Consider the following 57671-nt stretch of genomic DNA (forward strand, 5'->3'; position numbering starts at 1 on the left):
CTGGGCTTCATATGCATCGCGTCTATTCTAATTTGGTTAAAATAAACAAAATCAAATGTTTTTCAAACACGCTCTAGAGCGTGTCTGAAAAACGGTTTTCGCAAGCTGCGAGTCCCAGTTTGTGGGAGATTTTGTCCGAATGAAGGCGGCTTAAGACCGCTACGGCAACCGAATGAGGGCAAACTATACCGCAAAGTGGGGCTTGCAGCTTGCGGAAATGCTTTTTCAGATACGCTCCAGGATCAAATCCGATTTTACGTGGCAGGAAACTTCAGCGAACTTTCCTGCCACGCAAAAAATCAGCCACAGAAACCCTTTCGGAAAACTGTGGCTGATGCTTTACCCTCTACTTTTTCAGAATCACATCGATGACTGTATCGACTCCATCCGGCAATACCGGGTCTTCGCCGAGATCGGCGAATGCCATGGTCGGATAATCGCTGTGTACCCAGCTTGTGGAAACCGGGATTTCCGCGCCGGTTGCGACGTAGCGGATCGCCTGAATTTCTTCTTTTTTCACGCCGGGCAGCGGCAGCGGCCCAACGGTATTTTCATAGACATGAAAATACAGATGGTTTCCGTGGCGCGTCACACGGCCAAAGTCCGGTTTCTCAATACCGGCTTTTCCGCAGCCGTAAATGCTCTCTCCGTTTTTCTTCATCCACTTTCCAATCTCAGCCAGCCGTTCGATCGACTCCTCCGGGATATTTCCCCTGGCGTCCGGGCCGACATTCAAAAGCAGGTTTCCACCCTTCGATACGCACTCGACCAGCTTTTTGATCAGCATCGGTGCCGGTTTGAAGAAGTGGTCGTTGGCACAATAACCCCAGTGATTGTTCATCGTAACGCAGGATTCCCAGGCGATATCGTTTCCATTTACATCCTGGATGCCGTTCGGCGGAATCATCTGCTCCGGGCTCACAAAGTCGCCGTGGTACGAGGTCGGATTTCCGGCCGCCAGAGAACCGTAGCCCTCTCCGCTCACCTCGAGACGGTTGTCGATGATGACATCCGGCTGGAGCTTCCGCACCATATTGATCAGCTCCGTCGCTTTCCATGCTTCGCCGCGCAGCGTATCGTAGGAAAAGTCAAACCACAGCACATCGAGCTTTCCGTAGTTTGTGCAGATCTCGCGTACCTGATTGTGCATGTAGGTCAGATAGCGGTCGAAATCGCGGTCATCGTTTTTATATGCCGGGTTGTTCCGCATCGGGTGGTTCCGGTCGCCGTAATGTGGGAAATCGTCGTGGAACCAGTCGAGCAGGGAGAAATACAAACCGACCTTCAGTCCTTCTGCGCGGACGGCATCAACGTACTCTGCAACGAGGTCGCGGCCGCATTTCGTGTTGGTGGATTTGAAATCGGTATACTGGCTGTCGAAGAGGCAGAATCCATCGTGATGCTTGGCAGTCAGAACCACGTATTTCATACCGGCCTCTTTCGCCGCCTTGGCCCATTTCCGCGGCTCGAAATCAACAGGATTGAACTCCTCAAAATATTTCATGTAATCTTCTTTTGGAATCTGCTCGGTACTCCGCACCCATTCTCCGCGTGCCGGGATGGCATAAAGTCCCCAGTGGATAAACATGCCGAAACGTGCGTCGCGGTACCACTCCATCCGCCTGTCATAGGCTTCTCTGTCAAATTTGTACATCGTTTTGCTTCCTCCTGTTTTAGTTTTATATTGGTAATGATTCGGTTAAATCTTGATTTTCACCCATTTTCCCTGTTTGAATCGGATCGTCGCAAAGATAAACCGGGACATCTGATCCGCCAGCACGCCGAACCAGATTCCGACGATGCCAAGCCCCAGCGTGTAACCGCCGAGATAGGAAACGATCGTACGAATAAATGTAACGCTGATCATAGATGCAACTGCCGTATAAAGCATATCTCCCGCACCGCGCAGGCATCCCATGTAAATAACCTGACAGATCTGGAAAATGACGACGAAGATAATGACATGGATGATGCTGACACCGATTTCAATGATATGCTGTTCTTCGAAAAACAGGCTGTACAGCCATCTTCCGCCGAAAAGATAAATGGCAACGAGGCATACTGCGATGCCCGCGCCGATCAGACGGCACGTTCTGCCGTACTCTTTCGCAAGATCCGGCTTTTTTGCGCCAAGGCTCCGGCCGATCAGTGCAACCGCTGCGGACTGAAGGCCGTCACCGAACGCAAACGAAAGTGACATAATATTCATGCCGACCTGGTGTGCCGCCATCGCATCGGTGCCCTGTTTGGCCGCCATGATCGCCGTCATCATAAAACCGATGCGCATGAAAACCTGCTCGAAAAACACACTGTACCCGACCCTGACCAGGCTGATGAACGCTGCAAGCGTCGGTTTAATTTTGTTCTTCAGAATATAGCCAAGATTCAGAAATCCGTCTTTCTTCATGATGGAACGGATACTCATCACACATCCGACAACCGTTCCTGTGACGGTTGCCAGTGCCGCACCCTGAATACCAAGCGCCGGGAACCCGAAATGGCCGTTGATCAGAAGATAATTCAGGATAATATTAATCGTATTCGATGTTACATTCGTGCGCATCGTGATTTTTGTATTGCCCGCACCACGCTGTGCCGAGTTGATCCCCATCTGGATGCAGTTAAAAATCATACCGCCCATGATGATACGGAAATATGTTACTGCGCCGTTATGCGTCTCCGCCGTTGAGCCGCACAGACGGATGATCGGACTTGCAAACGCCACAAATCCAATGCTGAATGCAGCTGCCGCAAGGATAATAAATACAAGCGAAGTCACCAGAGTCTCATTCGCCGCACTCTGTCTTTGTTCGCCGCGCCGCCGCGCAACAAGGGCGGAAATCGACACATTCAGCGCAAAGAAAAACGCCAGGCCAAGCAGCTTCGGCTGTGTCGTCAGACCGACCGCCGCAACTGCGTAAGAGCCAAGCGAGCTTACCATCAGCGAATCTACAAGACCCGCAAATGCAATAAAAAATGACTCCACGATCGCCGGCCACGCCATGTTGACGGCGGTCTGGAATGTGTCTTTGTGGTATTTCCCCTGTAACTTGTTTCCTAAGTACCCCATCTCTTTTCCTCTCTTTCGTCCCAATACCAATTTCTATTTTACTTTGTTTTAACAGAAGGGTCAATACGGTATCGGCAAAAAAAGCCAGCCGCAAAAGCAAAATTCTTTTCGCTTTTTGTGGCTGGCTTTTCTTTTATCTTTCCGTAGCGATTCAGACCCCCATCTTGCTTCTGCTTACGCTACATCCCAATCTTGCTTCTTATTTCTTCAGCACAAACTCTGCCTTATTCTCCGTCGTGCTGTCGCTTCCGACGAAGACTTCGAAAGCACCGTTTTCACTTTCTACACGCTCATTTTCTGTCAGGAAGCGAAGCTCTTCTTCTGTGATTTTGAAGATGACTTCGGTTTCTTCTCCCGGCTGAAGGGTTACCTTGCAGAAATCTTTCAGCTCTTTCACCGGGCGTACCACGGATGCGGCTACGTCGTGGATGTAAAGCTGTACGGTCTCGGTTCCCTTTGCATCGCCGGTGTTTTTCACGGTTACGGAGGCTTTAATCTCATCTTCCATGCCAAGCTCTGCCTTGTCCAGTTTCACATCTGAAATTGCAAAGCTGGTGTAGCCAAGGCCATATCCGAACGGGAACAGTGGTGCGTTCGGGATGTCGAGGTATTTGGAACGGAAACGGTCTTTGTCCTTGCCCGGCACGTGCGGTCTTCCGGTGGAATACTCGTTGTAGTGAACCGGCACCTGGCCTACAGAGTACGGGAAACTCATGGTCAGCTTGCCGCTTGGAGCGTATGCACCAAAAACAACGTCTGCGATTGCATTGGCACCCTCGGTACCCGGCATCCACACTTCAAGAACAGCTTTTGCTTTCGATACGACATCGCGCAGGTCGAGCGGACGGCCATTGAAGAGGACAACGACAACGTTTTCATTGACTTTTGAAACGCGCTCAAGCAGTCTCTGCTGGATTTCCGGGATACGGATGTTCGCGTTGCTGGTTGCCTCGCCGGACTGCAGACGATCCTCACCGATCGCAAGAACGACAACATCGGCCTCTTTTGCTGCGTTTACAGCCTCAAGAAGCATTGCTTCTTCCTCTTCCGGCGTGGTGGACTGCTCCATCGCCTCGCCGAAGCCCTCCAGGCGGATGTCGGAGCCAAGCATCGGAGAGCCTGCATGGAAGCTCATGTTGGTCGTATCTGCCTGCGCTTTTACGGCCTCTTCCAGATTTGTCACATCCTTTGCATCTCCGATGAAGGACCAGGAGCCCATCAGGTTTCTGCTGTGGACATACGGTCCGACCCAGGCAATCTTCTTCTCCTTGCCAAGCGGCAGAATTTTCTCTTCGTTTTTCAGCAGGACAAACGATTTTCTTGCGGCTTCTCTTGCCAGATCGCGGTGCTCTTTGCAGAGAATGACTTCTTTTTCTTTCGTCTCGTCTGCGTCTTTATACGGATTTTCAAACAGTCCCAGTTTGTTTTTCAGTTCCAGGATACGCATGCAGGACTCATCGATCAGATCCTCGGAAACCTTGCCCTCTCTTACCAGGCGGCACAGGTTCTCGCAGTAAATACCGGTCATCATATCAATGTCAACGCCTGCCTCGGCGGAGCGGACAGCTGCCTCCTCACGGTCTGCGCAGTAGCCGTGGTAAATAATCTCCTCGATTGCCGCCCAGTCGGAAATCAGAACTCCGTCAAATCCCATCTCGTCACGCAGGATGCCGCGCATCAGTTTCTTGTTTCCGGTTGCCGGAACACCGTTTACCGTGTTGAAGGAAGTCATTACCATCGCTGCGCCTGCATCGATACCGGCTTTGTAGGATGGCAGATAGAAGTCACGGAAGGTATGCTCGGAAAGCTCTACCGTATTGTAGTCTCTTCCTGCTGTCGGAGCACCATAGCCTGCGAAATGCTTCACACAGGAAGCAATCTTGTACGGCTCCTTCAGATCGTCTCCCTGGAATCCGCGCACCATTCCGGCACAGAACAGACCGTTCAGATACGGATCCTCACCGGTAGACTCCATGACACGGCCCCATCTTGCATCGCGGACCAGGTCGGTCATCGGTGCGAAGGTTACGTGAAGGCCGGAAACAGCTGCCTCTTTTGCAGCAACTGCCGCACACTTTTCGGACAGCTCCGGTTCAAACGTTGCGCCCTGTCCCAGCGGAATCGGGAAAATGGTCTTGAAGCCGTTGATGACATCCAGCATGAACAGCATCGGAATGTGATGCGGGTGCTGCTCCACAAAATCCTTCTGGATTTTCTTTAACGTTTCTGCACCCATGCTGCCCAGGATGGAACCGGAAAGCGCTACATTTTCCGGCGTAAAGCCTTTATCCGCCATCGGTCCCATGGCTGTGATGTCCATATCTTTATTGAAGAAGGCGCCCACCACCTGGCTCATCTGGTTTACTTTTTCTTCCAGCGTCATGTCGGCCAGAAGCTCTTTTAATTTCTGCTCGGTCATTTTTTCTCCTCCATACCTCGTTTTTGCTGTATCTGCTTCTTCAGAAACCCCTAAAATGTCAGAAAAATATCGTTTTTCCGTTTTTTCTGAATCTTATACTGAAATTTTACCACATCTGACCTGAAAAAAATATCCCCTCATCCGACCTTTTTCTTTCACTATTCCGACCTGTTTGTTGCTGTTCCGGTGCGTAAGAAAGTGATAAAATCCTCTGTTATTTCCCGGACATGTGAAGGGTGGCTTTCCGCTATTTTTCACTAAAGCTTCTTCGGTATTCCAGAGGTGCGTATCCCGTATTGTCCTTAAACATCTTCGTAAAGTACGAGAAATTGCTGTACCCCACATACAGCGACACCGTATTGATCGGCAGCGTGCTCTGTGTCAGAAGCTTTTTTGCCTCCTCCACCCGCTTTTGGATGATATAATTACTGATCGAAATACCCTTTTCTTTTTTAAAAATCCGAGACAGATAATCCGTATTCAAAAAGACAAGCTCCCCAAGCTCCTCCCGGTAATGTGCATCGATATAAGCGCATACCTGACTCGTAACCGAATCTGATTTGTTGATGTACTGTCTGTACTGAACTGCTTTCCGAACCAGTACCCCGGCATATTCCATCATCTCTTCTCTGCCATAAAGGGAATTCCGATGCAGGTTTTCCATATCCGCATCTGCAAACAGTGCATACGCCTTGATCTCCCGTTCCGAAAGCCATGCATACACCACCTGCGTCAGATCGGTACGGAGTGCTACCAGAAGCTCCCTGGTAATCATTCCTTCCCGTTCCGTCCGGTCAAGGTATTTCTGCAGCCGCTCCAGCAGCTCCTCCGGTTTTTCCTCCGAAAGCAGAGCTTTCCATACATCCAGCTCCTTATTTTCGTAGCTGGTCTGCGGAGCCTGAAATTCGTTCAGAAACAGCACCTCGTTCCGCACGGAAAGGCTTCCCTCCCGCATTTTCTGAAGATTCCGGCTCTGCTTTTGCATCCCCAGTACAGATTCCCACTGTCCGACACCGCACCACAGCTCCAGATAGATTTTTTCATTCATCCACGCAACAAACTGCCGCAGAATTTCACAATCCCGCCCGCCGTCCTGCGGGAATGCTTTTTCCTTTGACTGTGTAACAATCCAGTAGATGCCCGGTTCCTGGTAAAAAACAGTATCTACCGCAATATCCGTTTCCTCATACAGTTCCGACAGCACATTTTCGATCACAAATTCCATGGTCGCGGTATCCCATATCTCCCGCTTATTGCTCTTTATTTCCGGCATCAGACAAATCAGCCGGAAATAGTGTCCCGGTCCGTATGGCAGCTGGCGCTGTGCTGCCGTTTCGCAGAACTTCTCCTCGGAGAAGCCGTCTTTCAGCACATTTTTCCAGATATCCTGCTGCAGAATTTTCCTGTTCTGGTTCCACTTGATGCTTTCCTGCCTGAGATCCTGTATTTTCTTTTCTTTCGCAACGGATTCCGCCGCACGCTGTACGGCCTCCTTCAGCTTGTCAAAATCGATGGGCTTTAGCAGATAATCGACACTGTTCAGCTGAATCGCTCTTCTGGCATAGTCAAACTCCGCATAGCTTGTCAGGAATATGACCTGGACCTTCAGCTCCTCTTTTCTGACCCACTCCACAAAGTCGAATCCCGTTCCGCCCGGCATCACGATATCGCTGATCACGATATCAATGTCCACCATTCCCATGATGTTTTTCGCCTGCTGTACGGAAAACGCAGTGTACACCTCGCTCACCCCGGTCTCTGTAAGATCGAGGTTTCTTTTGATACTTTCAATCACGTACTCTTCATCATCCACGAGCAATAGTTTCATGTTCTTCTCCCCCTGTCCTGTATGGAATATGGATATCTACAATCGCTCCGCCGAGCGGACTGTTATCGAAATGAATCTCTCCGGAATCGCCATAATAATAGTGGAATCGTTTCAGGCAGTTTTCAATCCCGATATGCTTTCCATGCTCGGAAATATCTTCCCCTGCTTTCAGCCTTTGCAGTGTCTCCTCCGGAAAGCCGTTTCCGGTGTCCGAAATATAAATGTTGACATACTTTTCGTCTCCGCGGTCCTCCGGGTAAACCGTCACGGAAATCAGCGGAACCGTCTCCAGCGTCAGGGCATGTTTTGCCGCATTCTCTACAAACACCTGAATCAGGAACGGGAAGATTACTGCGTTTTCCACCTCTTCATGGACCTCAAAATAATAGGTGAATTTTTCCGGATAGCGCAGCAGCAGAATTTTGAGATAATTTTCACAGTGGTTCGTCTCCGCCGTTACCGGCACCATCTCGCTTGTATTCCGGAAAATATACGCAAGATAATCGGACGTAATACGGCTCATCGACTTTGCATGGTCGTACTGACCGAAGTCGATCATGCTGTAGATAAAGTTCAGACAGTTCATGTAAAAATGCGGACGGATCTGGATTTTCAGGTAGTCCATCTCAATTTTCTGTTTTTGCAGCTCCTGCTCATACAGCGTGATCTTCAACCGGCGGATCTGGTGAATCATGTTCCGGAATTTATCGTCAATCTGCTCCAGCTCTACCAGGTTTCCTTCCGACATCTGATAGGTGAGGTCCCCATTGTCATATTTCTGAAGATTTTCCGTAAACATACCGACCGGCTTCAGGATTTTTGTTTCCAGGTGGAACAACAGCACGGAACCGGCAATCACCATCAGAAAAGCAACGCCAAGAAGGGCAAACACACTTCCCGTCATCAGATTTAAGACTCCCGTCCAGGAGATTTTAATCCGGATTTCAAACGGCGCCTGCGAAAGCTCCTGCCGGAAGGTGTAATTGTCAGTATCAATTTTCGAATCGTCCGTTACAATTCCTTTTTCCGTCAGTATTCCGATGCTTTTTCCGTTCTGGTCAACGAGGCTGACATAGCCGCTCTTCCCAAGAGACAGTTCAGAGAACGGTTCCAGAATTGTCTTCAGATTGACGTAGCAGCCGAGTCCAACGCCCTGACTCTGCGCTACCTTGAGCATATAAATATCGTCTCCCTGGCACATCACGGTCCATTTTTTCTTGACTGCATACGCCTGCTGCGACAGGCTTTTGATCCGGCGCTTCAGTGCCTCCTGCAGATACGGGTCAACGGCGTAAAGCCCGTCGGAGGAAATGCTCAGCTGATATAAGCTGTCATCCTTCTGCGTATAGAGAAAAACATTGTAATCCGTTCCAAAATCCCACGCTGCAGATACATAATTCCTTCGCAGCTGCGTAATGACATATTCCTCATACTGATCCTTCTCCATCAGATCCATATATTTCCAGAACGCAGAATCCGGGTTGGAGCCGTCCATTACAGTCGAGAACAGGTTTCGGCTGATTCGAAAAAAACGGTTATCCAGCTCATCCGTATACAGCTTTGAAATCTCTTCCAGCTGCTCATATACCTGCCGCTGCGTCCGGTTCAGAATAAGCACGCTCCCAGCCAGAAAAAGCAGCAGCATACTCAGCAGGCAGATCAAAAGATAACGCCCCTGCTGCGCCAGTGTTGTTTTTTTCGTCTGTTTTGAAATACGCATGAAGTTTCCTCCTTTTTTCTGTTCCGGTACGCTCGAAATTTTTCCGTGTTTGATTTTACGAACTGATCTTTTTTTCTGAATATAATACAGCAGAAAAACAGTACACCTCATGTTTCCATGAGTCTGTACTGTTTTTCTGATTTATGTCGGAAACACCGAAATGTTTCTCTTTTTTATTCCTGCATGGAAAATCATCCCTTTACCGCGCCAAGTGTGATACCTTCTGCGAAGTATTTCTGAAGGAACGGATAGATGATAAACAGCGGCAGCATGGCGATAAATGCGATTGCCATACGGATCGAGGTTGTCGGCAGCTTTGCCACCTCGGCACCGATATTTCCAGTTACTTTTCCACTTGCCAGGTACTGAATATCGGTGATCATCTGGTTCAGCAGGTTCTGGATACTGTAAAGCTTCTGGCCTTCATTTCCTGATAAATAGTATAAACCATTTGTCCAGTCATTCCAATAGCCAAGTGCGGAAAACAGTCCCATGGTTACCAGAATCGGTTTTCCAAGCGGCAGTGTGATGCTGGTGAAAATCTTCATGTGTCCTGCGCCATCGATTTTGGCCGCCTCGAACAGCGCGTCCGGGATACTGGTGTTAAAGTAGCTTCGGATCATCAGCACGTTGTTTGCACTTAACAGGAAGCCCGGAACAATCAACGCCCAGATCGTGTTTTTGATGTGAAGATAATTTACATACATCAAGTAGGTCGGCACCAGTCCGCCGTTGAACAGCATCGTAAAGAATACGAAAAAGGTAATTGCTCTGCGGTACGGCAGTTTTTTAACAGAAAGCGGATATGCCAACAGAGCGGACATCGCAATATTTGCAGCGGTACCAACAATCGTTACAAAAACGGTGATTCCGTACGCTCTCAGGATTTTCTCACCCTGACGGATGATATAGGAGTAAGCATAAAAGCTGAATTTCTCCGGGAAGAACGAATATCCGTTGCGGATCAGTGTGTTTTCATCGGTCAGCGAGGAAATAAATACGAGTACAAACGGCAGTACAATGGATAACGTAATCAGAATGAGTACTACATTAATCCAGAACTGGAAACGTTTTGCTTTTTTTGAATTTGTCATACTTCCATCCTCCTAGAATAATGCCTGGTCTTTGTCTACTCTGCGGACAATCCAGTTACTCAACATTACGACACAGAAGCCTACCAGAGACTGGTATACACCGGCTGCAGATGACATACTGATATTTCCCTGCTCAATCAGGGCGCGGTATACATAGGTATCGATAACGTTTGTGGTCGGGAACAGAACACCGGAGTTCATTGGTACCTGATAGAACAGACCGAAATCGGAATAGAAAATTCTTCCGATGCTGAGAAGCAGCAGGGTGATGATGGTCGGAACGAGGCTCGGCAGTGTGATTTTCGTAATCTCCTGCCATTTGCTTGCGCCGTCCAATCTGGCAGCCTCATAGAAGGAAGGATCGATACCGATCAGCGATGCAATGTAGATCAGGCATCCGTATCCTATGCCCTTCCAGCAGTTCGCGATGATCAGGACCGCCGGCCAGTATTTCGGTTTCTGGTACCACTGAATCGGGTCAATGTGGAACAACGGAAGGATCGAGTTGTTGACAAGACCATTTTCTGCACTCAGAAGCGCATATACAATGTAGCTTAAGATAACCATGGACATCAGGAACGGAAGAAGAATCGCACTCTGATATATCTTTTTGAGCTTTGTGTTTCTTACCTCCGTAATCAGAATCGCAATGGCAATTCCGACTACCATGTTTACAAGAATAAATGCAACGTTATACAGCAACGTGTTTCTTGTAATAATCCATGCATCCTTGGAAGCAAACAGGAACTTGAAGTTTTTAAGTCCTGCCCACGGGCTTGCCCAGATACCTTTCGCAAAATTCAGTTTTTTAAACGCAATCACCATACCTGCCATCGGGATATAGTTGTTGATCAGCAGATACAGAAGTGCCGGAAGCATCATCAGATAAAGCGGCCAGTATTCCTTCAGCACGTTTTTCTTTTTTCCTTTTTTAACCTCTGCTTTTTTCATAAAGCGTGTCTCCTTTTATGAGGGCTGTTTTTTCAGGTTCTTTCACAGAGAAGGCTCCACATCTTTTCTAGTAAGAGTGGAGCCTTCGGTTACTGTATCACACCGGATTTTCTTCCGCCCCGGTCGTGTTCTTTTTACAAATTAGCCTATTTCTTTGCAAGAAATGCATCCAGCTGCTCCTGCTTTGCAGCAATGACATCATCGATTCCCGCATCGTCCAGTGCCTCCAGGAACTGTGGAAGCAGTTCTTCCGGATCTCCGGAGCCGCTGCTAAGTGCGCCGTTGTACTGGCTGATTACGTTGTTCAGGGCTGATACCTGATCCGCATATTCGCTGTTATCAAAGACAAATCCCAGTGCTTTCGACTCGATACCGGAAGCGTTGAACTCCTGCATTTTGTCCCAGAGCTGCGGGTCAGATCCATCCCATTTGTATGCGATGAACTGGTTCGGAAGCTCCCATCCACAGTTAAAGCTGTAGCCTGCATTGTCTGCTGTTACACCGTCCGGGTAGTTGATGATTCCGTTTTCTTCATCTTCTACTACGTAGTCGGTTCCCTCTTCGCCCCAGTTCAGAAGGTTCATGACCTCCGGGCTGCCATAGATATAATCGAGAACCTGCATTGCTTTTTCCGGATTTTCGGAGTTCTGTGCTACAGAGAAGATAATTCCGCCGTAAGAGGATGAGTTGATGATCGGCTGATCATAGAACGGTACGATTTCAAACTCATATCCTGTGGAGCTCTGGAACTCAACCGGGGTACCTGGATGATAAGCAAAGAACAAGGAGAAGAGATTTCCTGCTTTGCATACGGTTCTCCAGTTTTCTGTGTTTGTTCCGGCATCCTTGCTGATATAGCCTTTCTGATACCAGTCATGCAGCATAGTTGCAGTCTCCTTGTACCAGTCGCTTGCAAAGTAGTTTTCTACGGTTGTGCTGTTGGTCTGATCCATCAGAGCGCCCGTGTTGGCATCGCCAAGTCCATCAGCGCGGGACAGACGGCTCAGAGGCGTATCACTGTTGTTGCTGGAGAACAGCATTGTCATATCAGGCTCGCCTGCCTGTACGGTCTCAAATACTTTCTCCATATCCTTCGGCTCTTTGATTTCATCGGTATTGATATTATACTTTTCTACCAGGTCTTTTCTCATGAAGATGGCTGGAATGCTGCCTCGTTCGATCTGGTTCGGAACGCCATAGACAAACCCATCAATCTGATTTGTTTTTGCAATATCCTCGCCATAGATATCTTTCAGGTTTGTGCCGTATTTGTCAATCAGTTCAGACATATCCATGATCTGGCCGGAATGCATATACTGTACAGCTGTTGTTGCACTTGTGTACAGAAGATCGATTTTCTCATCGCCGGAAAGCATCAGCTGTAACTGCTGAGATGCGCTTGCCCACGGAAGAACAACGATATCGAGCTTTGCATTCAGCTCCGGCTCCAGAATCTCGTTGATTTTTTCTTCGATTCTCTCTTCATCCGGCTGCTGGCTGCCCTGCAGTACCATAGTTACAGTGTACGGCTCGCCTTTTTCCTCTGTCTTTGCTGTGCTTCCGGAAGCTGCGGAGGAACCGGAATCAGAACTGGATCCTGTGCTTCCGCATGCTGCCATGGAAAATGCCATAGTTGCTGCAAGAATGCCTGCTAACACTTTTTTCTTCATACTTTTTCTCCTTTTCACGTATCGTGTTGTGTGACCTTTGATGATTGTATTATAGCAGAATTTTGACTTACAACTCTATAACTGATTTGACTTTGAAGTATCACTCTTCCGACCTTTGTGTCTTTTTTCTGTCATCCCCATCCAACGAAAAAAATGGCTCCTCCTCCATCTGTTTTATGAAGGAAAAGCCATTTTCTGTCAAAAATCTTCCACCATCTTTGCCCCTTCTGCCCCATCGAGTTCGGTCACGGTTCCATTCATGACACGGTAGACTCTCTGGCAGAGGCCGAGGACACTCGGACGGTGCGTCGTAACGATACAGGTTTTGTTGGGACGCTGACGGATGATGTTTCGGAGGACGTTTCGTTCCGTCGTGACATCCAGTGCCGAGGTGGCTTCATCCAGAAGCAGCACCGGGGCATCGCGGAGGACGGCACGGGCGATGGCAAGCCGCTGGGACTGGCCTTCGGAGAAACCGCGGCCACGTTCCCCGACGCGGCTGTTGATGGTATCCGGCAGATGCTGAACAAAATCCCAGGCGCAGGAGATTTTGAGCGCTTCGATGATCTCCTCGTCGGTCGCATCCTCTTTTACCATGCGCATATTTTCGGCGATTGTGCCGGAAAGGATCGTATTTCCCTGCGGAACATAGGCGAAGAGATGACGCGTTTCGGCGTTCATGGGAACCGTTTTTCCATTTGAGGCAATGATCACGGTTTCCCCCTCCTGCGGGCGGATAAGGCCGAGAATCAGGCGGATCATCGTTGTTTTTCCCTCGCCGGACGGGCCAACCAACGCTACAATCTCGCCGGGGGCGGCCTGAAACTCCGATTTGGTGATTACTTTGTTTCCTTCTATATAAGAAAATTCTACCCCATGCATCTGTACCCGGAAGCCATCCTTTGCCAGTGGATCGAGCTTGGCGCTCTCCGGGATATGGACCTCTTTTGGCAGCTCTACGAGCTCACGGATCCGGTGTGCCGAGACGGAGCTGTTGAGGAAGGACGGAATAATCGAAATCACGTTTCCAAACGCGCCGGAAAGGTTACTCCGCTGCTGCAGGAACAGCGTCATGGTTCCATAGGTAATGTCGTGCGTCCACAGACGGAACAGGCAGTATCCGAACGCCGTAAACTCCACCGCACTCCCGAGAATAGACATTACGATATTGGTTTTAATCGTAAACAGATTATATTTCAGACTGATATCCTTGAAAAGTCCCTGCCACCAACGCATCTTTTTACTGTAATACGGTGCGATGCCAAACGACTTGATCGTATCAAAATTGTAGAACGCTTCTACCTCAAAGCTCATCAGATTACTGCTCATCTCGCGTACTTCTTTGCTGTATTCCCGCTGACGGCGGATCATAAACCGCGACATCAGAAGCAGGAACGGTGCGCTTAAAAAAGCAATCAGTGCCATGACCCAGTCATAATGCAGGATTACGAAAAAGGTGGCAATAAACCGATACACGGCAATGATAATCGTCGGGAGCCAGCTGATTGCGTTGCCGCTGACCGTTCCAATGTCGCCGTTGAAACGGTTGAGTACGTCACCGTTTGCGTATTTGCTGATTTCCAGCCAGTCCGCATCAACGATTTTGTCAAAAATATCCGCCTGGATGTCGTTGTTGATGGCGATACCAAGCTTCGTTGAAATGCGGTTGATGACACTCTCAAACCCAAGGCTGAACACGGTGCTTCCGATCATGATGCAAAGCAGCAGCAGGAGCTTCTGTATCTGGTATCCGGTGATGATATCGATCAGATATTTTCCTGCCACGCTGCCGACAAGCCCAAGCGAAGTGCTTAAGATACCGAGAATCGTATAAAAAACAATCGCACCCTTATAGCGCGCGCTGTAGCCAAAAATCCATTTCCAGTCATCGATGATTTCCGAGAACGTTCCGTTTTTCCATCGCTCCGACAGAATGCGGAGAGACTCGAAGGGAGCGTCTTTACTTTTCTCTTTGGATTCTTCCTGCATGCGCGTCTCCTCTCTTTTTCCCGTCTGCGGTACGGATCATATCGTATTTCCTCAGCAGCTCGACACGTCCCGCACCCACTTCAATGCTCGATTTCTGTTCTTTTTCTCCCTGCCCCAGCCATTTCAGGATTCGCTGCACGTATGCAGCCGGGAGCAAAAACGGATACCTCGCCGCATAGAGATACTTGTTTTTCATATAGGAAGCTTCCGGAACCAGCGATTTCCAGATTCCCCCGGCTGTGTGCTTTTCCGCCCCGGTCTCTGCCGCATACAGGGTAATGTTTGCACTGTGGATCCGTCCCGCACTCGATTTTCCAAACGAACCGGCATCGAGAATATCGATCAGAAGCGCTTCGGAATCCGGGTGAAGCTTCTTTGCGGCACGGACTGCCCCACTTGCTTCATAGGAAAAGCCCAGATAGCGCTCGCCGATATCCAGCAGATTGATACAGAAACACGTCATGTGATACTCTTCGCACAGCTGCCAGAACATTTCCCAGTCTATTTTTCTTCCATATACACGAATCATCTGTACCATGTCACAGATCTGACGGATCCCGACACCGCCGTGAAGAAAGTGCTTGAAGCTGTGACAGAGAAGATAGAAAAGATGATGCGTTTCTTCTAAGGTAAAGATGCTCTGCCCCTGCACTTCCACTTTGGATGGATGCGCAAAAACATCGGAAAATGCACGATTCAGATAACCATAGGCAGAGGATTCTGTGCTGAACAGCCTGGTATGTATTTCATAGAAGACCCCTGTTTTCGGATGAATGTAGCCCATCTCTTCCGGGGTATCACCATCTTTGGCACCATTTGGCATTGCGGTTTCTTTGTCCCGCACAAAGCCCTTCCTCATAAAACAGGCATCTACTGTTGCAAAATCCTTTGCCGAAATCAGAAGATCCTCATCCCCGGACGGGCGCAGATCTGGTTTCGGGTAGAGACTTCTGCACACAATTCCTTTCATCACCAGCGGCTGCACGCCCAGATGCTCCAGCTCCTTTTCATCGGAAAGAAACAGCGCTGTACGCGAAACCTGCTGCAAAACACTCTGCATTGCCTGCGTTTTTACCTGTCTGCGAAGCTCGTCCGGAAGCTCTGCAAATTCCGGTGTTTTTCCCACAACATCGTAGACCGCTGACAGCAGCGAATGCTGTGCCGCGAGGACAAACAGATGATTCCATTGTTTTTCTGTCAGCCCCTGAATTTCTGCCGACGATGCTTTTTCTTCTGTCAAAAACGCACGAATCACCGCAAGGAATGCGGTTTCTGTTTCTGTAATCATCTTCTTTTCCTTTCATTTTCTCTGCACGCATCATTTTTCTTTTTATCCACACTGAATAACCGGGCATATCCATGCATCAGAATCGGACGAAGCGGGATAATGCGAATCCAGACCTGTGCAAAAAACTCCCACCAGAACGTTCCCGGTACAAGTATTTTTCCTTTTCGTTCCACTTTTGTCACCCGTGCAAAGATCTGCTTCCGTTGCACATGATGCTCGATTTCCGTCTGTGCATCCCCGATTATGTCATAACCGTCTGCATGAACGCGGCAGATCCGATGCACGACAAACTGTCCGCCCGGCCGCTCGTAAAATACGATATCACCTTTCCGAAGTTCCCGCGCCGGCGCTCGGAAGAAAATACTGTCGCGTCCATGAATCAGAAACGGCGCCATGCTGCTCCCGGAAATCACCATACGCACTTCTCTGCCCTGCTCTACAAGTTCTTTCAGCATTCCGACATAGGCACGTGTATCCATCATTTTCATGCATGTTTCTCCCTTTTCTGAATCATGTTTTTGTGCAGTGCAGCTGCATATGTTTCACTTTCGAACGAACCGGTCCCGATCTCCTGCTCCAGCGTTTTCACCGCATCTTCTGAAATGTCGCACGCCAGATGATACACCGGAACTTTTCCAGCAAGCTGTTCGAGAAGGTCGAGACTGTGTACCAGTCCCTCCCTGTCCCAGCGGTTCATGGTGATCTGTCCGTACAGACTCGTAAATGCCTCTGCCGGACGCAGCCGCCACGCCTGATTCGTCTTTGCCTGGCTCAGCATTACAATGCATCCGACCGGGAGCTTTTTGTTTTCGCAGACTCCTGATGTTCCGCAGACCGGCCAGCCGTTTGCTGTCCACGCTGTGCCGTCATATTCCAGCAATGCCTTATCCCCATTTACGGTACGGCTTTCCCGGTACTGTTCCCAGAGTCCCGCCTGCGTGGTTTTGCCCGTTCCCGATGGTGCAGAAAAGAGCATTGCTTTCCCCTGATACTCCGTGTATGCACAGTGCAGAATCAGGCACGGCTGCTCTGCCAGACGGCGCTCCAGGGCAAGGAGGGAAAGAAAAACAACTTCATACTTTTCAATTTCTGCCAGATACCACCTGCCGACGAAAACCTCCGCACGATTTTGCGCAATCTCACGGTAGAATGCATAAGGACGCGCTTCTCCTTTCACACCGATCCGGCGGCTCTCCAATCCTTCTTTTGTATGAAATACCTGCAGATCGACCCGATCCACAATCAGCTCTCCCTCCGCTTCCGGCAATATGTCGACGTCCGTAATGATATATGTATAATCCACAGAATCCGTTTCCACCAAAAATTTTTCCATATCCACCGGAAGTACCAGCTCTTCCGAAAACTTCAGCCGGAAGGAAAAACTCCCTGTCTGAAATGTTTTTTCCATCAAAAACTCCTCTTTCTCCCCATGATCTTCCCTTCTCTCCGCAACGTATCACGATCCCTTTTTCCGCATTTATAATAACAAAAAAAAGAGACTCCGTCAATCTTCGGAGCCTTTTTGTAATTAAATACGTAATTTTATTTTTGACTGATCTGCAGCGTTTTATAGCCATGCCGGAAATACAGGATCTCCGCCGCACTGGTAATTCTCCACGAAAAGATATACAGCAGATACAGTGACGGAATGGTATGGAAATACGCGAAAATCGTGTACACCAAGATCACACGGAACACACAGGAACCGAGAATAATGATAAAAATATTCTTCCACAGCGAGTCTTCATCGTTGTATTGCAGAATGGAAATCTGCTGATTGCGTTGATATACTCCTGGGATACTTCGCGGTTTGGAATGGATACGTTTTCTTTTTCGTTATCGTATGTCAGATCTTTCATTACCTGTATCAGATTCTTTTCATCACGGAAGCGCACCTGACTGTACTGCTCTCTGAGATCAAAAATCAGATAGTCGTTCAGCATGCGCAGCATTTCGTCAATGCCGCTTGTTGCGCTTAAAAATTCCTGCATATTGGTTTTTATTACATCATACTGATTCCGATGTTTTTTATATGTTTCACTTCTGCCGATTTTTAAATTCCGAAATAGTGCATCGATATCTATGCTTCTGTCATAATAAGCCGCCAGCATATCCGCTGCCATAGATTTTCCAAATCGTCTCGGACGGCTCACGCACAGATATCGCTGGAGTGTCCGCACGCAGCGATTTGTTTTTCGTTTTTGAGCAGATTACATTCCCATCTTTTTCCAGTTTTTACTTGACTTTTCCTAGTTCTTCTTCTATAATCTTTTTGTAATGATAAATGTAATTTATTTCTGCGAACATTCTACATATTTTTCTTGCTGACTGCAGAAATACTTTCTGCCTGAAAAGGCACAGCATTTTGCAAGAGGGGAGTTTGTGATGGAACCGATTGCTTCTCCGACCCGGCCGGATTTGTTACAAAAGATAAATGAAAAAAAATATCGTGTCAATTCCGATTATCTGCTGCGTGAAATTGCAGGGGAATATGCGATTATTCCCGTTGGGACTGCCTGTCAGATTTCGAATGCAGTGATGGTTCCAAACGATACCGCCGCATTTCTCTGGAATGCTTTTCAGCAGCCACGTACCATTTCGGAAGTCGTTGCACAGGCGTTAGAGGAATATGCGGCTGCGGAAGATACGATTCAAAATTCTGCTTTAAATTTTGTGCATGATACTTTAAGGTATGCATTATTAGAGGAGGTTATATCGTTATGAAGAAAGAGTGGATGGAACCTGTTGTTGAGGTTCAGGAATTTGCTGCAAATGAATATGTGGCGGCCTGCGGGGATAGCGGGAAAGTTTATAAATTTGTCTGCGATGCTGGACAATACGGTCATAATTATAATGTTTATTATTATGATGGATCTGGGCAAAAAAAATATATCGCAAAAGAAGGCTCATGGGGAGGCTGGGGCTCTCAAGCTCAATTTTCTGGATATCATCCTTGTAACAAGACTCATGAAGCGGAATCTGATAGTGGATTTATCAGTGGTTTTATAGATGACCAGTCTACCCGCGATGATGAAGCAACCCCCGTTGTCATCTGGACCGAAAATGGTACAAACGTTCATTGTACTACCAGATTAGACATCAATACTTGGGAAACCGCCAAATCCTGATTTTTCCACTAAATAATAATTTTTCAAACCACAGCAAAAGGATCGAACCCACTCGTTTCGATCCTTTACTATACCTATTAATAATTGGTTCATCAAACCACTTTTTTCGGAGGAACCTTTATGAACTACATGGACGACACTTCCACCTTCGAGCGTTCTTTTCTCCAGAAAGCGCGCCAGCAGCACATTCCTATTACCGGCGCGCTTGAACTTCTGCCACTCTGCAATATGAACTGCGACATGTGTTATGTCCGTCTGTCCCGTTCAGAAATGGAATGTCAGGGACAACTCCGCACAGTTGATGAATGGATTCTGCTTGCACAGCAGATGCAAAAAGCCGGTACACTTTTTCTTCTTCTGACCGGCGGTGAACCACTTCTCTTTCCTGATTTCAAAACACTATATCTTGAGCTTCGAAACATGGGCATGATTCTTACCATCAACACCAATGGAACCCTGCTGGGCGAATCCTGGGCTGATTTTTTTGCTGAGTACAGGCCGCGCCGCATTAACATCACGCTCTACGGTGCCGATGCCGCTTCCTATAACCGTCTCTGCCATTACCCCCAGGGCTTTGATCAGACCGTCCGCGCCATCCGTCTGCTCCGCGAACGAAACGTTGATGTCAAAATCAGCTGTAGCGTCACTAAAAAGAACGCGCATGATTTTCCAAAAATCTTTGTTCTCGGAGAAAAGCTTGGAGTCCCCGTTCATGCCGATCACTATATGATGCCCGCCGTCCGGGAACGCTCCCTTCCTTTTGATGCTCAGGTCCGCCTGAACCCGGAAGACGCCGCTGCGCTTGCCCTGCAGACACTGAAACTGCAGCTGACCAGCGATATTTTCCGGCAGTACGTTCATGAATCCATCCACCGCGTCAACAATCCGTCTTTTCCACGGGGCAATGGTCATATCTCCTGTCTTGCCGGAAACTGCTCCTTCTTCATCAACTGGCAGGGCTTTCTTTTCCCCTGTGTGATGTTATCCGAAATCTCCGCCCCTGTTTTTGATCTTGGATTTATTTCCGCCTGGGAAAAAGTTTCCGCCGCTGCACAGAAGATTTCCCTAAGTTCCCAATGCTGTCAATGCCGTTTGCAACCGATATGCCGCACCTGCGTCGCAGCCGCGTTTTTAGAAACCAGTTCTTATCGGGGAATGCCTGGTTATCTCTGCCGCTATTCCGAGCATTACTATCACCTGCTGCTGGCAGAAGAAGCTTCTTTTTCCTCCATCGCCTTATAGTCTTTACATATGCTGAAAACGCCGGACAGATTTTTCTCTGCCCGGCATTTTCTATCTTCATGTTTATGATTCAAGCAGCTGCAATACCGCATCCAGCATAACTGTCTCACCTTTTTCCAGTTTTACCGCTTGACGCATCTCTCCATACACAACTTCCCCTTCATACGCCTGATCCGCCGTAACCGCACACCGTGTCAGTTTTCCATTCTCCCACGCAAGTGCAATCGATGCATTTCCAACCAGCCGCAGGCCTTTCACTTCTCCATGATCCCACGCCTTCGGCAGCGCCGGAAGGAGAATGATTTTGTGTTCTCTGCTCTGCGCCATCGCGCGCTCCAGCTTTTCGGTAATCTTCTCTGCCTCTTCGATCACCAGAGTATGACCCATGGTATACACACGGCCGCCCGTTGCTTTTGCCGACAGGCACATGGCCAATTCCAGGGCATTTTTTCCTAGGTTTCCGCTCAGATAAATCGTGTGATCGTTGACCTTTCCTGTACGGTCAAAATATTTTGCACGGTTCAGCATCACCTCAACCGACACTTTTCCCTTCGGTGCACGAAGATGCAGCACCATACAGTCCGCCGGTCTGGAAATGAAGCAGGTTTGGCAGATTTTCAGCGATCATCGCACCAAGCCGTCCATTCTGTCACCAAAAGAGGGAGGCAGACGATTCCACCTCCCTCTTCGTTTTTCAATTTCTATCTAATACTTAATACTCGACGTTCTCTTCATTTCCTTCTTTTCTGACCGTCAGAATCTCTGTCTCACGTCCTGTCAGCGCGCGGCTTCTTTCGCCCGGCTGCTGTCCGCCGATGGAGATTTCATACTCGCCCGGCCGTACGACACATCCGCCGTCCTCTGTGATAACAGCAAAATCTCTTGCATGCAGTGTCACGGAAACCTCTTTTTCTTCTCCTGCATGCAGTTCCACGCACGCGATGCCTTTTAACTGGAAGCCTGGCTCACCCGGCTGTGCGTTTTTGTATTTCACATAAACCTCCACGCTCTCATGCAGCGGATATGCACTCTCATTCTTCACCTTCGTGCACACGGTCACATCGTCGAGCACCGCGCTCGTCTCCTGCTCCGTTTTTGCGCCGCTGTAGGAAATTGTTCCATACGTCAGTCCATATCCAAATGGATACAGAATATTTTTATCAGTATAGCGGTAGGTTCGTCCTGCCATGCTGTAATCGGTGAACTCCGGCAGATTTTCTGTTCCCTGATAGAAAGTCACCGGCAGTTTTCCGTTCGGTGCATAATCGCCGAACAGCGCCTCTGCCACGGCTTTTCCGCCGCGCGCACCCGGATACCAGCTGTCAAGAATAGCCGGTACATGCTCCTCGGCCCAGGACAGGTCGATGGCACTTCCTGCCGAGAGAACGAGGACTACCGGTTTTCCAACCGCTGTGATTGTCTCAAGCAGTTCCTCCTGTAAGCCCGGCAGATTGAGGCCCAGCTTATCGCCGCTCGCGTATTCGTTTCCGGCATCGCCTTCCTCGCCCTCAACAGTTGCATCAAGTCCAAGGCACAGAACGACAACGTCTGCGTGCTCAGCGGCAATGACAGCCTCTTTGAAACGGTCTTTGTCCTCGCCGAGTCCTTCGACTTTATTTTTATACAGATGGCAGCCCTCTGCGTATGTCACTCTCACATCATCACCGACATACTGCTGAATTCCTTCCAGCGGTGTGATGTATCTGGACGATGTTCCCTGATAGTTTCCAACCAGCGCTGCTCTCGAGTTCGCGTTCGGTCCGATCACGGCGATACTGCGGATCTTCTTCACATCGAGCGGCAGCATGTTGTTTTCATTTTTCAGCAGAACCATACTTCTCCTCGCTGCCTCGACGGACAGATCAACATGCTCCTTGCACTCGACTAGATCGTAGGACAGATCTTCGTACGGTGACGGATAGTCTTTCATCATACCGAGGCGGATGCGGATTTCCATCAGGCGCTCAACTGCCGCGGTGATTGCCTCTTCGGATACCAGGCCATCCTCGTATGCTTTCGGCAGATGCAGGAAAGCAACGCCGCAGTTCAGGTCACAGCCGTTGTTGACGGCACGCGCTGCGGACTCCTCTACATTTTTGGTCACTCTGTGGTGCTCATGGAAATCTATGATTGCCCAGCAGTCGGAGACAACATGGCCTTCAAAGCCGAACTCATCGCGCAGGATGTCCTTTAACAATGTCTTGCTTCCGCATGCCGGTTCACCGTTGACACGGTTATACGCGCCCATGACTGCCTCGACTTTTGCATCCTTGACACAGCGTTTGAAGGCATACAGATAGGTGTCATACAGATCATGTTTGCTGACTCTTGCGTCAAACTCATGGCGGATCGCCTCTGGGCCGCTGTGGACGGCGAAATGTTTGGCACACGCCGCTGCCTTCGGGTGATCCGGGTCCGGTCCCTGTAATCCGCGGATGTAGGCGCATCCGAGCTCACCAGTCAGATACGGGTCCTCACCATATGTCTCATGGCCGCGGCCCCATCTCGGATCACGGAAAATGTTGACGTTCGGTGCCCAGAAGGTCAGACCTTTGTAGATGCCGCGGTCGCCTTTTCTCGAAAACTCGTTGAATTTTGCACGTCCCTCGGTAGAAACAACATCACCGATCTCCTGCAGCAGCTCTTTATCAAACGTTGCTGCAAGGCCAATAGCCTGCGGAAATACCGTTGCCACACCAGCTCTTGCCACGCCGTGCAGCGCTTCATTCCACCAGTTGTATGCCGGAATGCCAAGACGCTCGATCGCCGGTGACTGATAGACCATCTGGCTCATTTTTTCTTCCAGCGTCATCTGGGAAACCAGCTGTTTTGCATACTCTCTCGTCTCTTTACTCATAGGTAAAATCCTCCCGAAATTTGTTGCCTCTATTGTATCGCCACGTTTCCCGTTCGGCTAGTCAAGTATTGCTCTTTGCTTCTCATTTTATGCGATTTTTGCGAATGACACAGGGGAACATACGAGGAAATCGTGTATGCGTAACCATCCGATATACACGCAGAAACTCCCGGCAGAATTTCTCGTATAAGATCTTCCGTCGGGAGTTTCCCTTATCTATTCCTGTGAAATTTTATTTCTGATACTCTTCCTCGATATTTTTTACCGCACGGAGCTTGTTCGCGTATTCCAGAATCTCTTCTTTGGAATATTTCTGTTTCCGGCACCAGGTGAGGATTTCTTCTTTTACTTCCTCCGGCATCTTGTTGTTCATGCGCAGACAGTCACAAAAGGTTCTCTTCGGAGAATAATATTTGTAGGAACCAAACTCTGTCTTTTTCTCACAGATTTCGCCCGGGACATCGGCATTCTGGAAATAAAAACGTCTGATTTCAAAATTTTCCAGATCCATTTTTTTTCGGTCTGTCCGTGCTGTTGCAACTGCAATCGTAGCCGGCTCTTCTTTCAGCATTCCGGCAAGCCATGCAGCACTGTCCATGCAGATGACTGCGCGTGGGTTTACTTTCGCAATTTCAATATATTGATAGTCTTCCGGTTTTTCATAACCACAGTCCTTGCACCAGTACCAGCCGCGTGCAAATCGTTCCAGACTTCCTTCCTCTTCCATTTCTGCCAGCTGCAGTACGGTCACCTGATGATCTCTGAGGTCTGCGAAGCTCATATATCCATGATGTTCTTTAAATAACGTCGTGATCTTCTGGTATGTTTTAAAAAGCATATTTTCTTTCCCCTTTCAGGATGTGATACATCTTTTTTCATCTATAGGCGTTTGCACATATAATATTCCAATTTTCATGGAATGGCAAGCACTAATTTGTAAAAACCATGTTTTTTCTCTGTTTTTTTCTTATTAGCTGCTGCTAACATATTTCTCTTTTCATCACTTATAAGTATACCTTTTTTACCTGAAATATGCAACCTGCTGATCCGCTTTTTCTGTTCTCATACCAGCAGAAAAAGACCGGATTTTTTACTTCTCATCCGGTCTTTTTCCCTTTCATTCTATCTTTTAACGTTTACCGTAAAACCTTTTTCACTCTGCCGCTTTCTGGGCACAGACATTCAGGTTCCAGGAAGCGGAACATTTCCGCATGATTCCAATCAGCTCTTCGAAGCCCAGCGCATAGCCGACACGAAGGCCTGCCATCGCATAATATTTGGAAACGGTGCGGAGAACCAGAATCGGTTTTTCCGGATGCGCTTTCATATAATCGACCATACTGCAGCAGTCCGGCTCGGTGGCAAACTCCATGTATGCCTCATCCATCACCAACAGAACGTCCTCCGGAAGGGTATCTGCGAATGCTTCCAGCTCCCCGATCGGCACATACGTTCCAGTCGGGTTATTCGGATTGCAGATCACCACGATTTTTGTTTTTTCACCAATTTTTTCTTTCATGGCAGGGAGATTAAATTTCTGCTCTTCGGTAACCGGTACACCGCCGTTTAAGTATGCCATATCGGCAAATGCCCGTAGGTCGGAGCGGAAAACAGCACCTCATCTCCATCGTCCAGAAAGGTCAGTCCGATCATATCGATCATCGCACTCGATCCGGCGCCTGTCAGTACATTTTCTGCTTTTAATCCGTACTGCTCCGCTACCTTCTGTTTCAGCAGTACTGCTGCAAAATCAGGATAAAAATGGCTACCCGCCCTAGAGTCCTCCAGCGCCGCCTCCTCCCCGGAAACTGTGATTTTTGTTTCATCCATACATTCCAGCCAGCATCTGCAGCAGTGCGTCTCGCTGTAGGTTGTCACCGGAGAGGCCTGTACCTCACAGATCTTCATAGTGTAAGGACAGCGGCTCATAAATGCACAGCCCTTCGGAAGCTTTAAGAGGTCCGGCGGTGTTCCCGGAATCGGAACGAGCGGCTCGTCGTTATCCTTTGCCGAGTTGTTGATACTGTTCAGAAGACCTTTCGTGTACGGATGATGCGGTTCGTAGAAAATCTCATCGACGGTTCCCTCTTCTACGATCTGGCCGGCGTACATAATGGCGATCCGGTCGCACATAGAAGCGACAACGCCGAGGTCGTGGGTAATCATGATAACGGAGGTTCCTTTTTCCTTCGTCAGCTTTTTCAAAAGCTCCAGAATCTGTGCCTGTACGGTCACATCCAGTGCGGTTGTCGGCTCATCTACGATAATCAGCTCCGGATCACACGCCAGAGCCGTCGCAATGATGATTCTCTGCCTCATACCGCCGGAAAATTCGAACGGATACTGATCGAGCCGTTTTTCCGGACTTGGAATTCCGACCTGCCGCATCAGCTCAATGGCTTTCGCTTCCGCCTCTTTTTTGGAGCAATTCTGATGCTTTCGAATTCCCTCTGTCATCTGAATTCCGATTTTCAGGATCGGATTCAGAAATGTCATCGGATCCTGGAAAATCATGCCGATGCGGTTTCCGCGGATCTGCTGCATTTTCTTTTCATAAGCCCGTTTTTCTTTCCGGTCCTTCGTGTGCGTCGGGGAAATGTTTTCTCCGTCGAAAAGGATCTCTCCTTCTTCCACTCTGCCGTTCGATGCCAGAAGCCCCATCAGGGTCAGCATGCCGACACTTTTTCCGGAACCGGACTCGCCGACAATACCAAGTACCTCGCCCTCTTCCAGATGGTAGGAAACATCGCGGACTGCGCTGACGGTTCCCTGCTGCGTTTCAAATTTTGTTGTGAGATGGCTGATTTCGAGTAAACTCATACGCTTCACCCCCTGGTTTTCTTTGGATTAAAGGCATCGCCGATTCCCTCGCCGAGGAAGTTCAGGGAGAAAATGGTGATACAGATGCAGATGGTCGGCAAAAGCAGCTGTCCCGGGTGCATGGTAAGCACCTGACGGGCATCCTGTGCCATGGAACCCCAGCTTGCCATCGGAGCGGAAATGCCGATTCCGATGAAGCTTAAGAAGGCTTCAGTAAAAATGGCATTCGGAACAAGGAAGGTAATCTGTACAATGATCGGTCCGATGGCATTGATCAAAAGGTGACGGAAGAGAATTCTCGCATCACTTGCTCCGATGACGAGTGCTGCCATGGAAAATTCCTGCTCCTTTAAGGCAATCAGCTGGCCTCTTACCTGACGAGCCATGCCGATCCAGCCCGGAATGCAGATACCGCGATAGAGAGAAGTCCGATGCTTAGCGTGTACGGAAATCCTCTTGCGATCAGTGTATTAACAGAAACGTTCTTTTTATAGGAAATGCCGAGATCTCCATGCATCAGATTTTCCATGTAAAGAATATACTGTTTCCACATGGGTTCATCCAGTCCGTAGGTCGATTCGAGCTGTTCAATCGCGCTCCGGGAAAGATTATCCGCCTCGAACGGGCTGCCCGGCATAATCCGAATCAGGAAAAAGGTAATGGTGATCAGTGCCCAGATTGTCACCACTCCGATGAATAAACGTTTTATGATGTATCTTACCATGCAGCATTCCTCCCGTTCCGGCTTTTTTAGCTCAGAAGAGGCAGCCGAACGATCTGCTCTGGCTGCCTCTTTGCACCTTTTTACTGTCTTTTGTTTTTATAATGCTTCCTCGCCGCGCTGGCCGGTACGAACCCGGATGACGTCTGCCACTTTCTCGACAAAAATCTTTCCGTCTCCGATATTTCCGGTACACAGCTTCTTTTCCAGAAAGCCTTTTAATACTTCAATTGTCTTATCGTCACCGACGGTCTCGAATTTGCATTTCATCAGTACATTCGGTCCGCTCATGGTTCCACGGTACATCACCCGGTAACCCTTCTGGTTTCCATATCCGGTGATATCCGTTTCCATCACGCCGTACACGGCACACGATTCCATGATGTCGATGACATCCTCCCGGTTCGCGGGTTTGACAATAACTGTCAGCTTTTTCATATCCGCACCACCTTTTTTATTGATCCTTTTTTATTTATCATTATGGAAGTGGAAGTTTGCATAAGCGCTGCATCCGTGCTCGTGCATATCCAATCCGTCGATCTCTTCCTTCTCGGTTACGCGAAGTCCGATGGTCTTTTTCAGGACGAAGAACAGAATGAACGCCAGGATCAGGGTATATGCTGCAACTGCTACAAAACCGATCATCTGGGTGATAAAGCTGCATCCCTCGCCGAAAATACCGGTGAATAAGGTTCCGAGTGCTCCACAGACACCGTGTACACTGATTGCACCAACCGGGTCATCGATTTTTACGACTTTATCAAAGAATTCAACTGCGAATACAACGACAACACCTGCAACTGCTCCAATGAACAGTGCCTCGTAGTCGTTCACTACATCACAGCTTGCTGTAATAGCTACCAGTCCGGCCAGTGCGCCGTTCATTGTCATACTGATATCCGGTTTTCCATAACGTACCCAGGTAACAATCAGGGTAACAAGTGTTGCTGCTGCTGCCGCAAGGTTTGTAGTCATGGCAATGTCGCCAAGGCTGTAGGTTGCTGCTGTGGTCGATCCACAGTTAAATCCGAACCAGCAGAACCAGAGGATAAAGACGCCAAGTGCTCCAAGCGGAAGGTTATGACCAGGAATAGCAACCGGTTTTCCCTCTTTTGTGTATTTTCCGATACGAGGTCCGACCATTTTTGCACCGGCAAGGGCACACAGACCGCCGACCATATGAACTGCAGTAGATCCTGCAAAATCATGGAACCCGATCTGGCTTAACCAGCCGCCGCCCCAGATCCAGTGTCCGGTGATCGGATAAATGAAAACGCTGATGGCTGCGGAGTAAATCAAATAAGAGATGAATTTGGTTCTCTCTGCCATAGCACCTGATACAATCGTGGCCGATGTTGCACAGAACACAGTCTGGAAAATCATAAATACGCCGATCGGCAGTCCGTTGAACATGCCGTCTGCATCTGCCAGCGATTTCGGATGAAAGAAACCTGCTGTTCCGATAAAGGCATTGCTTCCTCCGAACATCAGCGCAAATCCGATGATAAAGAAGAAAATAGAGCCGAGCACGAAATCCATCATATTCTTCATCAGAATGTTTCCGGAGTTTTTCGCTCTTGTAAATCCTGTCTCCACCATGGCAAATCCGGCCTGCATAAAATACACCAGAAAGGCTCCGACCATGGTCCATACGATATTGAGTAATACCTGTGTGTTTTCCATAATAAGTTCCTCCTCATTCCCATCTTACCTGTTCCCGTCTGCAGATCTTCTGAAACGGTCATCTCTGAAACGGTAGCTTTCAGATTTTTTAAAGTGCCTGTTCGCCGTGCTCGCCCGTTCGGATCCGCACTGCATCTTCAACATCGTAAACGAAAATTTTTCCATCGCCGTAGTTTCCGGTTGACAGGTTTTTCACAACAAAATCAACGATTTTCGGAACCTTGTCATCCTCCACAACGGTTTCCACTTTAACTTTCGGAAGCATTTTGGCCACGATTTCCGCTCCGCGGTACATCTGACGATATCCCTTCTGATTTCCATATCCAAGGATATTTGTGATCATCATACCGTTTGCCTTCTGCTCCTCGAGGAGTAGCTCCAGGTTTTCGAGGCTCTCCGGACGAATTACAATTTCCAGCTTTTTCATGATTTTCCCTCCCTTTCCGAACCGGCTCCTGTACAGCTTCTGATTTTTCCGGCTGCGGATTTCTTTTTTATCCGCCTTCCCGGTTTTCTCTTCCATTCATTTACCGGCTCTGCTGCTTCTATATAGAAATCTGTTTTCTGACAGATTTTCTAACCTCTTCTTTCATGCCTGGACTGTTCCGCAGCTCTGCTGTTTTTACAGTTGTTTTTACAGTCGTTTTTTTGCAGCTGTTTTCACAATCCGCTGTTTTTAATTAATCACACTCGTCGGCATTCCCTCCAGGTAAGACCGGAAGTTTTTCACCGCCAGATCTACTGCGCGGAGTCTTGCTGCCTTCGGCTGCCAGGCGATATGGGAAGTAATAAAGGTGTACGGCGACTGCATCAGCGGAATCTGATACTGCGGCGGCTCGTTTGCAACAACATCGAGTCCTGCCATATAAACCTTTCTCGATTCCAGCGCCTCAAGAAGCGCCTCCTCATCGATGATGATTCCCCGCGCGGTGTTGATAATGATGACACCGTCCTTCATTTTGGCAAACGCTTCACGGTTCAGCAGATTTTCCGTTTCCTTTGTATGTGGACAGTGGATCGAGATTGCATCCGACCGTTCGAAGATTTCTTCCATGCTGACCTGCTCGATGCCGTCATACTGCGGCCCCGTCTTTTTGTGACGGCTGTTTGCGATGACCTTCATGCCAAAGCCCTTTGCCATTCTTGCCGTCCAAAGGCCGATTGCGCCAAGTCCGATGATTCCCATCGTTTTCTGGTAGAGCTCAATCTGCGGCACGAACAGTTGATTGTAGCTTGCCTGCGGATTCGTTTCTTTTTCTTTCCAGTACCCTGTTTTGGTGTAATTGCTCTGTACCGTCACGTTATGACAGATGTTCATGAGCAGTGCCATCGCATACTGGGCAATGGTGACATCGCCGTAAATCGTATTCGTTATGGTCACGCCCCTGCGTCTTGTCATTTCCACATCGAAGTCTTCAAATCCATGTCCCAGCGTTGCGATATATTTCAGATTCGGATGCGCTTCAAAGAGCTTTTCGTTGATCACTCCTTTGTGGACCCAGATACCAAGTGCTGCGTCGGCGTTCCCGATCTGACTGCTGTAATCTTCGAAGGTGTACCTCTTTTTCTCCTGATGGATGATACGGAACTTTCCGATCTGTGGTACGGTCTGCAGCATTTTGTTCCACTCTGCTTCTATTTCTTCGTACGTCAGATCGATGGTTCCCGGGTCTCCCTGAAAAACGACTACCTCATAGTTTTCTTCTTTCATACGCCTCGCCTCCTGTTGTGCAATCAGTCCGCAGATCATAACGAGCTGTTCGGCTGCGTGACACGCTGTTTTCTTATCCCCGCTTCCGAGGAACTGTGCTCCGACAACGGAACCGCCGCTTGCCATCGATGTGAAAATCACGATCAGCAGTACGCAGATCGTATTGACAAGTGAGATTCCGGAAACAGCCGTTTCACCGGCCCCGGATACCATCACCATATCTGCCATACCGACGGTAACGGCCAGCACCTGTTCCACAATCAATGGTACGATCAGCCGGACCAGACGCTTTCTGTCAAATAAGACGTTTGTGTTTTCCATCGGACTTTCTCCTTTCCGGTAAAATCAAAAAGCGACCTGGAAATTCTTCTTCCAGATCGCCCCATTGCGAACTCTTTACTGACGTTTCTCCTTTGGATTGAAAAACGCGGCACGAAGCTTTCCCTTCGTACCGCGCCTTCGCGAATCCATTACTTATATGGAGTTTATCTTGAAAAACAGACAGAGCGTTTTCCGGTTTTCTGAGAGTGTTTTTCGGGAGAAATAAAACCTTGGAGAAAGGGAGAAAATTACAAACGGAGCGATTCTATTCCCAGAACCGCTCCGTTGCGTTATCTTTACTCTATTCTTTTTCTCTGCTGTTTTTCAACATAGGCACATTCTAGCGGAATTCCCACTTTTTGTCAATCCTTAAATTTTTCGATGATTTCCGGTCTTTTGCATCAGTTCTGTCAATTTTGCGCAATTTCACCGATATTTTTTCGGCTGTTTCTGAATATTTTTCTCATAAACCTTTGAAATTTCTTTGTTTTCTTTTAAAATCGCGGAAAAACTCCGGCAAAATTCTGTGAAAATTCAGAGCGAACGCCAGACTTGGCATTCATCAAATATCCGCTACCTGTCTGGAGCGTGTTTGAAAAAAGCTCTGTTATGTCAGATCCAGTCAAAATCTCCGCCGGTAATCGCAAGACTTAAGAGTGCATCCATCTTTTCCACTTCCTCTTCGCCCTCAATTTTTTGCAGCAGCACTGCGGTGTCCAGCACATCCTCCAAAGATTCGCCAGGTCCGATTTCATAATCCACCTCCGCCTCGCAGTCCGGGCATGGGATTTTTTCCATCGTCTGAAGGGATAAAAAGCGGTTGCCGCATTTCTTGCATTCATAATAACCACATGTTTTGGTTCCGTCTGGTACGTAATACATCTTTTCATACTCCTTTTTATTTTTCATACTTCTCAATGATACACTGATGTTCTTTTACCGCATCCGTGAACTCGCTGCGGATTTCTTCATTTGGAATGTACGCCATCTGTTCTCTTCGATCGTATGCCAGATAGCCTAAGTGAATCAGTGCAGTTAAAACGTCATCTTTATTTTTAAATGTCACCATATCATTCTGATACGATTTCGTTTTTACTTTCACTCGTTCCCCGGACATCATCGTAATAATGTCTGTTATAATATGCATCCAATTACGTATCGGATTCTACATCTTAATTCCGCAGTATTCCCATGTCACTGTATCGAGCAAGAGGAACTCCTCTGTTCCAATCGGCTTTCCATCTCTGTAAGTTGAAAACACATCCGTGCTAATCAGATTTCCCTCTTTCGTAATTGCATCCATAGGTGTATGACCTACAACCTGCAACAACTTACGTGGCTTATATAATCTCATTTTTGAATGCTGTGGTCTCAGCCAGATCGGCGATGCATCATTCCACATCTCGATTCTTCCGAGCTGATTAATCGTCTCTAGCACAGCATCCACATCATTATATTTTGCCCGCGGAACATATTCCTCTACAAAGAAATTCAGTACGCCTCCATGAGAAAAGAGAACATTGTCTATTCTCTGAACATATTTAATGGGATTATCTTCTGGAACAGCCTCTCGCAAATCCAACAACTTTCTTTGCACTGTCATTGAAGCCATGGAGCTATAACCGCTCTCCAGACAATGCCACAGATAACTCAAATCGTGATTCCCGTAGCACCAGGCTGTTTCCGGAAATGCTTTTGCAAACCGAATAGCCTCATCATAAGTTTCTTCATAAAGTCCGACATTATATTGCTTGTCCCAATCATCAGGGATGTCCATCAGACATACCGCTCGATCAGCAATTCCCTGATGCATAAGAGCTGTAGCCTGTTTAAACATCTGCGGTTTAAGATGAACATCAGGAATTACTAATATCTTCATACCATCATACCTTCTTATACTATTCTACTGGATATATCACCCTTTGTCCGGATATCTTCCAACTGATACCGCATTTGCAATGTCTTAATCCAATGAACTGCTGTTTCATAGCACCACCACAGACAGGACATCGTTTTGCTTTTGATCTCATCGCTTACCATGCTCAAATTAAGCTTCTCTTCTCCATTTACCTGAGGTACAGGTGATCAAGATGCCGAAGCGATGACACAGCCGAACGTTCTGGCAAACAAAACTTTCTGCACATCATCGGGGTAGAATTTGACCCAAAACATTACAAAGGAAAGTGACCCTGTACGCCAAAAACATTATACAACAAAAAACACTGATTGGTAGACTTCATCAATATTTTTTTCTACAAATATTTTTATATTATATCATCCACACATGAAATCAAATACATAGCACTGTAAAATCAAAGTAAATATTTCGATCAACAGAACCTTTTATGACAACATCTCTTTCACACAAGTACTTCGATAATCACTTGGTGATATTTTATATCTTTCTTTAAATACTCGGTTAAATGTTCTCTGACTTTCAAATCCACTATCCAGACAAATGTTTGTAATAGAATCACTCGTATTTTCCAAACGATGGCATGCATAGTTCAGCCTTGCATCGTTAAGATATTGATTAAAGTTTCTATGGAATGTCTTGGAAAAGAGTCTGGATAAAACATATTTGCTCACGCCCAGGTCTTTTGCCATCTCTTCCAACGAAAACTTCTTCTTGAAATTTGCTGATATATAGGAAACTGTCTGGTAAATAAGATCGTTGCTCCCCACACTGCTCTTTTCTACCAAATTTAATTTTCCTATGCAGCGTGCCAACACAATTTGAAGATATGCCTGTGCAACAGTAATATCCGACTGTTCTGTCTCTAAAATTGCATTTATAGCCCTATATACCTCCGGTTCAACCTTTTCCGCTTTGATGATTGGGTATTCAGGAGCCATGGATTGCATGATATCTGCAAATTTAGCTATCGTAAATGGCGATGCGATCAGATAAGTCGCTTTATTTACACCGGGTGTCAGTACCTGATAGTGATGAATAACATCTGGAAATACAAAGCCTATATCTCCTTTTTCCATATGGTATAGTTCCTGTCCGACACCAAGTTCTAATGCTCCACTTGTTACACAAACGATCTCCAGTGCATTATGAAGATGTGGTTCAATATGTTTTGACTTCCTATTTATTGCTATAATCTCCTCTTTTGTGTCAACATATTTTAACTGCATGAAATACTCCCCTTTGCAACATTTGTCTATATCTTCTTTCGATTTGGCAAGCAATCCTTTTACACCTATCTTATAATCAACTTGTAAATAAGGAAAGGAGGAATTGCAAATGAGCAACCTAAAAAAATATCTGAATGACCTTTTAGTATTCTACGCTGAATATTTTGAGCATCCTTACCATGTATAAATACTAAAAGGACTATTTTGTGAAAACTGAATATTTTCTTAAGGCCATTTCACAAAAATGAAGTGGTCCTTTTTTATTTTCAAAATACAGTTCTATCACTTTATATATAGAAAAAAGCACTGTCTCATCGAGCAACGACCAGACAACGCTTTCTCCTGTCAATTCTAATTTATGTCTAATGCATCTGTTACTTCATCTGCAGCAATTCCTTTTTCTGCTTTCAGTTTTTTATTTGCATCTTCTACATTCATTCTTGAAAGTGCAAACATAATCAATACATCAAAGATTAACGGAAGCCAAAGATACATGAACTGCATCATATCAAGTGCAGACTGTGGCTGAGTTGCATTTGTTCCGACATATCCACTGAACTCAAGCATCCATCCAACAACAGCGGTTCCAATACCTCCACCGATTTTTACACCAAGAGAAGTACAAGAGTACATCGTTCCGTCAATTCTCTTTCCCTGCGTAAGATAAGTGTATTCAGAGCAAGATGCGATAACTGCATTCATATCTCCCTGCCATGGTCCCTGACCTAAAGCTGCAAGAGCTGTAAATGCCATCATCAGCGGAACACTGCCCATATATCCGGCAACAACAACAAGTGCTCTACCGATGACTGCTAAGACGTAACCTCTTAAGTTCAGTTTATACATACCTTTCCACTTACCAACTAATGTCGGTGTGAAAATCAGGGCAATGATCAGTGGAATATTTACTGCCCATGCAAATTGTCCAAACAAATTCTTATTTTTCAGTACCCATGTCATGTAATAAATGCCAGCTCCAATCATGGCACCATATAACTGCTGTAAAATATATGTTCCACAAATCATCATGTAATATTTGTTTTTAACAAGAAGCTTGAATGCCTGTACCATTCCGTACTTTTCATTATCATTCTTTACTTCTCCTTCATTAAGTTCTTCCTCCGGAAGTTCCTTAACAGAAAGTGCTGAAATCGTATTTACGACCAGACCAATGATTGCATAGATAATAGCAACCGTTCTCCATGCCGCAGCATCTCCACCACATTTATCTACAAATCCAACTGTAATCGCCTGAATCAGAAGACTTGTTGAAAATGCAAAAATAAAACGGTAAGATCCCATCTGTACACGCTCTTTGCTGTTCTTTGTAATCAGTGACGTAAGTGCTGAATAAGCAATATTGTTTGCTGTATAAAACACACCATTTAACAGTGTATAAGAAATAAAGAACCATGCATATTTAGCCGTTGTTCCAAAGCTGACTGGTACTGCAAAGCAGCAGACCAGCGTAATGGCACAACCAATGTATCCGTATAGCATCCAGGGTTTCGCTTTTCCCATTTTACTGTGTGTTTTGTCAATCATTGATCCAAAAAATATATCCGTAAAACCATCAAATAGTTTTGATACGGCAATCAGGGTACCCACGACACCTGCAGCAAGTCCTACCGAGTCCGTCAGATAGACCATCATAAAAGATGTCAGGAACGCATAGACTACATTACCTGCAACATCACCTGATCCGTATCCAATTTTGTTATACCATTTCAAATACTTTTTTTCTTCCATCGAATTTCTTTGCTCCTCATCTTCATCGCACTTAGAATTTCAATATGTCTAACCGTATGATGTCTAATTCTGTTTTTTTCTCTGTTTTTGTCTGATTGCTCTGTATATCCGGACTTTACATTGCAATCAGACTATCCTTCTTTGTTTACGGGTTACATGAAACTTTATTATCCCTTTACATACGGTATCAGCGTAAACTGGAACCGGAATAATACATCATCAAATCGGTACTGATCTAATACAACTGGACCACAACTATTAGAACCAATGCCATTTAATGCGTAGTCAACACAGAATACTACACTATCTGATTCTATTAATTCATAATTATGCGTTTTCTTCTCAAGTTCTTCCTGTGTATAATAAGAAGCATTGAATGAAAATGCCTTTTCTGCAGATGCCACAATTCCATATCGGCTGTTGTTAAGCTCTACATATTCACAATCATAATGGCTTCCATTTTCCTGTGGACGGATATAGTCCTCATGTAAATCCCCTACATCTGCCCGGTATAAACCGTGGCTCGCAGCCTGATGTTTATCACAATAACTTTCCTGTGGTCCCATTCCAAAGTATCTTACAGCTGAAAGTTTTTTATCCAGGAACATCCTCACACCAAATCTCGGAAGATCCGGGAATTCATCGTCTTTTGTTACTGCAATATCTGCATCAATCTTTCCAGCAGCTTCTATTTTCCATGTAATCGTCACATCAAGAATCTTCTGCACTGTCTCTGCCACAACGGAAGCATGGCTTGTAATCTTCACACCATGTTTTCCCTGCACAACCTCTGTCGTATAGGCTCTTGTGTAAGCCTTATCATAGTGGGCTTTCTTCCATTCAGACTTGATGTACATATCGTTATCTGTTGGAGCTCTCCAAATATTTAATTCCATCGGATGGTTCAAGTATTCCCGCCCTGCGAATTTCATCTCTGTAAAGAGTGCAGTACGTTTGTCTATGGTATAAGCAAATTCACGCCCCTTGATATGAATCTGTGTATCATTTTCATTTACCTGTAATTCAGAGTCCACTACTGTTTTTGGTATCCATTTCTCTGCAAGTTTACATTTTGTATCCTCTTTACTTACCTCAATTTCATCAAATCCAAGAATATGGTCTTCATTCAACAGTGGCAATTCTTTTTTCAGATGGTAAATAAGTTTTAAATAACATTTCCCATTCTCTGGAACATTGATCTTCAGGTTTGTTTTTCCTTCCCCGTGTGGTGCCACAAAAAACTCCGGAAGTATGCCTTTGCTGATCACAAGACCATCCTGTGTCAGCTCATAACTAATCTTCACATAATCTTTCAAGTCATCAAAATCCATGTAGTTATGAAGCACCAGTTCTCCGCTTTCTTTGTTATAGGAAATAACTCTTGCCGGGCGATAAACATTCTTGTATTCCAAAAGTCCTGTATGTACCGTTCTGTCCGGATATACTAATCCATCCATACAGAAGTTGCCATCATGAATTTCTTCGCCATGGTCGCCCCCATAAGCATATATAGTCTTTCCATTCTCAGCAGTTCCATGAGCAATCGCATGGTCACACCATTCCCAGACAAAGCCGCCGCACATTTTATCATTATCCTGAATCATCTGGAAGTAATCTTCAAAATCTCCAGGTCCGTTTCCCATGCTGTGACAGTACTCTACCAAAAGGAAGGGTTTGCTTCCATCTTTATCCAGATATTCCTGAATTTCGGAAAGCGCCGGATACATCCGGCTGTACACATCCAGATTGCTGTAATCATATGTTTCATCATAATTACGGTATCTTGCACTCTCATATTGTGTAATACGGTCTGGATCAAAATTCTTTGTCCATTCCAGTGCTTTTTCAAAGTTGCAGCCATAAGCACTCTCATTTCCCATTGACCACATAACAATACAGAAACGGTTTTTGTCACGTTCCACCATGAGTTTTACGCGATCAACGATTGCCTCTTCCCATACCGGATCATCTGCAATCTTCTCATTCCATCGTTTGAACCGATTGTAATCAGTGTCTTCTTTTCTGTAGATCATAAATGGACCATGAGCTTCAATATCTGCTTCATCTATCACCATGAATCCATACTTGTCACACATTTCATAGAAAAATGGTGCGTTCGGATAGTGGCTGGAACGGATCGCATTAAAATTATGCTGCTTCATTAACGTAAGATCGGTTGTGAGCTGTTCCAGACTGATTGTAAATCCAGTAATCGGATCGGAATCATGTCGATTGACACCACGGAATTTAATCTTCTGTCCATTTAGGTAAATGACCTGGTCTTTAATCTCTATCTTTCTTAATGCAATGTGATCTACAATTACTTCATTCTCTGTTTCAAGAATCAGTTTATATAGATATGGATTTTCTGTGTTCCAAAGTTCCGGACTTGCAATTTCTAATACAGCTGTTCCTTCTTCAGCAATACTTCCTAGTGCTACAACTGCTCCGTTTCTATCTTCAATCGAAATTTTTACATTTAAGGGAAAGTAGAATTTCATTTCAATTTCTACTTTCGCAAGCATATCCTCAATTCTTGTTTTAATATGATAATCACTGATTGCCTGTTTTGGGCGTTTCAAAATGTACACATCCCGGAAAATACCACTCATACGGAATTTGTCCTGATCTTCCAAATAGGAACCATCACACCATTTCATTACCAACACTGCCACCGTATTCGTTCCATCCTGAAGTACATCGGTAACATCAAACTCACTGGTCATATGTGAAACCTGGCTGTATCCTATGTAAGAGCCATTGATCCATACATAAAAGCAGCTGTCTACTCCTTCAAAGTTCAAAAAAGCTTTTGATGCTTTCTCATCTCTGCTGTACTCAAAATTATGTACATAAGCTCCACACGGAATATCCTGTGGCACATATGGTGGATCAAACGGAAACGGATACCGGATGTTTGTATACTGGTGTGTATCATATCCTGCCATCTGCCATACACTTGGAACCTGAATCTCATCAAAATTTTCTGTATCATAATTCTTCTCAAAGAAAGAATCCTGAATGTCATAGATGCTGTTAAAATACTGGAATTTCCAAGTTCCATTCAATAACTGCATACGATCTGATTCTTCTCTGTGTTCCACCAAGTTATCCATTCTTTTGGATGCCGGAATATAATAGGCTCTGGCTGGCATTGTGTTTTCGTGCAGTACGCTTAGATTTTCATAATAACGTGGTACGATCATAAATAACTCTCCTCCAATACATATACTTTTTTGTTCTTTGTTTCCCTAAAGCAAACCTTATACTTTACTTTTTTGTTTACGTTCCTTAGTTATGCTATATATATATAGCTTATCCTAATCCGCAAAATATGTCTATAAATTGGATTAGACAAAATATGCACTAAATGATACAATGATAAAAAGTGCGAAAAGAGGTGCTGTCCTATGTATTTGAACACCGGTTATTTGAACCACTCACATATGGATTTCAAAGACAAAAGTTGTCCGCTGATTGTAGGTAGCTGTGGTACTTACCGTCTTTCCAGACATCCCAAACTTCCTACCTACCGTCCAAGGGGTCGTCTGGATTATCAGATTATATATATCACTGCTGGTTGTGGGCATTTTCATTTTGATAATGTAAATAACGAAACGATTGTTCCAGCCGGCAACATTGTACTGTACAGACCGAAAGAACTTCAGAAATATGAATATTACGGAGAAGATAAGACAGAAGTATACTGGATTCACTTCACAGGAAGCAATGTGAAAAATATCTTACGTCAATATGGGTTTCCGGATAAAGAACGTGTCTTTCAAGTGGGTACATCTAATGAATATGAACAAATTTTCAAACGTATCATTATCGAGCTCCAACGCTGTCAAGACAATTATGAGGAAATGCTTGTCCTTTTGCTACGTCATCTTCTGATCAGTTTCCACCGGGAACTGACAAGAGAGCACATATTAAAAAATGAATACCTTGATCATGAGATGGATAATGCTGTTACCTTTTTCAGTGAAAACTACAATCAAAATATCAATATTGATGATTATGCTGCCTCACGAGGCATGAGTGTCAGCTGGTTTATCCGAAATTTCAAAAAATATACCGGTTCTACACCAATGCAATTCATTGTGGGAATCCGCATCAACAATGCTCAGATGTTACTTGAAACAACAACTTATTCCATCAATGAGATTTCTAAGATTGTCGGATATGATAACCAGCTTTATTTCAGTCGGCTTTTTCACAAGTTGAAAGGATATTCGCCGAGAGAATACCGAAAGCTGAGAAACAAATTCTGAAATCCACAAAGAGGATACCACCGAATTATCAAAACAATGATTTGTAATATCCTCTTCTCACTTTTGCTATTCTTATTTTACAAACTCAGCCGAATAATAATACATATACTCATTATCTGTATCTATGTATTCTCCTGTAATGTCCTGTATCGGCAACGAACTCACTCCCTGTTCGCCATAGATCAGTGCTGCCAATCCTTGCTCTGTTCCGTACTCTATCGTGCTTTTGTTCTCTATAGAGGTCGCAGATCTTCCATAATATTCTCTGTTTGCAACACCTTCCAAGATTGGCATTTCTGTCATATATTTTGAATATTCATCTGCTGCAATAAGCTTTGCAGTAAAATTATCAAAATCCGGAGTGATGACAATCAATCCATTTTTTGCAGATTTCACGTCCTCATAGAAAAGTTCCAAAACTCGTTTATGAGAAACTCGTTTTCCAGAATGATATTCTGACAAGTAAACGTATAATGCTTGAAATGTATCTTTTGAATTGTATCGAAACATCATGGTTCCATCAATTCCGGACAACAATTCAGCCGTTTTCATTTCTACACTATCCGGATCTACTGCTTCTATATAATTTTGTGGTTGCCGCAATTTATTACATACCATGATTCCAAGAGTAATAGCAAATACTCCCACAGCAATAAGAAGTACAGCAATAATCTTCTTTAAATAACGCTGTTTATGACTACTATCTTTTGATATCTGTATCAGTGTATCTTCCGATTTTTTTTCTACATTAGTTACCTCAATATCTTCACCTGCCAAAAATTCATTTAGACTGATGCCTAATATTTCACATAATTCTAAATACACAGACACATCTGGTAAACAAATCCCACGTTCCCATTTGGAAACTGACTTATCACTCTTACCCAGTTTCTCAGCAAGCTGTTTTTGAGTCATACCAAGTTTTTTTCTTTTTTCTGCAATATAGCTTCCGATTTTCACAAGGTCCATAAATACTTCCCCCTTTCAGAATTATAGTATCTATTTTGTCCCAAAAAGTACACCCCTTAATGGTAGAATCGTATTATATAGGCAGAATCTCATCCAATTTCATAAAATAAAAAGGACGCTGTATGCTCTCGTTTCTTTCGGGGCTGCAGCGTCTTTTCTGCTTTCACGGCTCGCGCAGACCGCAGGGCAGTCAAACAGATTTTTCAGCAGACATAGTTTAAGCCCGATCGATTCTTTTTTCTCTCGACCGGGCTTTTAATGAATTTCCAGTAATTTCATTTTATACACCTGCTGCTTTCATTGATTTCGGGGTATTTCGTTATGTTCCTTTTGGACCGTACCTCCTGGATTTTTTTGTTTTTATTTTTTCCCTATGGGCCTCTGCCTTTCATTGGAATCATCTCCTTTAGGTTCTATATGTAAACTCTTCAGAGATTTTTTTGATGTTCAGATTAACTATGCCATTGGACTGTACCTCTTACTTTCTTAGATTTCGTCTTGATGTTTCTTTTTCGTTTTTATTTTTGTTCTCTTTTCTTTTGTTGATCTTATATTAACTCATCTTCTCCGTTTTGTCAATACTTTCTTTTAATTTATTTTACATTTTATTATTTTCAGAATATTATGACATCAAGATCGAAAGATCAGAAACCTGATGCAGTCTCACTTACAAAGAGGCGGCCGCAGGCTTTCGCAAAATTCAACCCCCGGCTTTTTTTGACCCACCGCAGGGCGATCCTGCTCCCTCCGGAACTCCACAGAATCTTCTTTCCAAAAGAGGAGAACGAAAGACTCCGCTGTCTTTGCCTTTCGCAAAGTCCAGCGGAGCATTTTTCCCATATTCTTTCTTCTCTTCTTAATTTCTTATTTGCAGAGTTCTTCGGCCAGTGCCTCGATCTCTTTTACGTTCTCTTCCTTCACAGCGGACATTACTTTTACATTATTCTCTGTCCAGGTGATATTTTTGCTCTTCTCAAACATGCCTTTCATCACTTTCGCTGCGGTCGGTGCCCAGCTTCCGTTTTCGATCAGACCAATGGTGCGGTTCTGGAAGCTGCGCTCTGTCAGACGGTTGATGAAATCCTGCATGAACGGGTAAATACCTGCATTGTAGGTCAGCGTTGCGAGAACCAGCTTACTGTAACGGAAAGCATCCGCTACGGCGGCGGACATATCGTCTCTTGCCAGATCGTAAATAACAACATTCGGACAGCCTTTTTCTTTCAGCTTATCTGCAAGCAATTCGGCAGCTTTTTTTGTATTGCCGTAAACAGAAGTATAGGCAACCACAACGCCTTCTTCTTCCGGACGATAAGAAGACCAGATATCGTATTTTTCAATGTAGTGGCCAAGATTTTCCGTCAGAACCGGACCGTGCAGGGAACAGATTTTCCGGATATCCAGCGTACCTGCCACTTTCAGGAGCTTCTGTACCTGCAAACCGTATTTTCCGACAATACCGATAAAATAACGGCGTGCTTCGTCATCCCATGGTTCCTCGCGGTCGAGTGCACCGAATTTTCCAAAACCGTCTGCTGCGAACAGAACCTTGTCCGTGCTGTCGTATGTAACCATAACCTCCGGCCAGTGTACCATCGGAGCGAACACGAAGGTCAGAACGTGTTTTCCGAGCGTAAGGGACTCACCGTCCTTTACTTCCAGTTTCCTTCCGGCGAGATCCATCTTTGGGAAAAAGTTTTTCATCATGGCAAAGGTTTTTGTGTTTGCAACAACGGTTGCTTCCGGATATGCTTTTACGAAGTTTTCAATATTCGCAGAGTGATCCGGCTCCATATGCTGTACGATCAGGTAATCCGGTTTTCTGCCATCCAGTGCTTTCGCAACATTTGCCAGCCATTCATCCGCAAAGTTTGCATCTACGGTATCCATAACTGCCGTTTTTTCATCGAGAATTACGTAAGAATTGTATGCCATGCCGTTCGGCACTCTGTACTGACCTTCAAAAAGGTCTACCTGATGATCGTTGACTCCCGCGTAGATAATATCCTCTGTAATCTTCATAAAAATCCATATCCTTTCCATCTTGTTTTTTCCTGCCCGGAACCTGCTCCGAACCGTATATTTTTATATTATCCTATGATGGAGAAAAAAGCAAGTAAAAATAGTAAAGATTACTATTTTTACTTGCTCTCCTCCGTTTACACACACGATATCCCTTTTCCACAGCTTGCAAATCATCACAATACTTCTATTTTACAGGCATGTTCTTTTGTTTCTTTATCATAACTGATTCCAACCGCCAGTATGCGCCCGGTATATCGTTCCCTTTCCGCCATCTTTCCCTTGAACCGCAAAGCATATTCTTTCTCTTTAATCTGCGCAATCGCTTCTTCCGGTGTATGATCTACCATAAGTTCCGTTCATAACAGTTCTGTATTTATCGTATGGTTCCCTGCTGTTTAAAAACTGTCCCATGTTTTACGGCCTCCTTCTTATGCTACATGTGCTTTCAGAATCTTTCTGTGCTTGATTTTGTGAGATGCTTTTCCGTCAGTCACAAAAGCAAGTGCAGAAAGATTTTAAGAGTACATGCTGATACTATGAGTATAGTCTTTTTCTGTGGGAGGCGCAAGAATGGAATCCCGTTTCTCACTTCTTATTTATTTTCCGGGAAAACAATCTCTTTCTCTGGTACGCCTTCTGATTTGATGACGTAGCCGTCAACATCATCAAAATGAATCTTGTACTGATATTCGCTTTCACGTCCCTCTTTTGCGTCATCGGCATCAGCGTAATAGGTAAGGCGAATTTCGAAAGTATTTTTGTTTCCTTCGCGCCAGGACTCATCGCCGATCAGCCAGTCGTTTTCGAGGTTTTTGTTTCTTTTCAGCAGCACCTCGGCGTACTGCTGTGCGCCGCTCCAGATTCCTGTGTTTTTGTACCGGTTCTGCATGGTGTTCTGATACTGCCACAGTGTTACAAACATGATCGTCGCCATAATTGCCGTGAAAAGAACGGTTTTGTATTTCTTTTCTTTTTTCTGTCTCTGCCGGCGGATACATCGAATGGTTCCGATCATCATCATTACCAGAACAAACAGATACCACAGGGTCCAGAAGATCTGCTCTTTTCGTTCCAGACCGCCGGGAATGAATTCTGCCAGCTGATCGCCCCAGACGAAATTTACCAGGGATGCCAGAATGCCGATAGACAGAATGGATGCTGCCCCATAGATTTTCAGGCTTTCTTCATCATCGAGGTTCTGGAAGAAATACCACAGCGATACAAACGCTGCTGCCACCAGACCGCCTAGAATCAGGCCGCCGCCCACGTTTACGATCTTTGCCGCCCACGCTGCCGCTGCCACACCGATCACCAGAAATCCCGCGATCACGTTTGCGTTCCGGTCCTGTTTTTTCTGCTGCCTTGAAATGTCACCTGCGTTCTGCAGCATTTCGGCCACCTCCTTCTGAGTATACTGAATTTCCGGCGCCGCCTCTTCCTTCGCCTTCTCCTGCCGTTCGGAGCGCATCAGTTCCAGCACAGAAATCCCAAGTGCCTGAGCCAGCGGCTCAATCGTCTGGATATCGGGAAAGCCAAGTCCCCGCTCCCACCGGCTGACGGCTTTATCCGTCACATGAATCTTTTCCGCAAGCTCTGCCTGCGTCATCTTTTTCTCTTTTCGCATTCCGGCAATAAACCGCCCGAACTCTTTCACTTCCACGTCGTGTCCCTTCCTCCTGCTGTTCCCGCACCGCCTCATGTTGCCCAGCGGAGCGTTTTTACAGTCTCAGAATAGGCGAAAATAGGCTGTTTTGTCAATCTACGAATCCTTTACCTGCGTTTTTACGCCAAAAAATCCCCGATTCAGCACAAAAGTGCCAAATCGGAGATCTTGTATTTTCCTGTATTTACAGCCCGATCATATTTGCAAACAATACGATCAGCGGAATGGCAATGATGGTTCTCTCCAGAAAGATCACCAGCAGTTTCCAGAAATTCAACGGAATTTCACTTATAAATGCCGGGGCGGGAACTTTTTGTTAAAAATATCGGAATCTGCCGAATTCTGCGATCCCCCCTGTTTCTTTCGTTGCATAGGCAAACAGTCCCACTCTGCATCCTGTGAAATGATCCATTTTGAAATAGAGCTGATGCCATGGTCCGATCTGTTTCCATTTTTCATCGCTCCAATATAAAAACCGGACTTTATCGTGCTGGTTCTGGAAATCCGCTTCCATCCGGATTCTTATTTTTGATGATTCAACCGCCACTGCTTCCCATTCGATTTCTTCACTGTTGCCCTGGTTTCCTTCTATGCTGTCATGTTCCGCTTCGAGAGATCTCATAACCAGAAGCATCTGTCCATCACGCTTTGTAACGGCCGCCATGCCGTAACATCCCTGTAATGCACACATTCCTGCATAATCTCCGTCCTTTATTCCTTCCGCATCAACGGTTACTTCTGTTATGCACACCGGAAACTTCATTCTCTGGGTGATCGTATTGACTGCCTGCGTGACATTTTTGCACTGCTTTCTGCAGACCATTCTAAGGCATCCTTTTTCTGCATCATTCTCAATCCAGGAAAGTTCCGGTTCGTGGTTAAACTGCCAGCAGCTCTTCCATCCAAACGTTCCAAACAGCCGTTTCTGTTCCGGATTCCATTCCGAAAAATCATCACTCTCCACAAGCGGATGATATTGTGCATCCGGTCTTGTGCTTTGTGTTTCCACTTCACAGAGTGCCCTTCCCGAATCACCCAATACCGGATAATTCTCTTTTATGATCTGCTCTTTTTGTTCGCCCGGCGCCGGCATACAGGTAACTCTGACATTTTTCTCCCATTTTACTGGCACAAGAACCGGGATTCTGCCGACGGCACCTCTATCCTGAAAAAGCACGGCATACCATTTATGGTCCGGCGTATCCACAATTCCTCCCTGTGCAACGCCCTGCCCACAATATCCCATAGTGTCACACAATACATCTCCGCCTTTAAATTCTCCCGTCAGGCTGTCTGATACATAGCACGCCTGCGTCCGCATCCACCTGTCCGGAAGGGAATGAATCAGGAATAAATAATACATTCCATCGATTTTATAAAAATGACTTCCTTCAAAACCAAGCCCCGGATTCCGACTGTCACTGACCAGAATCCGATCCAGTCCGCCTTCCTTTGGACCGCTCAGATCTTTTTTCAATTCCTGCAGACGAATATTTCTATTGCCGGAAACAATATAAACATGATCATCCTCAAACAAAAGTGAGCAGTCATGATAAAAGCCTTCTATGATGCGTTTTTCCCATGGTCCTTCGATATTATCAGCAGTATAAAGGTATGTTTTTCCGGTATCATTCGCCACAAAGCAAATATAATACATCCCTTTATGGTATCGGAGCGATGCAGCCCACATGCCTTTTCCATAGCAGTTTTTCTCCCCGACAAGTCTCTGTTCCTCTGTGCTGTCCAGTCTTTCATACACATAGCTCAGATGTTCCCAGTGAACGAGATCATAAGACCGCAGGATTTCACACCCCGGCACAAAGTGCATTGTGGTGCTTACCATGTAATACGTATCGTCTACCCGGATGACATCCGGATCCGGATAGTCCAGCCCTGTAATTGGATTTTTTCCTATTATCTTCATATAGTCTCTCCTCGTATGATATTTCAGGGTCATACTATAGCAATCTAATAAATTATTGCACATAATTACACGAATGAAACCACCCTATGCAGTCCGTTGGACGAATTGTTAAAAATCCTTTTGAAATAGCTGATGGTAATTCCGATGCCATCCGTATCTTTTCTTTCCTTAAAAATGCTTTGAGTTTTGACCACATCTTTTCAATCGGATTTAGATCCGGACTATATGGGGTAAATACAGATAGGTTACTTTTGAGCTGTCCAGTAGCTGTTTCACGCATTTGTTTTTCTAGGCGGTAAACAGTACTGGTATTCACAGAAAAACACTCTGCGATTTCTTTTGCATTGTGCGTTTTATTCCAAGCTTCAATAAGTAGTTTTCGTGTTTCATCATGTAACATAATAATCACCTCTTGACTCTATCATAGGCCTGTTATCAAGAGTGTACAGTATTTTTTTGGAGTGCTATAGATTGAAATTCTGTTTTCGATTCTCTTCTTTTTAAAATTTCTTTTCCTCTTGTGATATCCGTTTTACTGTATTATGATAATATCAAATTTACAGCAGTCCTGCGGAGGCAATATTATGATTGAACATTTAGACGGGATTCATGAAACCGTAACGTATAAAGAAAACAGCAGTCTGCGGCTTTTTGTAAATACAGACTGTGAAGATTATCCCATTCACTGGCATACTCCCATGGAAATCATTATGCCTCTGGAAGGAACTTACACAGTCTTTCTTGGGGATAAGCACATTCTTCTTCAGGAAGGTGATATTATTTTCATCTGTCCAGGAGTCCTCCACTCTCTTGCAGCACCGGAAAGCGGAAAACGAATCATTCTGCAGATTGAATGGTCTGTTGTCTCAAAAATCCGTGATCTCAATTCCATTCTCTCGCTGATTTCCCCCATTCTCACCCTTACACCACAGACTGCTCCTGATATTTATTCCGATATTTATCATCTCATCTGCCAGATTCTTTCGGAATACGAAAAGGATTCCTTTCTTTCGGAAGCCGTTATCTATGCGCGCATGCTTGATATTCTTTCTCTGATCGGCAGATACCAGGCCTTTGCATCCTGCCGTTTTGATGCCGGACCGCAAAAACAGAAAGAATATCTAGATCGTTTTCTTTCCATCTGCAATTATATTGATGAACACTGCACGGAAGATCTTTCCCTTGATCACGTTGCAAAAACAGCAGGCTTCAGCAAATACCACTTTACCAGACTGTTTAAGCAGTTTACAAATACCACCTATTACAAATACCTTAATCGCAAAAGAATTGATCATGCCATGATGCTCTTATCCGATCCCGATATTCCTGTCACGGAGGCAGCACTTCAGTCTGGTTTCTCCAGTCTTTCCACCTTTCTTCGCGTCTTCCGTTCTGTCAAACAATGTACGCCTACGGAATTCCGCGATATGTATATTCATCCGGAAAAACTGCAGAAAAATCCCTAATTCCTGCTGCTTTCATTTCTGTTCCTTTGATACACGTTACAACACGAAAAACTTTCTGTTCCTGCTTTTTTGCGATTTCCATCCTCAAATGATTCTCATGATTCTGATAAAGAACCAGACCTGCTGTTTCCGCTTCAAAGCGATAGCTTTTCTGCCGTAATCCAAAATAGGAGCAATAGGCTGCTTCTGCAATACTTTCTTTTCGATGATACAACCGTAGCATTCCCTCTTTTTCTTTCAGCGAATAAATCATGCACTTCCGCTTCTGTAAAGCCAACATACGGTGCCATTCTTCCGGCATCCATCATGCACCACTGGACATCAAAATGAATCACATCATACTGATTCAGATGTTTTTCAAAGGACTCCGCCTTATGAATCGCATAGTCCGCAAACAGTTCTCTGGAATCACTGCCTGATAAGCAGCGCCCGATAATCCTCTATGATTTTCTCCATCGTAACAGACTCCATGCTGGAAATCACATCTTTTTTTAAGGTATCATACGTTTGGCTCAGCACGGTTCCGATATTTCTGCCGACCGGGCAGAAAGGGGATGGGGTTCCATGTATACTGATCATTTTCTCAATGGCTGCCGGATCTACAGCATGGCAGATCCGATACAGCGAAATTTCGGAAAGTGGAACCGCAAGGGTGGCTCCTCCGGTTCCTGATTTTACTTCTATGATTCCGTCTTTTTTCAAGGCACTTAAGATATTTCGTATGGTTACCGGATTGCATCCCGTAGATAATGACAGCAGCTCACTGGTCACTTTCTTTTCTGTACCATATTCAAAAATAAAAATCAGACAATGGACCGCGATCGAACATTTATTACTGATATGCATAATTTCAATCCTCCATTTGCAATTTTATCATATCCCATTTCCGCTGTAAATATTGACACCATCTCTTGATGCTGTTATACTCCAATTATAGCTGTAGTTTTATTTTTTACATCATAGGAGGAATTTACCATGCATGCTTATGAAATTCTGTTCAGTCCAACCGGCGGTACCGCAAAGGTTGCCGCCGCCCTCACCACTGACTGGTCTTCCGTTAAAACCATCGATCTCTCTATTCCATCCACCCATTATGAAGATATTTGTCTGGAAAGCGATTCTTTAGCCGTAATTGCGATGCCGGCTTTTGGAGGTGCCGCGCCACAGCTTGCACTGGATCGTCTCTCCCGTATCCATGGAAACGGAGCTCTCTGCGTGATCGCTGCCGTCTATGGAAACCGTGCCTATGAAGACACCCTGGTTCTCCTGGAAGATTATGCACAGACAGCTGGTTTTCAGGTTATTGCTGCTGTTTCAGCAGTTGCAGAGCATTCCATTATTCACCAGTACGCTGCCGGAAGACCAAACAGTGCTGACTGTCAGGAGCTCGCCGCATTTGGCAGGCAGATTCTTCAAAAGGCAATTTCCGGCAATCTCTCTGTCCCGGAAATTCCCGGTAACCGCCCCTCGAAACATTCTGAAACCGGCATGGTTCCAAACGTAAAGCACTCCTGCACTTCCTGCGGTCTGTGTGCACAAAAATGTCCTGCCGATGCAATTCCTCCGGACAACTGCAAAACCACGGACAAAACCAAGTGCATCTCCTGCATGCGCTGTGTATCCCTCTGTCCAGTACACGCAAGAGAAGTAAATCCTGTTATGACTGCAGTTGCCGCAAAAATATTGAAAAAATCCTGTACGCAGGAAAAAGCAAACGAGCTGTTTTTGTAAAAAAATACCGCCGGACTCAAGTGTCACCGACAGTTTTTTACATAAAACACATCAAAAAGCAGAACAAAATGTTGAAAGTGAAATGCTCCCTCCTAAATGACAAGTTTTTCTTCTTTCACCTGTCTGTTCAGAAGGGAGCATTTCATTTTCGTTCTGCTTTTTTCTTTTACAGTTTTGCGCGGAAGAATGCACAGATTTCGTCCCACACTTCCTTCTGGAAGAAATGGAGATCTGCGTGGTCGGCATCCTCGATCGAAAGCAGTGTGACGTCACATCCCGCTTTTTCCAGCTCATCGTGCAGTTCCTCTCCCTGTCCGAACGGAACGGTATGGTCATCCTCTCCGTGGATGATCAGAAACGGCGGTGCGGCTTTTGTCACGAAGCTGACCGGACAGCATGCGAGTGCTTCTTCCGGATGGCGCATCACGTTTTTGCCCATCAGAAGGGACTCCGGAGATGCCGCACACTGCTCCGGATCACTGTACTGGAATCCGCGGAAATCGGTCGGCGGGTACCACGGGCAGGCGGCCTGTACGGCACTGGAATATTCCAGATTTTCACCCACATCATAAACGGGATCTGTCGCAAGCGCTGCCATACAGGTCAGATAACCGCCCGCAGACTCTCCCATCACACCGATGCGGTCCGGATCAATATTGAAACGATCGGCATGTGCACGCAGATAACGGATTCCTGCTTTCACATCCTGCAGCGGTGCCGGAAATTTTGCCTCATTGCTTGTGCGGTATTCTACCGATGCAACAACGAATCCCTGCTGTGCCAGTACGGACAGATAGGCAAGATGTGCCGAGCGGTCCATCTGGATCCAGGCCCCTCCGCAAATCCATACCACACACGGATATTTTCTGGTGTTATCCCGTGGGTAAATCAAATCCAGCTTCAAATCCTGCACCGTGTTTCCAAACCAGGCATCCGCCTGTGCAAATGTAATTCCTGTTGTAACGCAGAATTGTGGTTTTTCTGCTTCTACCTGAATTCTTCTTCTCATGTAATAAACCCCCATATTTCTGTTTTCCTGACCGTTCGTCGCAGCCTCCGGCCGGAAATCACCTTTTTTGTTTACTTCTCATCCATTGCCTTTTTGATTGCTCCAAGCAGCTCCTCATACGTCTCATACGCCGGAATCTGCGGATAGTCGGCTTTGATTTTATCGGTCGAGCGGAACAGGAAGCCTGCCTTACTTGCCTGAATCATGCCGAGGTCATTATAGGAATCGCCGCTTGCGATCGTTTCGAATCCGATAGACTGCAGTGCTTTGACCGTGGTGAGCTTCGACTGCTCGACTCTCATCTTAAAGCCGGTGATCTCTCCGTCGTCTGCGACTTCCAGAGAATTGCAGAACAGGGTCGGATAGCCGAGCTTTTTCATCAGCGGTGCGGCAAACTCCGTGAAGGTGTCGCTGATCAGGATCACCTGGGAGAAGGTGCGCAGCTCGTCAAGGAACTCTTTTGCACCCGGCAGCGGATCAATTTTTTCAATCGTAGCCTGAATTTCTTTCAGTCCAAGGCCGTGCTCTTTTAAGATTCCAAGTCTCCATCTCATCAGTTTATCGTAATCCGGCTCGTCGCGTGTCGTTTTTTTAAGTTCCGGGATTCCGCTTGCCTCCGCAAACGCGATCCAGATTTCCGGTACCAGTACTCCTTCTACATCCAGACATGTAATATACATTGTTATGATCCCCTTTCCTGCGCTGCCCGCCTTGTTTGCCGACGGGGTTTTGTTTTTTTTCACAGCATCACTTTACCACACTATATCATAGAATCCATATCACTGCAAATTAAAATCACGTTTTATTTTTTTATACGTATATATCTCTCTAAAATTACATTCTTTTTACAAAATCGTTGTTTTTTACAAATTCATATATTTATTTATATGTTTTTTGACTATTGATTTATTTTTCATATATTTATATAATAATTACAAGCATTTTTATTAATTTTCTATTTTATCATCCATATTAACGAACGAATTTACTTTTCAGATAGTGCACTAATCTAAGGATAAATAAAAAACTAAAACCATCCAACAATACTTATGAAAGGAGACCACTCATCATGAAAAAATTAAAAACATGTCTTGCATTTTTTATTTGTTGTATTCTGTCCTTAAATATGGTAATTTGCAATGTAAAGGCAGATAATAATGTTGTTCTATCTAACAAAGCATATCTATTAAAAACCGGAATGCCACAAAAGGAAATAGAAAAGCTGGATGATGACGTCATGCAGTTCATTGTGGATGACTTAAAAAGTGGAGGTAAACATTTTGAATATATTAATTCAAATATCGAAAATCAAATATCGATACTCAGTAGCGAAACTTTAACCGGTATTTCCTTTACTGCATCAGCTTTTAAAAATGCATCAACCATTTATATCTATCCAACATACGAGTTTACTTCTAATAAACAACCTCGCGGAAAAGACAGTTTTTCTTTTCAATTAGGCGCTGCTATGAGACCGTATGAATATGGTGGAAAATTATGGTACAAAGATAATACTATGAACGATTGGAAAGTCGGTGGAACTCTTACTGCAAATAATCAGCAATTATCTGGTGCTGAATTTTCAGGGAGTCAACTAGGAACACCCGACTATGCCATGAAGCTTAAAGGTGTTACATACTGTCACGCTACTGCAGGTAATAGCAGTGATAAAAGAATTGTAATGGGATACTTATATAATCCCCAGAAAACCGGCTACAGTATCTCTTTTTCCTACAACGGTGGTGGAATTAGCTACTCTCCATCAGGAACAGCCTATACTGCATATAAAACAATGAACCTAAGTTATTAAACTTTCATTCACCACATACAAGTACATTTAATTTCTAATTACTCTTTCAAAGTAACAATTTGCCTATCCAGAAGCACAAATTTCTCTGATAGGCAAATTGTGTTTAAGGTATTTTCAAGTAATTTAAGTAAAATCATGAGCAAGTCGCCATTACTCGTAGAAAAACGGGCAGATTATGAATGTTTTAGGAATTGCAGGAACAAAAAGTACAGAACAACCATTCAAAAAAACTTTTAAATCCGGCATCAACTGAATAAAGCCATAAATAAGAGGTAACTCATTATGAAAAAAATCAAATTTTTATTTTTCACCCTGTTATTCTGTTTTTCTGTTCCAGTCAAAGCAGACACTGCATTCGAAAATGACGATACGGTATTGTGCTCTTTTTTAAAAGAAAACGTACCAGAAAATGCTTCGCCAATAGAATCCAGTTTAGAAAACGAGTATCGAAAAACTTCTTCCAAACCTATCGATTTCTATTTTTTTAAACGATCTGAAAAGACAAAAAGTTTCCAAGATCTGTATGCCGCAAATGTACTCACCTATCAGGAAAAATCAGATCGTTCTTTGTTATATCAGACAGTTTTCGATTTTCAAAATATAACCCAGGTAAGAACTGCGAAAGAAGACTTTATCCGTCTGGAGACAGATCCACTGATGTATCTTTTTGAATTAGAAAAAGCAGAATTGTGGACTCGGAACAGCACGGAAGAACCCTGGACGCTGGAACGGAAAATCACAACGCCTGGAAACCCAGATTTTTATCTTCCTTATAGCCAGTTTTCTTCTGATAAAAAATATTTTCGAATTCTGGCATCTTTTTCCTGGAGCCCGAGCCCTGCTGAGGAAAGCGAAGTTTCTTCGCCAGAATATCATTGCATTTATACCTCTGTGTATCCGGTATATCAGATTCCGGTGAAAGTACTCGTTTTGATATGCGGAGGCGCAGCTTTCTTCTTTCTCTACCGGAGACACAAAAAAAATCATATCTCCCAAAAAGATGTTCCGTAAGCTGCGCCTTTTCAACATGTTTTCGTCACTGTTCAGAGCCAACTTCCAAAATGCTACGCATCTCATCGGTGTGGCTTTATCTGCTTTTCATCGCATCCCGAATCCGCTCCAGTGCCTCGGTCAGGGTTGCGCGCGGGCAGGCGATGTTGATCCGCTGGAAGCCGCGACCGCAGTCTCCGAAGATCTTGCCGCTGTCGAGCCACAGCTTCGCCTTGTTGATGATCAGGTCTTCCAGTTCGTCGACAGAAAGCCCCGTCTCGCGGAAATCGAGCCATACGAGATATGTTCCCTCCAGGTCGATCATCTTCACGCCCGGAATCTGCTCCTCCACATACTGCCTTGTAAATTCTGCATTTGCCTTCACATAGGAAAGCATTGCCTCATACCACTCCTCGCCCTTATTATATGCCGTCTCGCATGCCACCAGACCCATCACACCAAGCTGGCTCGTTCCGGCTGCATCGAGCTGTTTCCGGAATTTCGCACGGAGTTCCGGGTTGGCGATAAAGATGTTTGACATCATCATACTTGCCAGATTGAATGTCTTACTCGGCGCGGTGCAGGTGATCGTGATGTCCTCGTACTCTTTTTTGATCGCAGCAAACACCTGATGCTCGCCCTTAAAAATGAAATCTCCATGGATCTCATCACTTACAACGGTCACGCCGTACTGCACGCAGAGATCGCCGATCGCCGTCAGCTCCTCTTTCGTCCAGACTCTTCCGACCGGGTTGTGCGGATTGCAGAGGAAAAAGAGCTTCACGTTTTCAGCTTTCAGCTTCTCCTCGAAATCCGCCACATCCATGTGATAGCGGTTATCATTGCCGAGCACCAGCGTGCTGCTGACAACTCTTCTGCCGTTATCCGCAATGACTTCCGAAAATGGATAGTAAACCGGTGACTGGATCAGCACGGCATCCCCAGGCGCGGTGTAAGCTTTGACTGCCATCGCAAGTGCAAATACAACGCCCGGCGTTTTGATCAGCCATTCTTCTTTCGGCTCCCAGTTGTGATGGCGTTTCATCCATCCCGCAACGGCCTCAAAATACGGAGTCTGCGCATCGCTGTAGCCGTAAATGCCCATTTTCGCACGCTCTACCAGCGCATCCTCGATGTAGGAGGATGTCTCAAAGTCCATGTCCGCCACCCACAGCGGCAGCACGTCGGCTGGCATACCGTGTTTTACTGCGAAGTCATATTTTAAACAGTCTGTATTTTTTCGGTTGATGATTCTGTCAAAATCAAGATTTCTTTCCGTCATTTTTCTCTTCCTCAATTTCTGCAAAAACCTTCTCAAGCTCGCCGATCAGGTCCTCGATATTTTCAATTCCAACAGAGAAGCGAAGGGTGCTCTCCGTAATTCCGTTCCGCTCACGGATTTCCTTCGGCACATCGGCATGTGTCTGCGTCGTCGGATACGTAACGAGTGTCTCCACGCCGCCGAGGCTCTCTGCGAAACGGATCATTCTTACCTTTTCCAGAATGGCAAGGGCAAACTCTTTGCTCTCGAGCTGGATTGTCAGCATGGCACCGAAGCCTCTTGCCTGTTTTTTCATAATCTCATGGCCCGGGTGATCCGGCAGTCCCGGATAAATCACTCTTGTGACTGCTTTCTGCTGCTGCAGCCATGCGGCAATCTGTTCTGCATTCTCCTGGGAGCGTTCCATGCGGATGCCAAGCGTCTTCATGCCGCGCAGTACCAGCCAGCAGTCAAACGGAGCAAGGCCTGCACCTGTTGTCTTGATCAGGAAACGCAGTTTTTCCTGAATATCTTCGCGGTTCGTCACGATAAAGCCTGCCAGTGTATCGTTGTGGCCACTCAGGTATTTCGTGCCGCTGTGAATCACAACGTCCGCACCGAGATCGAGCGGATTCTGAAAATACGGGGACATAAAGGTGTTGTCCACAATCAGAATCAGGTTGTGGCGTTTTGCAATATCCGCCATCTTTCGGATGTCGGTTACGTTCATCATCGGGTTCGTCGGAGTTTCGATGTAGATTGCTTTTGTATTTTCTTTCACATAACTCTCCACGTCATCACGGCAGCAGTCGATGCTGGAAAACTCGACGCCGTTTTTCTCGTTGACGTTGTGGAACAGACGAATGCTTCCGCCGTACAGATCGGAATCCGCAATGATGTGGTCGCCCTGGCGGAACATTTCCATCAGAAGAGAGATCGCTGCCATGCCGGAGCTTAATGCAAACGCATCAATTCCGTTTTCCAGTGCAGCCACCATCTTCTCCAAATGCTCTCTGGTCGGGTTCTGCAGTCTGCTGTAATCAAATCCGGTGCTCTGTCCTACGCCCGGATGCGCATACGTTGCGGTCTGATAAATCGGGTAGCTGAGTGCGCCGTAGTGGCTACACTGTCCTTCGTCTTCTTCTAAATGGATACATTTTGTGTCAATTCCTCTTGCCATATGAATAATCTCCTGTTATTTCGTAATTTTTCTTTCTATACTAATCTGATAGGTTTTGTAACGTAACCTATCATAACAGAAAATGCGGCGTTTGTATATTCCCTTTTTTCTTTGACTTGTTATAAGTTTTTCCTATAACTATCGTAAAAAAACGCCGCCAGAAGATTTTTTCTCCCGGCGGCCGCCTCTTGCATCCATATTTTAAATAAGTTCCGCACAGATCGGATAATGATCAGAAAGGCACACACCGTCCTTCTGCTCCGTCCATTTTTCCACCTTTTTCAGTTCCCAGTCCCCTTTGAGAATGATGTAGTCAATCGAGCACTGCGGATCATTCGGATCATCGCGATGATAGTTGTGGAAGGTAATGCCGATTCCTTCCGTCGCATTCACAAGACCGGCAGTTTCCCTCAGCGGTTTCATCTCTTCGCTGTCCGGCTCGGCATTGAAGTCGCCGCTAAGAATCACCGGCACATCGGCAAATGCTTTCTCTGCTCTCAGATGTGCGAGAATCTGCTCCAGGCCAAGCTTTCTCGCCCCGGCGCACTCGTGATCCAGATGGGTGTTGATGACGCGGAACACTTTTCCGGTCTCCATATCCTCAAATACCACATCCGTCGCAGTACGCGGGCACATACTCTGTACCGGATAGCGGGATCCCGGCACGTACGGTGTCGGTGACAGCCAGAAGGTTTCCAGGCTCACACTCTGAAAACGTTCTTTCCGATAGGCAATGATCATTGCCTCACCGGTCAGATCCTTTTCTCTTCCACATCCGGCAATGTAATATTCCGTCAGATTTTCCTTCAGCCAGGCAGCCACATGCGGCAGTACCTCCTGAAAACCGATGATATCCGGCTTTTCCTGTCTGATTTTTTCCAGAATCAGCGGTCTGCGGTAGATAAAATTATTGGCTCCATCCTGGCCAAAATCACAGCGAATATTAAATGTTACAAATTTCATGGTAAAATCCCTCTTTTCATTTGTTTTCCTAACCCTTATTTTTGCTGGAAAGCGCTGTGCTTTCTCTTCTTTTTCTTCGTATTCACACGGCGCAGACACGCATAGCGCAGCTTCAGCCGCATTTTCCAGCTGCAGCCCGGTACCGGCTCCATCAGCTTTTCCAGAAAATGGTTCAGCGTACGTTCCTCATAAGGAGACAGCAGAATCTCACCGTAGATATGTTTCTCGATCAGATGGCAGACACGCGTATATTCGCCTGGCTCGACCGCCGGAAATCTGCGGGCGAGTTCTGCATCGGTTGCTGCTGTTTCTTTGCCGCCTGTCCAAGGCAGATGATCCGCGCCGCCTCCGCCGCAATCACAAGCAGCGTCAGCAGAATCAGAAGCACGCCAAGCAGCCCGAGAAGAAACAGCGAAACACTGCGCAGTACCGGAAGAACGGCTTCGCCTGCCTTGCTCTTTCGGTTTTCCACACCGGTAATCTGCTCCGCCGACAGCGAATTGTTCTCCAGCACCACATTCTTCTGGACAGAATCTGGACTTCCGACCATTTTCTGAAGAGATGCAACATTATACAGGAACAGTTTGTTTTTTAGGTATTTTCTTTCACTTGTTTTTCTGTTGCTCCTTCCTCCATTTTTTGCTCTGCCTTAACTTCTAAAGACCATCCCAGAAAAACGCAAGTATTTTTAGTATTCCAGATACGCCCCTTTCATCGGGCTTGCTGCGTGGAGGCTGAAAAGACGGAGTACGCCTTTTTTGTATTTCGGCTCGCGCGGTTTCCAGTTCCGGCGGCGTTCTTTTAAGATCGCATCAATTTCTTCCATGGACTTGCGTTCTCCTGCGATTCCGATGATGTTAAGTTTTCGTTCCTTCACATCAATCTCAATCAAATCCCCTTCCTCGACGAGTGCGATCGGGCCGCCGTCTACAGCTTCGGGACTGCAGTGGCCGATGACCGGGCCGGTGGAGGCGCCGGAGAAACGGCCGTCGGTGATAAGC

Annotated in this window: 52 protein-coding genes and 2 pseudogenes (1 of these 54 running past the window's edge); 8 read left to right on the forward strand and 46 right to left on the reverse strand. The window is 45.8% G+C overall.

Going from position 1 to position 57671, the window contains the following annotated elements:
• Positions 1–346: 346 nt before the first annotated feature.
• The 13 genes from I2G42_RS13260 to I2G42_RS13320 all read right to left on the reverse strand — a co-directional run bounded on the left by I2G42_RS13260 (position 347) and on the right by I2G42_RS13320 (position 18209).
• Entirely contained in the window at positions 347–1654 is a 1308-nt protein-coding gene (locus I2G42_RS13260; protein ID WP_118601109.1) for an alpha-L-fucosidase, read from the reverse strand.
• A gap of 45 nt (positions 1655–1699) precedes the next feature.
• A complete protein-coding gene (locus tag I2G42_RS13265; RefSeq protein WP_195531149.1) occupies positions 1700–3070 on the reverse strand; it encodes an MATE family efflux transporter in 1371 nt (456 codons plus the stop codon).
• Between the two features lie 199 nt (positions 3071–3269).
• The gene (gene bglX, locus I2G42_RS13270; RefSeq protein ID WP_195531150.1) at positions 3270–5489 is read right to left on the reverse strand and encodes a beta-glucosidase BglX; all 2220 of its coding nucleotides are present in this window, start codon (positions 5487–5489) and stop codon (positions 3270–3272) included.
• Positions 5490–5736: 247 nt separating this feature from the next.
• Positions 5737–7317 carry a response regulator transcription factor gene (locus tag I2G42_RS13275; protein ID WP_195531151.1) on the reverse strand — a complete coding sequence of 527 codons (1581 nt, stop codon included), beginning with the start codon at positions 7315–7317 and terminating at the stop codon, positions 5737–5739.
• On the reverse strand, positions 7295–9037 hold the full coding sequence (locus tag I2G42_RS13280; protein WP_022461199.1) for a sensor histidine kinase: 1743 nt from the start codon (positions 9035–9037) through the stop codon (positions 7295–7297). The genes I2G42_RS13275 and I2G42_RS13280 overlap by 23 nt, the downstream gene beginning before the upstream one ends.
• A 191-nt stretch (positions 9038–9228) precedes the next feature.
• Positions 9229–10131: a carbohydrate ABC transporter permease gene (locus I2G42_RS13285; protein WP_022461198.1), complete on the reverse strand. Its 903-nt coding sequence runs from the start codon at positions 10129–10131 to the stop codon at positions 9229–9231.
• Positions 10132–10143: 12 nt separating this feature from the next.
• Positions 10144–11082, reverse strand: a complete 939-nt coding sequence (locus tag I2G42_RS13290; protein WP_195531152.1) for an ABC transporter permease — start codon at positions 11080–11082, stop codon at positions 10144–10146.
• Positions 11083–11228: 146 nt separating this feature from the next.
• Positions 11229–12752 carry an ABC transporter substrate-binding protein gene (locus I2G42_RS13295; protein WP_195531153.1) on the reverse strand — a complete coding sequence of 508 codons (1524 nt, stop codon included), beginning with the start codon at positions 12750–12752 and terminating at the stop codon, positions 11229–11231.
• Positions 12753–12950: 198 nt separating this feature from the next.
• Complete coding sequence (locus I2G42_RS13300; protein WP_195531154.1) at positions 12951–14741, reverse strand: ABC transporter ATP-binding protein; 1791 nt, start codon at positions 14739–14741, stop codon at positions 12951–12953.
• The gene (locus I2G42_RS13305; RefSeq protein ID WP_195531155.1) at positions 14713–16029 is read right to left on the reverse strand and encodes a nucleotidyltransferase domain-containing protein; all 1317 of its coding nucleotides are present in this window, start codon (positions 16027–16029) and stop codon (positions 14713–14715) included. The genes I2G42_RS13300 and I2G42_RS13305 overlap by 29 nt, the downstream gene beginning before the upstream one ends.
• Entirely contained in the window at positions 16026–16517 is a 492-nt protein-coding gene (locus tag I2G42_RS13310) for a S24/S26 family peptidase (RefSeq protein ID WP_055221971.1), read from the reverse strand. Before I2G42_RS13310 ends, I2G42_RS13305 begins: the two co-directional genes overlap by 4 nt.
• Positions 16514–17437: a hypothetical protein gene (locus I2G42_RS13315; RefSeq protein ID WP_195531156.1), complete on the reverse strand. Its 924-nt coding sequence runs from the start codon at positions 17435–17437 to the stop codon at positions 16514–16516. The genes I2G42_RS13310 and I2G42_RS13315 overlap by 4 nt, the downstream gene beginning before the upstream one ends.
• Before the next feature lie 277 nt (positions 17438–17714).
• Entirely contained in the window at positions 17715–18209 is a 495-nt protein-coding gene (locus tag I2G42_RS13320; RefSeq protein WP_278309061.1) for an AAA family ATPase, read from the reverse strand.
• A 205-nt stretch (positions 18210–18414) separates the two neighbouring features.
• On the opposite strand from I2G42_RS13320, the gene I2G42_RS13325 reads away from it, so the two are divergent.
• From I2G42_RS13325 to I2G42_RS13335, 3 genes are all read left to right on the forward strand, one after another.
• Positions 18415–18753, forward strand: coding sequence for a PqqD family protein (locus tag I2G42_RS13325; RefSeq protein WP_055221837.1), 339 nt, complete (start codon positions 18415–18417; stop codon positions 18751–18753).
• On the forward strand, positions 18750–19157 hold the full coding sequence (locus tag I2G42_RS13330; protein ID WP_055221839.1) for a hypothetical protein: 408 nt from the start codon (positions 18750–18752) through the stop codon (positions 19155–19157). Before I2G42_RS13325 ends, I2G42_RS13330 begins: the two co-directional genes overlap by 4 nt.
• Positions 19158–19277: 120 nt before the next feature.
• Positions 19278–20399, forward strand: a complete 1122-nt coding sequence (locus I2G42_RS13335) for a radical SAM protein (RefSeq protein ID WP_195531158.1) — start codon at positions 19278–19280, stop codon at positions 20397–20399.
• Positions 20400–20462: 63 nt separating this feature from the next.
• Here the strand turns inward: I2G42_RS13335 and I2G42_RS13340 are convergent, their stop codons facing one another.
• The 18 genes from I2G42_RS13340 to I2G42_RS13425 form a co-directional block, all read right to left on the reverse strand.
• Positions 20463–21020 (reverse strand): glycoside hydrolase family 95-like protein, encoded by a 558-nt coding sequence (locus I2G42_RS13340; protein WP_276511301.1) that lies wholly within the window; start codon positions 21018–21020, stop codon positions 20463–20465.
• A gap of 91 nt (positions 21021–21111) precedes the next feature.
• Positions 21112–23256, reverse strand: coding sequence for a glycoside hydrolase family 3 C-terminal domain-containing protein (locus I2G42_RS13345; protein WP_117812963.1), 2145 nt, complete (start codon positions 23254–23256; stop codon positions 21112–21114).
• Positions 23257–23488: 232 nt separating this feature from the next.
• Positions 23489–24094: a type IV toxin-antitoxin system AbiEi family antitoxin domain-containing protein gene (locus I2G42_RS13350; protein WP_022462444.1), complete on the reverse strand. Its 606-nt coding sequence runs from the start codon at positions 24092–24094 to the stop codon at positions 23489–23491.
• Between the two features lie 315 nt (positions 24095–24409).
• Positions 24410–24835 carry an aminotransferase class I/II-fold pyridoxal phosphate-dependent enzyme gene (locus tag I2G42_RS13355; protein ID WP_055227846.1) on the reverse strand — a complete coding sequence of 142 codons (426 nt, stop codon included), beginning with the start codon at positions 24833–24835 and terminating at the stop codon, positions 24410–24412.
• Positions 24823–26076 (reverse strand): ABC transporter ATP-binding protein, encoded by a 1254-nt coding sequence (locus I2G42_RS13360; protein ID WP_070103212.1) that lies wholly within the window; start codon positions 26074–26076, stop codon positions 24823–24825. Before I2G42_RS13360 ends, I2G42_RS13355 begins: the two co-directional genes overlap by 13 nt.
• 5 nt (positions 26077–26081) lie before the next feature.
• Complete coding sequence (locus tag I2G42_RS13365) at positions 26082–26462, reverse strand: ABC transporter permease (RefSeq protein ID WP_082424743.1); 381 nt, start codon at positions 26460–26462, stop codon at positions 26082–26084.
• Positions 26447–26800: an ABC transporter permease family protein gene (locus I2G42_RS13370; protein WP_117804665.1), complete on the reverse strand. Its 354-nt coding sequence runs from the start codon at positions 26798–26800 to the stop codon at positions 26447–26449. Before I2G42_RS13370 ends, I2G42_RS13365 begins: the two co-directional genes overlap by 16 nt.
• A gap of 96 nt (positions 26801–26896) precedes the next feature.
• On the reverse strand, positions 26897–27235 hold the full coding sequence (locus tag I2G42_RS13375) for a P-II family nitrogen regulator (protein ID WP_022462439.1): 339 nt from the start codon (positions 27233–27235) through the stop codon (positions 26897–26899).
• Positions 27236–27265: 30 nt separating this feature from the next.
• A complete protein-coding gene (locus I2G42_RS13380; RefSeq protein ID WP_195531159.1) occupies positions 27266–28480 on the reverse strand; it encodes an ammonium transporter in 1215 nt (404 codons plus the stop codon).
• Positions 28481–28568: 88 nt separating this feature from the next.
• On the reverse strand, positions 28569–28907 hold the full coding sequence (locus I2G42_RS13385) for a P-II family nitrogen regulator (RefSeq protein WP_055221847.1): 339 nt from the start codon (positions 28905–28907) through the stop codon (positions 28569–28571).
• 249 nt (positions 28908–29156) lie between these two features.
• Positions 29157–30512 carry an NAD(P)-dependent oxidoreductase gene (locus I2G42_RS13390; RefSeq protein WP_055227848.1) on the reverse strand — a complete coding sequence of 452 codons (1356 nt, stop codon included), beginning with the start codon at positions 30510–30512 and terminating at the stop codon, positions 29157–29159.
• 612 nt (positions 30513–31124) lie between these two features.
• Positions 31125–31394: an FmdB family zinc ribbon protein gene (locus I2G42_RS13395; RefSeq protein WP_055221876.1), complete on the reverse strand. Its 270-nt coding sequence runs from the start codon at positions 31392–31394 to the stop codon at positions 31125–31127.
• A 16-nt stretch (positions 31395–31410) separates the two neighbouring features.
• The gene (locus tag I2G42_RS13400; protein WP_147341985.1) at positions 31411–31659 is read right to left on the reverse strand and encodes a hypothetical protein; all 249 of its coding nucleotides are present in this window, start codon (positions 31657–31659) and stop codon (positions 31411–31413) included.
• An 18-nt stretch (positions 31660–31677) separates the two neighbouring features.
• A complete protein-coding gene (locus tag I2G42_RS13405) occupies positions 31678–32391 on the reverse strand; it encodes a metallophosphoesterase (RefSeq protein ID WP_055221852.1) in 714 nt (237 codons plus the stop codon).
• Positions 32392–32597: 206 nt separating this feature from the next.
• Complete coding sequence (locus I2G42_RS17055) at positions 32598–32684, reverse strand: helix-turn-helix domain-containing protein (protein ID WP_117762139.1); 87 nt, start codon at positions 32682–32684, stop codon at positions 32598–32600.
• Positions 32685–32855: 171 nt separating this feature from the next.
• A complete protein-coding gene (locus I2G42_RS13415) occupies positions 32856–33656 on the reverse strand; it encodes a helix-turn-helix domain-containing protein (protein ID WP_055227849.1) in 801 nt (266 codons plus the stop codon).
• A gap of 351 nt (positions 33657–34007) precedes the next feature.
• Entirely contained in the window at positions 34008–35405 is a 1398-nt protein-coding gene (locus tag I2G42_RS13420) for an MFS transporter (RefSeq protein ID WP_055227850.1), read from the reverse strand.
• Positions 35406–35572: 167 nt separating this feature from the next.
• Positions 35573–38611, reverse strand: coding sequence for a glycoside hydrolase family 2 TIM barrel-domain containing protein (locus tag I2G42_RS13425; protein ID WP_195531160.1), 3039 nt, complete (start codon positions 38609–38611; stop codon positions 35573–35575).
• 204 nt (positions 38612–38815) lie between these two features.
• On the opposite strand from I2G42_RS13425, the gene I2G42_RS13430 reads away from it, so the two are divergent.
• On the forward strand, positions 38816–39679 hold the full coding sequence (locus I2G42_RS13430; RefSeq protein WP_138344479.1) for an AraC family transcriptional regulator: 864 nt from the start codon (positions 38816–38818) through the stop codon (positions 39677–39679).
• Positions 39680–39751: 72 nt separating this feature from the next.
• Here I2G42_RS13430 and I2G42_RS13435 read toward each other — a convergent pair whose 3' ends face one another.
• The 6 genes and pseudogenes from I2G42_RS13435 to I2G42_RS13460 all read right to left on the reverse strand — a co-directional run bounded on the left by I2G42_RS13435 (position 39752) and on the right by I2G42_RS13460 (position 46660).
• Positions 39752–40648: a helix-turn-helix domain-containing protein gene (locus tag I2G42_RS13435; protein ID WP_195531161.1), complete on the reverse strand. Its 897-nt coding sequence runs from the start codon at positions 40646–40648 to the stop codon at positions 39752–39754.
• A gap of 867 nt (positions 40649–41515) precedes the next feature.
• Positions 41516–42670 (reverse strand): annotated as a pseudogene (locus I2G42_RS13440) (FprA family A-type flavoprotein); the annotation flags it as partial.
• A gap of 176 nt (positions 42671–42846) precedes the next feature.
• A pseudogene (locus I2G42_RS13445) lies at positions 42847–43026 on the reverse strand (AAA family ATPase); the annotation flags it as partial.
• A gap of 239 nt (positions 43027–43265) precedes the next feature.
• Positions 43266–44333 (reverse strand): helix-turn-helix domain-containing protein, encoded by a 1068-nt coding sequence (locus I2G42_RS13450; protein ID WP_195531163.1) that lies wholly within the window; start codon positions 44331–44333, stop codon positions 43266–43268.
• A gap of 319 nt (positions 44334–44652) precedes the next feature.
• Positions 44653–46251, reverse strand: a complete 1599-nt coding sequence (locus I2G42_RS13455) for a glycoside hydrolase family 43 protein (protein WP_173860167.1) — start codon at positions 46249–46251, stop codon at positions 44653–44655.
• A gap of 61 nt (positions 46252–46312) precedes the next feature.
• Complete coding sequence (locus I2G42_RS13460) at positions 46313–46660, reverse strand: transposase (protein ID WP_195531164.1); 348 nt, start codon at positions 46658–46660, stop codon at positions 46313–46315.
• A 184-nt stretch (positions 46661–46844) separates the two neighbouring features.
• Between I2G42_RS13460 and I2G42_RS13465 the strand changes: the two genes are divergently transcribed.
• Entirely contained in the window at positions 46845–47726 is an 882-nt protein-coding gene (locus I2G42_RS13465) for a helix-turn-helix transcriptional regulator (RefSeq protein ID WP_195531165.1), read from the forward strand.
• Here I2G42_RS13465 and I2G42_RS16880 read toward each other — a convergent pair.
• Together I2G42_RS16880 and I2G42_RS13475 are read right to left on the reverse strand one after the other, a co-directional pair.
• Positions 47671–48027, reverse strand: coding sequence for a beta-xylosidase family glycoside hydrolase (locus tag I2G42_RS16880; RefSeq protein ID WP_195531166.1), 357 nt, complete (start codon positions 48025–48027; stop codon positions 47671–47673). The two genes, I2G42_RS13465 and I2G42_RS16880, sit on opposite strands and share 56 nt — an antisense overlap.
• Before the next feature lie 107 nt (positions 48028–48134).
• Positions 48135–48572, reverse strand: a complete 438-nt coding sequence (locus tag I2G42_RS13475) for an Rrf2 family transcriptional regulator (RefSeq protein ID WP_055221189.1) — start codon at positions 48570–48572, stop codon at positions 48135–48137.
• A 129-nt stretch (positions 48573–48701) separates the two neighbouring features.
• Between I2G42_RS13475 and I2G42_RS13480 the strand changes: the two genes are divergently transcribed.
• The gene (locus I2G42_RS13480) at positions 48702–49457 is read left to right on the forward strand and encodes a 4Fe-4S binding protein (protein WP_055227854.1); all 756 of its coding nucleotides are present in this window, start codon (positions 48702–48704) and stop codon (positions 49455–49457) included.
• Positions 49458–49623: 166 nt separating this feature from the next.
• Here I2G42_RS13480 and I2G42_RS13485 read toward each other — a convergent pair whose 3' ends face one another.
• The gene (locus I2G42_RS13485) at positions 49624–50466 is read right to left on the reverse strand and encodes an alpha/beta hydrolase (RefSeq protein ID WP_195531167.1); all 843 of its coding nucleotides are present in this window, start codon (positions 50464–50466) and stop codon (positions 49624–49626) included.
• Positions 50467–50537: 71 nt separating this feature from the next.
• Complete coding sequence (gene thrH / locus I2G42_RS13490; protein ID WP_055221182.1) at positions 50538–51146, reverse strand: bifunctional phosphoserine phosphatase/homoserine phosphotransferase ThrH; 609 nt, start codon at positions 51144–51146, stop codon at positions 50538–50540.
• Between the two features lie 389 nt (positions 51147–51535).
• Here thrH and I2G42_RS13495 point away from each other — a divergent pair, with 389 nt between their 5' ends.
• Positions 51536–52276, forward strand: a complete 741-nt coding sequence (locus I2G42_RS13495; protein WP_022462533.1) for a hypothetical protein — start codon at positions 51536–51538, stop codon at positions 52274–52276.
• Positions 52277–52558: 282 nt separating this feature from the next.
• Positions 52559–53287: a hypothetical protein gene (locus I2G42_RS13500; protein WP_022462534.1), complete on the forward strand. Its 729-nt coding sequence runs from the start codon at positions 52559–52561 to the stop codon at positions 53285–53287.
• Between the two features lie 76 nt (positions 53288–53363).
• Here I2G42_RS13500 and I2G42_RS13505 read toward each other — a convergent pair whose 3' ends face one another.
• From I2G42_RS13505 to ilvD, 5 genes are all read right to left on the reverse strand, one after another.
• Complete coding sequence (locus I2G42_RS13505; protein WP_055227857.1) at positions 53364–54548, reverse strand: MalY/PatB family protein; 1185 nt, start codon at positions 54546–54548, stop codon at positions 53364–53366.
• Complete coding sequence (locus I2G42_RS13510; RefSeq protein ID WP_022462536.1) at positions 54529–55707, reverse strand: trans-sulfuration enzyme family protein; 1179 nt, start codon at positions 55705–55707, stop codon at positions 54529–54531. Before I2G42_RS13510 ends, I2G42_RS13505 begins: the two co-directional genes overlap by 20 nt.
• 201 nt (positions 55708–55908) lie before the next feature.
• Positions 55909–56670, reverse strand: coding sequence for an endonuclease/exonuclease/phosphatase family protein (locus tag I2G42_RS13515; RefSeq protein ID WP_022462537.1), 762 nt, complete (start codon positions 56668–56670; stop codon positions 55909–55911).
• 229 nt (positions 56671–56899) lie between these two features.
• Positions 56900–57184 carry a hypothetical protein gene (locus tag I2G42_RS13520; RefSeq protein WP_147342031.1) on the reverse strand — a complete coding sequence of 95 codons (285 nt, stop codon included), beginning with the start codon at positions 57182–57184 and terminating at the stop codon, positions 56900–56902.
• Between the two features lie 174 nt (positions 57185–57358).
• Positions 57359–57671, reverse strand: the 3' end of a protein-coding gene (gene ilvD, locus I2G42_RS13525) for a dihydroxy-acid dehydratase (protein ID WP_055227858.1). 1430 nt of this gene lie beyond the right edge of the window; only the last 313 of its 1743 coding nucleotides appear in the window; its start codon lies beyond the right edge, outside the window; its stop codon occupies positions 57359–57361.

This window comes from Fusicatenibacter saccharivorans, from assembly GCF_015557635.1.
In the GTDB taxonomy this organism is placed as follows: domain Bacteria; phylum Bacillota; class Clostridia; order Lachnospirales; family Lachnospiraceae; genus Fusicatenibacter; species Fusicatenibacter saccharivorans.

Bases quoted from the DNA above. Each gene is read 5' to 3' on its own strand.
- I2G42_RS13260 (WP_118601109.1), bottom strand. From the start codon at position 1,654: ATGTACAAATTTGACAGAGAAGCCTATGACAGGCGGATGGAGTGGTAC.
- I2G42_RS13265 (WP_195531149.1), bottom strand. From the start codon at position 3,070: ATGGGGTACTTAGGAAACAAGTTACAGGGGAAATACCACAAAGACACA.
- bglX (WP_195531150.1), bottom strand. From the start codon at position 5,489: ATGACCGAGCAGAAATTAAAAGAGCTTCTGGCCGACATGACGCTGGAA.
- I2G42_RS13275 (WP_195531151.1), bottom strand. From the start codon at position 7,317: ATGAAACTATTGCTCGTGGATGATGAAGAGTACGTGATTGAAAGTATC.
- I2G42_RS13280 (WP_022461199.1), bottom strand. From the start codon at position 9,037: ATGCGTATTTCAAAACAGACGAAAAAAACAACACTGGCGCAGCAGGGG.
- I2G42_RS13285 (WP_022461198.1), bottom strand. From the start codon at position 10,131: ATGACAAATTCAAAAAAAGCAAAACGTTTCCAGTTCTGGATTAATGTA.
- I2G42_RS13290 (WP_195531152.1), bottom strand. From the start codon at position 11,082: ATGAAAAAAGCAGAGGTTAAAAAAGGAAAAAAGAAAAACGTGCTGAAG.
- I2G42_RS13295 (WP_195531153.1), bottom strand. From the start codon at position 12,752: ATGAAGAAAAAAGTGTTAGCAGGCATTCTTGCAGCAACTATGGCATTT.
- I2G42_RS13300 (WP_195531154.1), bottom strand. From the start codon at position 14,741: ATGCAGGAAGAATCCAAAGAGAAAAGTAAAGACGCTCCCTTCGAGTCT.
- I2G42_RS13305 (WP_195531155.1), bottom strand. From the start codon at position 16,029: ATGATTACAGAAACAGAAACCGCATTCCTTGCGGTGATTCGTGCGTTT.
- I2G42_RS13310 (WP_055221971.1), bottom strand. From the start codon at position 16,517: ATGAAAATGATGGATACACGTGCCTATGTCGGAATGCTGAAAGAACTT.
- I2G42_RS13315 (WP_195531156.1), bottom strand. From the start codon at position 17,437: ATGGAAAAAACATTTCAGACAGGGAGTTTTTCCTTCCGGCTGAAGTTT.
- I2G42_RS13325 (WP_055221837.1), top strand. From the start codon at position 18,415: ATGGAACCGATTGCTTCTCCGACCCGGCCGGATTTGTTACAAAAGATA.
- I2G42_RS13330 (WP_055221839.1), top strand. From the start codon at position 18,750: ATGAAGAAAGAGTGGATGGAACCTGTTGTTGAGGTTCAGGAATTTGCT.
- I2G42_RS13335 (WP_195531158.1), top strand. From the start codon at position 19,278: ATGAACTACATGGACGACACTTCCACCTTCGAGCGTTCTTTTCTCCAG.
- I2G42_RS13345 (WP_117812963.1), bottom strand. From the start codon at position 23,256: ATGAGTAAAGAGACGAGAGAGTATGCAAAACAGCTGGTTTCCCAGATG.
- I2G42_RS13350 (WP_022462444.1), bottom strand. From the start codon at position 24,094: ATGCTTTTTAAAACATACCAGAAGATCACGACGTTATTTAAAGAACAT.
- I2G42_RS13355 (WP_055227846.1), bottom strand. From the start codon at position 24,835: ATGGCATACTTAAACGGCGGTGTACCGGTTACCGAAGAGCAGAAATTT.
- I2G42_RS13360 (WP_070103212.1), bottom strand. From the start codon at position 26,076: ATGAGTTTACTCGAAATCAGCCATCTCACAACAAAATTTGAAACGCAG.
- I2G42_RS13365 (WP_082424743.1), bottom strand. From the start codon at position 26,462: ATGGCTCGTCAGGTAAGAGGCCAGCTGATTGCCTTAAAGGAGCAGGAA.
- I2G42_RS13370 (WP_117804665.1), bottom strand. From the start codon at position 26,800: ATGGTAAGATACATCATAAAACGTTTATTCATCGGAGTGGTGACAATC.
- I2G42_RS13375 (WP_022462439.1), bottom strand. From the start codon at position 27,235: ATGAAAAAGCTGACAGTTATTGTCAAACCCGCGAACCGGGAGGATGTC.
- I2G42_RS13380 (WP_195531159.1), bottom strand. From the start codon at position 28,480: ATGGAAAACACACAGGTATTACTCAATATCGTATGGACCATGGTCGGA.
- I2G42_RS13385 (WP_055221847.1), bottom strand. From the start codon at position 28,907: ATGAAAAAGCTGGAAATTGTAATTCGTCCGGAGAGCCTCGAAAACCTG.
- I2G42_RS13390 (WP_055227848.1), bottom strand. From the start codon at position 30,512: ATGGAAAACACAAACGTCTTATTTGACAGAAAGCGTCTGGTCCGGCTG.
- I2G42_RS13395 (WP_055221876.1), bottom strand. From the start codon at position 31,394: ATGTATTACGTACCAGACGGAACCAAAACATGTGGTTATTATGAATGC.
- I2G42_RS13400 (WP_147341985.1), bottom strand. From the start codon at position 31,659: ATGCATATTATAACAGACATTATTACGATGATGTCCGGGGAACGAGTG.
- I2G42_RS13405 (WP_055221852.1), bottom strand. From the start codon at position 32,391: ATGAAGATATTAGTAATTCCTGATGTTCATCTTAAACCGCAGATGTTT.
- I2G42_RS17055 (WP_117762139.1), bottom strand. From the start codon at position 32,684: ATGTTTTGGGTCAAATTCTACCCCGATGATGTGCAGAAAGTTTTGTTT.
- I2G42_RS13415 (WP_055227849.1), bottom strand. From the start codon at position 33,656: ATGCAGTTAAAATATGTTGACACAAAAGAGGAGATTATAGCAATAAAT.
- I2G42_RS13420 (WP_055227850.1), bottom strand. From the start codon at position 35,405: ATGGAAGAAAAAAAGTATTTGAAATGGTATAACAAAATTGGATACGGA.
- I2G42_RS13425 (WP_195531160.1), bottom strand. From the start codon at position 38,611: ATGATCGTACCACGTTATTATGAAAATCTAAGCGTACTGCACGAAAAC.
- I2G42_RS13430 (WP_138344479.1), top strand. From the start codon at position 38,816: ATGTATTTGAACACCGGTTATTTGAACCACTCACATATGGATTTCAAA.
- I2G42_RS13435 (WP_195531161.1), bottom strand. From the start codon at position 40,648: ATGGACCTTGTGAAAATCGGAAGCTATATTGCAGAAAAAAGAAAAAAA.
- I2G42_RS13460 (WP_195531164.1), bottom strand. From the start codon at position 46,660: ATGTTACATGATGAAACACGAAAACTACTTATTGAAGCTTGGAATAAA.
- I2G42_RS13465 (WP_195531165.1), top strand. From the start codon at position 46,845: ATGATTGAACATTTAGACGGGATTCATGAAACCGTAACGTATAAAGAA.
- I2G42_RS16880 (WP_195531166.1), bottom strand. From the start codon at position 48,027: ATGCCGGAAGAATGGCACCGTATGTTGGCTTTACAGAAGCGGAAGTGC.
- I2G42_RS13475 (WP_055221189.1), bottom strand. From the start codon at position 48,572: ATGCATATCAGTAATAAATGTTCGATCGCGGTCCATTGTCTGATTTTT.
- I2G42_RS13480 (WP_055227854.1), top strand. From the start codon at position 48,702: ATGCATGCTTATGAAATTCTGTTCAGTCCAACCGGCGGTACCGCAAAG.
- I2G42_RS13485 (WP_195531167.1), bottom strand. From the start codon at position 50,466: ATGAGAAGAAGAATTCAGGTAGAAGCAGAAAAACCACAATTCTGCGTT.
- thrH (WP_055221182.1), bottom strand. From the start codon at position 51,146: ATGTATATTACATGTCTGGATGTAGAAGGAGTACTGGTACCGGAAATC.
- I2G42_RS13495 (WP_022462533.1), top strand. From the start codon at position 51,536: ATGAAAAAATTAAAAACATGTCTTGCATTTTTTATTTGTTGTATTCTG.
- I2G42_RS13500 (WP_022462534.1), top strand. From the start codon at position 52,559: ATGAAAAAAATCAAATTTTTATTTTTCACCCTGTTATTCTGTTTTTCT.
- I2G42_RS13505 (WP_055227857.1), bottom strand. From the start codon at position 54,548: ATGACGGAAAGAAATCTTGATTTTGACAGAATCATCAACCGAAAAAAT.
- I2G42_RS13510 (WP_022462536.1), bottom strand. From the start codon at position 55,707: ATGGCAAGAGGAATTGACACAAAATGTATCCATTTAGAAGAAGACGAA.
- I2G42_RS13515 (WP_022462537.1), bottom strand. From the start codon at position 56,670: ATGAAATTTGTAACATTTAATATTCGCTGTGATTTTGGCCAGGATGGA.